General features: G+C 41.1%; 55 protein-coding genes and 1 riboswitch (2 of these 56 cut by a window edge). Of the genes, 13 read left to right on the plus strand and 42 right to left on the minus strand.

The genetic code is table 11. From position 1 onward, the window contains the following. Both speB and speA read right to left on the minus strand, forming a co-directional pair. On the minus strand, positions 1 to 84 hold the 5' end (the start) of the coding sequence (gene speB / locus PSF27_RS07035) for an agmatinase (protein ID WP_272681174.1). 837 nt of this gene lie to the left of the window's left edge; the window shows 84 of its 921 coding nt (coding positions 1–84); it begins with the start codon at positions 82 to 84; the stop codon falls past the left edge of the window. A 272-nt stretch (positions 85 to 356) separates the two neighbouring features. Then, on the minus strand, positions 357 to 2,261 hold the full coding sequence (speA, locus tag PSF27_RS07040; RefSeq protein ID WP_206082724.1) for a biosynthetic arginine decarboxylase: 1,905 nt from the start codon (positions 2,259 to 2,261) through the stop codon (positions 357 to 359). A 905-nt stretch (positions 2,262 to 3,166) separates the two neighbouring features. On the opposite strand from speA, the gene metK reads away from it, so the two are divergent. After that, a complete protein-coding gene (gene metK / locus PSF27_RS07045; protein ID WP_206082725.1) occupies positions 3,167 to 4,318 on the plus strand; it encodes a methionine adenosyltransferase in 1,152 nt (383 codons plus the stop codon). Between the two features lie 84 nt (positions 4,319 to 4,402). Here the strand turns inward: metK and PSF27_RS07050 are convergent, their stop codons facing one another. Genes PSF27_RS07050 through PSF27_RS07060 form a run of 3 tightly spaced genes read right to left on the minus strand, consistent with a single transcriptional unit; the run spans position 4,403 to position 5,583 of the window. After that, positions 4,403 to 4,813 carry a DUF6691 family protein gene (locus PSF27_RS07050; protein ID WP_206082726.1) on the minus strand — a complete coding sequence of 137 codons (411 nt, stop codon included), beginning with the start codon at positions 4,811 to 4,813 and terminating at the stop codon, positions 4,403 to 4,405. Positions 4,814 to 4,817: 4 nt separating this feature from the next. Beyond that, the gene (locus PSF27_RS07055) at positions 4,818 to 5,255 is read right to left on the minus strand and encodes a YeeE/YedE family protein (protein ID WP_272681175.1); all 438 of its coding nucleotides are present in this window, start codon (positions 5,253 to 5,255) and stop codon (positions 4,818 to 4,820) included. Position 5,256: 1 nt separating this feature from the next. Beyond that, the gene (locus PSF27_RS07060; RefSeq protein ID WP_272681176.1) at positions 5,257 to 5,583 is read right to left on the minus strand and encodes an ArsR/SmtB family transcription factor; all 327 of its coding nucleotides are present in this window, start codon (positions 5,581 to 5,583) and stop codon (positions 5,257 to 5,259) included. A 109-nt stretch (positions 5,584 to 5,692) separates the two neighbouring features. Between PSF27_RS07060 and PSF27_RS07065 the strand changes: the two genes are divergently transcribed. Beyond that, positions 5,693 to 6,226: a SprT family zinc-dependent metalloprotease gene (locus PSF27_RS07065; RefSeq protein ID WP_206082729.1), complete on the plus strand. Its 534-nt coding sequence runs from the start codon at positions 5,693 to 5,695 to the stop codon at positions 6,224 to 6,226. A 31-nt stretch (positions 6,227 to 6,257) separates the two neighbouring features. Here the strand turns inward: PSF27_RS07065 and PSF27_RS07070 are convergent, their stop codons facing one another. Continuing rightward, the gene (locus PSF27_RS07070) at positions 6,258 to 7,328 is read right to left on the minus strand and encodes a magnesium transporter (protein WP_206082730.1); all 1,071 of its coding nucleotides are present in this window, start codon (positions 7,326 to 7,328) and stop codon (positions 6,258 to 6,260) included. Between the two features lie 75 nt (positions 7,329 to 7,403). Continuing rightward, positions 7,404 to 7,576, minus strand: a riboswitch (M-box (ykoK) riboswitch). Positions 7,577 to 8,152: 576 nt separating this feature from the next. Between PSF27_RS07070 and PSF27_RS07075 the strand changes: the two genes are divergently transcribed. Next, entirely contained in the window at positions 8,153 to 8,389 is a 237-nt protein-coding gene (locus PSF27_RS07075; RefSeq protein ID WP_206082731.1) for a HEAT repeat domain-containing protein, read from the plus strand. A 102-nt stretch (positions 8,390 to 8,491) separates the two neighbouring features. Here PSF27_RS07075 and hcr read toward each other — a convergent pair whose 3' ends face one another. Both hcr and hcp read right to left on the minus strand, forming a co-directional pair. Next, complete coding sequence (hcr, locus tag PSF27_RS07080; RefSeq protein WP_272681177.1) at positions 8,492 to 9,496, minus strand: NADH oxidoreductase; 1,005 nt, start codon at positions 9,494 to 9,496, stop codon at positions 8,492 to 8,494. A 77-nt stretch (positions 9,497 to 9,573) separates the two neighbouring features. Next, positions 9,574 to 11,226, minus strand: a complete 1,653-nt coding sequence (hcp, locus tag PSF27_RS07085; protein WP_272681178.1) for a hydroxylamine reductase — start codon at positions 11,224 to 11,226, stop codon at positions 9,574 to 9,576. 306 nt (positions 11,227 to 11,532) lie between these two features. Between hcp and clcA the strand changes: the two genes are divergently transcribed. Then, a complete protein-coding gene (gene clcA, locus PSF27_RS07090) occupies positions 11,533 to 12,918 on the plus strand; it encodes a H(+)/Cl(-) exchange transporter ClcA (RefSeq protein WP_272681179.1) in 1,386 nt (461 codons plus the stop codon). A 44-nt stretch (positions 12,919 to 12,962) separates the two neighbouring features. Here the strand turns inward: clcA and tehB are convergent, their stop codons facing one another. The 5 genes from tehB to PSF27_RS07115 form a co-directional block, all read right to left on the minus strand. After that, positions 12,963 to 13,850, minus strand: coding sequence for an SAM-dependent methyltransferase TehB (tehB, locus tag PSF27_RS07095; protein ID WP_206082735.1), 888 nt, complete (start codon positions 13,848 to 13,850; stop codon positions 12,963 to 12,965). Between the two features lie 120 nt (positions 13,851 to 13,970). Further along, complete coding sequence (locus PSF27_RS07100; protein ID WP_272681180.1) at positions 13,971 to 15,050, minus strand: linear amide C-N hydrolase; 1,080 nt, start codon at positions 15,048 to 15,050, stop codon at positions 13,971 to 13,973. A 179-nt stretch (positions 15,051 to 15,229) separates the two neighbouring features. Beyond that, positions 15,230 to 16,003 carry a topoisomerase IV gene (locus tag PSF27_RS07105; RefSeq protein ID WP_206082737.1) on the minus strand — a complete coding sequence of 258 codons (774 nt, stop codon included), beginning with the start codon at positions 16,001 to 16,003 and terminating at the stop codon, positions 15,230 to 15,232. 310 nt (positions 16,004 to 16,313) lie between these two features. Next, positions 16,314 to 16,892, minus strand: a complete 579-nt coding sequence (locus tag PSF27_RS07110; protein ID WP_206082738.1) for a YceI family protein — start codon at positions 16,890 to 16,892, stop codon at positions 16,314 to 16,316. A gap of 13 nt (positions 16,893 to 16,905) precedes the next feature. Continuing rightward, positions 16,906 to 17,463, minus strand: a complete 558-nt coding sequence (locus tag PSF27_RS07115) for a cytochrome b (RefSeq protein ID WP_047756889.1) — start codon at positions 17,461 to 17,463, stop codon at positions 16,906 to 16,908. Positions 17,464 to 17,829: 366 nt separating this feature from the next. On the opposite strand from PSF27_RS07115, the gene PSF27_RS07120 reads away from it, so the two are divergent. Beyond that, complete coding sequence (locus tag PSF27_RS07120) at positions 17,830 to 18,459, plus strand: glutathione S-transferase family protein (protein WP_272681181.1); 630 nt, start codon at positions 17,830 to 17,832, stop codon at positions 18,457 to 18,459. Between the two features lie 147 nt (positions 18,460 to 18,606). Here PSF27_RS07120 and PSF27_RS07125 read toward each other — a convergent pair whose 3' ends face one another. After that, the gene (locus tag PSF27_RS07125; RefSeq protein ID WP_272681182.1) at positions 18,607 to 19,227 is read right to left on the minus strand and encodes a malonate decarboxylase holo-ACP synthase; all 621 of its coding nucleotides are present in this window, start codon (positions 19,225 to 19,227) and stop codon (positions 18,607 to 18,609) included. A 208-nt stretch (positions 19,228 to 19,435) separates the two neighbouring features. Between PSF27_RS07125 and PSF27_RS07130 the strand changes: the two genes are divergently transcribed. Then, complete coding sequence (locus PSF27_RS07130; RefSeq protein WP_272681183.1) at positions 19,436 to 20,431, plus strand: FUSC family protein; 996 nt, start codon at positions 19,436 to 19,438, stop codon at positions 20,429 to 20,431. A gap of 19 nt (positions 20,432 to 20,450) precedes the next feature. Here PSF27_RS07130 and PSF27_RS07135 read toward each other — a convergent pair whose 3' ends face one another. Continuing rightward, positions 20,451 to 21,143 carry a DAPG hydrolase family protein gene (locus tag PSF27_RS07135; protein WP_272681184.1) on the minus strand — a complete coding sequence of 231 codons (693 nt, stop codon included), beginning with the start codon at positions 21,141 to 21,143 and terminating at the stop codon, positions 20,451 to 20,453. Positions 21,144 to 21,234: 91 nt separating this feature from the next. Between PSF27_RS07135 and PSF27_RS07140 the strand changes: the two genes are divergently transcribed. Next, on the plus strand, positions 21,235 to 21,876 hold the full coding sequence (locus PSF27_RS07140) for a TetR/AcrR family transcriptional regulator (RefSeq protein WP_272681185.1): 642 nt from the start codon (positions 21,235 to 21,237) through the stop codon (positions 21,874 to 21,876). 129 nt (positions 21,877 to 22,005) lie between these two features. After that, a complete protein-coding gene (locus PSF27_RS07145) occupies positions 22,006 to 22,647 on the plus strand; it encodes an NAD(P)-dependent oxidoreductase (protein WP_206082745.1) in 642 nt (213 codons plus the stop codon). A gap of 181 nt (positions 22,648 to 22,828) precedes the next feature. Here the strand turns inward: PSF27_RS07145 and iolB are convergent, their stop codons facing one another. The 4 genes from iolB to PSF27_RS07165 form a co-directional block, all read right to left on the minus strand. Then, positions 22,829 to 23,659 (minus strand): 5-deoxy-glucuronate isomerase, encoded by an 831-nt coding sequence (gene iolB, locus PSF27_RS07150; protein WP_272539098.1) that lies wholly within the window; start codon positions 23,657 to 23,659, stop codon positions 22,829 to 22,831. Between the two features lie 174 nt (positions 23,660 to 23,833). Beyond that, entirely contained in the window at positions 23,834 to 24,727 is an 894-nt protein-coding gene (gene iolE, locus PSF27_RS07155; protein ID WP_206082747.1) for a myo-inosose-2 dehydratase, read from the minus strand. A 30-nt stretch (positions 24,728 to 24,757) separates the two neighbouring features. Beyond that, positions 24,758 to 26,662: a bifunctional 5-dehydro-2-deoxygluconokinase/5-dehydro-2-deoxyphosphogluconate aldolase gene (locus PSF27_RS07160; protein WP_272539096.1), complete on the minus strand. Its 1,905-nt coding sequence runs from the start codon at positions 26,660 to 26,662 to the stop codon at positions 24,758 to 24,760. 25 nt (positions 26,663 to 26,687) lie between these two features. Further along, complete coding sequence (locus PSF27_RS07165; protein WP_206082749.1) at positions 26,688 to 27,821, minus strand: Gfo/Idh/MocA family protein; 1,134 nt, start codon at positions 27,819 to 27,821, stop codon at positions 26,688 to 26,690. A 390-nt stretch (positions 27,822 to 28,211) separates the two neighbouring features. Between PSF27_RS07165 and PSF27_RS07170 the strand changes: the two genes are divergently transcribed. Further along, the gene (locus PSF27_RS07170) at positions 28,212 to 28,445 is read left to right on the plus strand and encodes a type II toxin-antitoxin system RelE/ParE family toxin (protein WP_272681186.1); all 234 of its coding nucleotides are present in this window, start codon (positions 28,212 to 28,214) and stop codon (positions 28,443 to 28,445) included. A 101-nt stretch (positions 28,446 to 28,546) separates the two neighbouring features. Continuing rightward, positions 28,547 to 28,714, plus strand: a complete 168-nt coding sequence (locus PSF27_RS07175) for a helix-turn-helix domain-containing protein (protein WP_442958945.1) — start codon at positions 28,547 to 28,549, stop codon at positions 28,712 to 28,714. A 67-nt stretch (positions 28,715 to 28,781) separates the two neighbouring features. On the opposite strand, the gene PSF27_RS07180 is transcribed toward PSF27_RS07175, so the two are convergent. The 5 genes from PSF27_RS07180 to PSF27_RS07200 all read right to left on the minus strand — a co-directional run bounded on the left by PSF27_RS07180 (position 28,782) and on the right by PSF27_RS07200 (position 36,036). Further along, positions 28,782 to 29,210: a PTS sugar transporter subunit IIA gene (locus PSF27_RS07180; protein WP_206082750.1), complete on the minus strand. Its 429-nt coding sequence runs from the start codon at positions 29,208 to 29,210 to the stop codon at positions 28,782 to 28,784. A 54-nt stretch (positions 29,211 to 29,264) separates the two neighbouring features. Continuing rightward, positions 29,265 to 30,671 (minus strand): sugar porter family MFS transporter, encoded by a 1,407-nt coding sequence (locus PSF27_RS07185; RefSeq protein ID WP_272681187.1) that lies wholly within the window; start codon positions 30,669 to 30,671, stop codon positions 29,265 to 29,267. 408 nt (positions 30,672 to 31,079) lie between these two features. Continuing rightward, positions 31,080 to 32,066: an inositol 2-dehydrogenase gene (gene iolG / locus PSF27_RS07190; protein ID WP_272681188.1), complete on the minus strand. Its 987-nt coding sequence runs from the start codon at positions 32,064 to 32,066 to the stop codon at positions 31,080 to 31,082. Between the two features lie 508 nt (positions 32,067 to 32,574). Beyond that, positions 32,575 to 34,512 (minus strand): 3D-(3,5/4)-trihydroxycyclohexane-1,2-dione acylhydrolase (decyclizing), encoded by a 1,938-nt coding sequence (gene iolD / locus PSF27_RS07195; RefSeq protein WP_272573405.1) that lies wholly within the window; start codon positions 34,510 to 34,512, stop codon positions 32,575 to 32,577. A gap of 12 nt (positions 34,513 to 34,524) precedes the next feature. Beyond that, positions 34,525 to 36,036, minus strand: coding sequence for a CoA-acylating methylmalonate-semialdehyde dehydrogenase (locus PSF27_RS07200; RefSeq protein WP_206082754.1), 1,512 nt, complete (start codon positions 36,034 to 36,036; stop codon positions 34,525 to 34,527). 394 nt (positions 36,037 to 36,430) lie between these two features. On the opposite strand from PSF27_RS07200, the gene PSF27_RS07205 reads away from it, so the two are divergent. Together PSF27_RS07205 and PSF27_RS07210 are read left to right on the plus strand one after the other, a co-directional pair. Then, positions 36,431 to 37,267: a MurR/RpiR family transcriptional regulator gene (locus tag PSF27_RS07205; RefSeq protein WP_206082755.1), complete on the plus strand. Its 837-nt coding sequence runs from the start codon at positions 36,431 to 36,433 to the stop codon at positions 37,265 to 37,267. Positions 37,268 to 37,521: 254 nt separating this feature from the next. Then, positions 37,522 to 38,517: a hypothetical protein gene (locus tag PSF27_RS07210; protein WP_272681189.1), complete on the plus strand. Its 996-nt coding sequence runs from the start codon at positions 37,522 to 37,524 to the stop codon at positions 38,515 to 38,517. 150 nt (positions 38,518 to 38,667) lie between these two features. On the opposite strand, the gene PSF27_RS07215 is transcribed toward PSF27_RS07210, so the two are convergent. Further along, positions 38,668 to 38,922, minus strand: coding sequence for a helix-turn-helix domain-containing protein (locus PSF27_RS07215; protein ID WP_206082756.1), 255 nt, complete (start codon positions 38,920 to 38,922; stop codon positions 38,668 to 38,670). A 926-nt stretch (positions 38,923 to 39,848) separates the two neighbouring features. Here PSF27_RS07215 and PSF27_RS07220 point away from each other — a divergent pair. Beyond that, the gene (locus PSF27_RS07220; protein ID WP_272681190.1) at positions 39,849 to 40,733 is read left to right on the plus strand and encodes a helix-turn-helix domain-containing protein; all 885 of its coding nucleotides are present in this window, start codon (positions 39,849 to 39,851) and stop codon (positions 40,731 to 40,733) included. Between the two features lie 52 nt (positions 40,734 to 40,785). Here PSF27_RS07220 and PSF27_RS07225 read toward each other — a convergent pair whose 3' ends face one another. The 17 genes from PSF27_RS07225 to napA form a co-directional block, all read right to left on the minus strand. After that, entirely contained in the window at positions 40,786 to 42,822 is a 2,037-nt protein-coding gene (locus tag PSF27_RS07225) for a TonB-dependent copper receptor (protein ID WP_272681191.1), read from the minus strand. A gap of 178 nt (positions 42,823 to 43,000) precedes the next feature. Beyond that, entirely contained in the window at positions 43,001 to 43,441 is a 441-nt protein-coding gene (locus PSF27_RS07230) for a DUF2946 domain-containing protein (RefSeq protein WP_206083027.1), read from the minus strand. Between the two features lie 289 nt (positions 43,442 to 43,730). Then, complete coding sequence (locus PSF27_RS07235) at positions 43,731 to 44,762, minus strand: phosphotriesterase family protein (RefSeq protein WP_206082759.1); 1,032 nt, start codon at positions 44,760 to 44,762, stop codon at positions 43,731 to 43,733. A gap of 2 nt (positions 44,763 to 44,764) precedes the next feature. Further along, positions 44,765 to 45,730, minus strand: coding sequence for a DMT family transporter (locus PSF27_RS07240; RefSeq protein ID WP_206082760.1), 966 nt, complete (start codon positions 45,728 to 45,730; stop codon positions 44,765 to 44,767). 121 nt (positions 45,731 to 45,851) lie between these two features. Continuing rightward, the gene (locus PSF27_RS07245; protein ID WP_206082761.1) at positions 45,852 to 46,589 is read right to left on the minus strand and encodes a glutamine amidotransferase; all 738 of its coding nucleotides are present in this window, start codon (positions 46,587 to 46,589) and stop codon (positions 45,852 to 45,854) included. Between the two features lie 26 nt (positions 46,590 to 46,615). Continuing rightward, positions 46,616 to 47,836, minus strand: a complete 1,221-nt coding sequence (locus PSF27_RS07250; RefSeq protein ID WP_206082762.1) for a PfkB family carbohydrate kinase — start codon at positions 47,834 to 47,836, stop codon at positions 46,616 to 46,618. A gap of 625 nt (positions 47,837 to 48,461) precedes the next feature. After that, positions 48,462 to 49,532 (minus strand): cytochrome c-type biogenesis protein CcmH, encoded by a 1,071-nt coding sequence (locus tag PSF27_RS07255; RefSeq protein WP_206082763.1) that lies wholly within the window; start codon positions 49,530 to 49,532, stop codon positions 48,462 to 48,464. After that, complete coding sequence (locus PSF27_RS07260) at positions 49,529 to 50,086, minus strand: DsbE family thiol:disulfide interchange protein (RefSeq protein ID WP_272681192.1); 558 nt, start codon at positions 50,084 to 50,086, stop codon at positions 49,529 to 49,531. Before PSF27_RS07260 ends, PSF27_RS07255 begins: the two co-directional genes overlap by 4 nt. Further along, the gene (locus PSF27_RS07265; protein ID WP_206082765.1) at positions 50,083 to 52,014 is read right to left on the minus strand and encodes a heme lyase CcmF/NrfE family subunit; all 1,932 of its coding nucleotides are present in this window, start codon (positions 52,012 to 52,014) and stop codon (positions 50,083 to 50,085) included. The genes PSF27_RS07260 and PSF27_RS07265 overlap by 4 nt, the downstream gene beginning before the upstream one ends. After that, positions 52,011 to 52,496: a cytochrome c maturation protein CcmE gene (ccmE, locus tag PSF27_RS07270; RefSeq protein WP_206082766.1), complete on the minus strand. Its 486-nt coding sequence runs from the start codon at positions 52,494 to 52,496 to the stop codon at positions 52,011 to 52,013. Before ccmE ends, PSF27_RS07265 begins: the two co-directional genes overlap by 4 nt. Continuing rightward, entirely contained in the window at positions 52,493 to 52,705 is a 213-nt protein-coding gene (ccmD, locus tag PSF27_RS07275) for a heme exporter protein CcmD (RefSeq protein ID WP_206082767.1), read from the minus strand. The genes ccmE and ccmD overlap by 4 nt, the downstream gene beginning before the upstream one ends. After that, complete coding sequence (locus PSF27_RS07280) at positions 52,702 to 53,442, minus strand: heme ABC transporter permease (protein ID WP_206082768.1); 741 nt, start codon at positions 53,440 to 53,442, stop codon at positions 52,702 to 52,704. The genes ccmD and PSF27_RS07280 overlap by 4 nt, the downstream gene beginning before the upstream one ends. Positions 53,443 to 53,639: 197 nt before the next feature. Then, positions 53,640 to 54,278: a cytochrome c-type protein NapC gene (gene napC, locus PSF27_RS07285; protein WP_206082769.1), complete on the minus strand. Its 639-nt coding sequence runs from the start codon at positions 54,276 to 54,278 to the stop codon at positions 53,640 to 53,642. Between the two features lie 9 nt (positions 54,279 to 54,287). Beyond that, positions 54,288 to 54,737: a nitrate reductase cytochrome c-type subunit gene (gene napB / locus PSF27_RS07290; protein WP_272681193.1), complete on the minus strand. Its 450-nt coding sequence runs from the start codon at positions 54,735 to 54,737 to the stop codon at positions 54,288 to 54,290. Further along, on the minus strand, positions 54,734 to 55,597 hold the full coding sequence (napH, locus tag PSF27_RS07295) for a quinol dehydrogenase ferredoxin subunit NapH (protein ID WP_272681194.1): 864 nt from the start codon (positions 55,595 to 55,597) through the stop codon (positions 54,734 to 54,736). Before napH ends, napB begins: the two co-directional genes overlap by 4 nt. After that, entirely contained in the window at positions 55,584 to 56,294 is a 711-nt protein-coding gene (napG, locus tag PSF27_RS07300) for a ferredoxin-type protein NapG (RefSeq protein ID WP_206082772.1), read from the minus strand. Before napG ends, napH begins: the two co-directional genes overlap by 14 nt. Before the next feature lie 6 nt (positions 56,295 to 56,300). Then, positions 56,301 to 57,671 carry the 3' portion of a nitrate reductase catalytic subunit NapA gene (gene napA / locus PSF27_RS07305; RefSeq protein ID WP_206082773.1) on the minus strand. Its footprint extends 1,116 nt past the window's final position, so 1,371 of the gene's 2,487 nt are visible here — the last part of the coding sequence; the start codon falls outside the window, past its right edge — the gene reads right to left on this strand; its stop codon occupies positions 56,301 to 56,303.

The following is a 57,671-nucleotide window of genomic DNA, read 5'->3' on the forward strand; positions in this document are numbered from 1 at the left end:
AAAATTCAGTGGGAAACGTAAAAAACCAAATGCGTTAGAAACCAGTGAATTATCAACTTGATTACCTAATGTACTATTAATCATTTTTTATTCCTCAAAATAGACCCGCCTATTAGCAAGCCCCTTTAATATTTGGTTCGAATGGTTTTTACCTAATCAACTTCGCACAGTATAAATAACAAGTCATGTTATGCGCATAAAGTTATTATCTATTCACCTTATTGATGCGCTAAATAGTTCGCGTTGTGGCTAGGCGGCAAGAGAGGATATCTCGGGGAGCATACAAGAGTATGTGACCCGAGTAGCCGAGTGCAGCCAACACCGCCACAGCACGAAATATGACGAGCATTAAGTATTTATTCGTCTTCTAAATAAGTATAACCATACAACCCATTTTCGAACTCTGCCACAAAGTCTTTTTGCAGCTGCTCGCTCAGCCCCGTACCTTTGACTTGCTCTGTAAAACTGTCTAACAGTACCTCTGGCACCAGTTTGACGTATTGCAGCATATCTGCCACTGAGTCGCCTTCTTCACTTTGTAGGTAACGAATATTACCTTGGCTATCGACCCAAACATCAATTGCTGCAGTATCTCCGAATAGGTTATGCATGTTGCCTAAGATTTCTTGATAGGCACCTATCATAAAGAAACCAATCATTGGTGGGTTTTCTGGATCATACGCTGGCATTGGCATGGTGGTTTCGACACCATCACCATCAACGTAATGGTCGATGATCCCATCAGAGTCACACGTGATATCTAAGAGCACCGCACGACGGTCTAACGGTTTATCTAAGCCTTCAATCGGTAACACAGGGAAAACTTGGTCAATTCCCCATGAATCTGGCAGAGATTGGAATAATGAGAAATTTACATAGAACTTATCTGCCATGCGCTCTTGCAGCTCGTCGATGATTGGACGGTGAGCGCGGTTGCTTGGGTCTAAGTCTTGCTGGATGCGACGGCAAATATTGAGGTATAGCTCTTCTGCCCATGCGCGTTGAGTTAAATCAAGTACGCCATGAGCATACTGGGTATGGGCTTCTTGCAAGTCGAACTGGCTATCATGCAACCATTCACGTAGCGAACGACTATTGCCTTGGTGCTGCATAGACTCCCATGTTTCCCACAGTGATACCAAAGAGCGTGGTGCGTCTTCATCTGGCGGTGAGGTTTTGGTAAATTCGTTACGCTCAACACCGATAACATTCGAGACCAACACAGTATGGTGCGCTGTCAATGCACGACCTGATTCCGTAATGACGGTTGGATGTGGAAGGTCAAATTCTTCACACGCATCGCCAATTGCCCAAATCACATTATTCGCGTACTCGTTCAAGCCATAGTTAACTGAACAATCGGACTGCGAACGTGTTCCTTCATAGTCAACGCCTAAACCACCACCCACATCAAAGCATTGAATATTGACACCTAAACGATGCAACTCCACATAAAAACGTGCAGATTCACGAACCCCTGTCGCGATATCGCGAATATTGGCCATTTGTGAGCCTAAATGGAAATGCAGTAATTGCAGGCTATCTAGGCGATTTGCATTGCGTAAAATTTCCACCAATTGCAGAACTTGCGTAGCCGCCAAACCAAATTTTGATTTCTCGCCGCCACTGGCTTGCCATTTGCCTGATCCTTGAGAGGCTAAACGTGCGCGCACACCTAAACGAGGCGTCACATTCAAGCTTTCCGCTTCTTTTAACACCATCTCAATTTCAGACATTTTTTCGATCACAAGATAAACCTTATGACCCAATTTTTCCCCGATTAACGCTAAGCGAATATATTCACGGTCTTTATAACCATTACAGACGATGACGGTTTGTGTTTTGCCTGCGTTGGCGAGTACCGCCATAAGTTCCGCTTTCGAACCTGCCTCAAGCCCTAATGGTTCTCCTGAATTAACCAATGACTCAATCACGCGGCGCTGCTGATTTACCTTAATTGGATAAACCAAAAAATAGTCGCCTTTATAGCCATAGGATTCACGAGCACGTCTAAATGCGGCATTAATTGAACGCAAACGGTGCTGTAAGATTTGAGGAAAACAGAACAATGCAGGCAAGCGCAAATGCTCTTGTTCTTCTTTGACTTGGTTAACTAATTCAGCAAGATCAACAAAAGTGTCAGGGTTTTCAGGGTTTGGGCAAACACAGACATTTCCGCGCTCATTCACCTGATAGTAACCACCGCCCCAATACGCAATGTTATAGGTCTGGCGCATTTTGCGTGCGATATTATCATTCATAATAAACTCCTGTATGGAGGGGTGAGTGGCGCGCTCTCATTCCTGATATATGTCAGTAAAGACATAGCACTGGCAAGCAGTTATATCGGAGGAAACGGCAATACTCAGATTTTAATAAAAAGTGCTTAGAATTCTAAACAGTGACAATATACGACCTTAAGCTGACAAATTAATGACTCAGCCTTGAAGGTGTATTAAAGATGTGACGGTAACTTCGTGATGAAGTAAAGAATGACAGGAAAGTAAACGCCAAAGTCACACGGCGATCCGCATATGACGGTTGGATACTGTTATTCAGTAGATTATGGATCATTCCCCATTAACCCCCAATATAACTGTTTAGCCCCTTCAGATTTCAATGTTGTAGCACTATTTTGGCAGGCTGACCTGTTGATTTAAGCTATATCACCTTGTGTTTTATTGAAATTCAAAAGTTTATAAACATTCCTGATAGATAGTAGGCGCTTTATTTTGACCTACTGGTATATAACGGGAAAAAACAACCATCCGTTACGGTCGCAGTTTATACATCTATTGGACGCAAAAAGCAAAAGCAAAATGCCGAAATTGCGATAAAATTTTAACGGCAATAAATCGAGCTATTAATCACGGCGACCTATAAGCAAAAAATAGCTCATCGATATAATATTATTCACCCTAAATGGTTTTTAAGTGAAAAACAGCCAAATAAAATAAACCTCCCTTTCCTTAAGGATTTAAAGCGATTTTGCTTAGTTTATGACGTGTTAGTAGGGATTACGCCTAGGGGGTGATAGTTAATTTGTGCCTCTATTCGTTTTTTGTATAAATACAGGTAGAAATTTTTACTTCATAGGACTAAAATAGCCGTCTAGATGTTAAAACATCCAATTATAAATTCTGCGAATTCTTAAGGTATTAAACTCATGGCTACACATCTCTTTACTTCTGAGTCTGTATCAGAAGGGCATCCAGACAAAATTGCGGATCAAATCTCTGACGCAGTACTTGATGCTATTCTTGAACAAGACCCAAAAGCTCGCGTTGCCTGCGAAACCTACGTCAAAACAGGTATGGTAATGGTCGGGGGAGAAATCACCACCAGTGCTTGGGTTGATATTGAAGAAATCACACGCAAAACGGTTCGTGAAATTGGTTACACCAGTTCAGATATGGGCTTTGATGCCAATTCTTGTGCTGTTTTAAGTGCGATTGGTAAGCAGTCTCCTGATATCAACCAAGGTGTTGACCGTACAGACCCATCAGAACAAGGTGCGGGTGACCAAGGCCTGATGTTTGGTTATGCAACCAATGAAACTGATGTGCTAATGCCAGCGCCAATTACTTATGCACACCGCTTAGTTCAACGCCAAGCAGAAGTGCGTAAAAATGGTACATTGCCATGGTTGCGTCCAGACGCGAAAAGCCAAGTCACCTTTAAATACGATAACAACAAAATTGTGGGTATCGACGCCGTTGTTTTATCCACTCAGCATTCTGAAGATATCCAACAAAAAGAACTGCATGAAGCGGTGATGGAAGAAATCATCAAGCCCGTTCTGCCAGCAGAGTGGTTATCAAAAGAAACGAAATACTTTATTAACCCAACAGGCCGTTTTGTTATCGGTGGGCCAATGGGTGACTGTGGCTTAACAGGCCGTAAAATTATCGTTGATACCTACGGTGGTATGGCACGTCATGGGGGCGGTGCGTTTTCTGGTAAAGACCCATCAAAAGTTGACCGTTCAGCAGCCTATGCAGCACGTTATGTTGCAAAAAATATTGTTGCGGCTGGCCTGGCTGATCGTTGTGAAATCCAAGTGTCTTACGCGATTGGTGTTGCTGAGCCAACCTCTATTATGGTGGAAACCTTTGGTACAGCGAAAGTTGATGAGACTTTACTTATCCAATTAGTGCGTGAGTTCTTTGACTTACGTCCTTATGGTTTGATCAACATGCTTGACCTACTACACCCTATTTATCAGCAAACTGCGTCTTATGGCCACTTTGGCCGCCCACAATTCCCGTGGGAAAAAACAGACAAAGCAGAAGCTTTACGCGAAGCTGCTGGTCTGTAATACATCGAACTAAAACGTATTACACAAAAACCCATCATAGTGATGGGTTTTTTATTGCTTGTGACTTAAACCCTATAAAATGGCTTAGGATTTTTGGCTAAATTGGTAAACGGACATCCCTGCAATCATTGCCAGCGTAAAAATAATTCCTTGAGTGATCCCCAAGCCAGTTAATAATAATGCAGGTCCTGGGCAAATCCCTGCAAGTCCCCAACCAAGGCCAAATACCGCACTCCCAGCCAACAACTTTTTGTCTATTTTTTGATTAGTTGGAATTTGCAACGGGCAATTTAACACACTCACACGGCGCTTTTTCACCCATGCATAAGAAACTCCGCTAATCGCCATCGCAACAGCCATCGTCACCAGTAATGAAGGATCCCAATTTCCAGTGATATCTAAGAATGCTAAAATTTTGGCTGGATTTCCCATCCCCGCAAGCACTAACCCCAAGCCAAATAAGACCCCTGAAATTAAGGCAATAAGAATTGGCATCAGTTTACCCCCCTAACCCAAAATGATTAGAAATCGCAACGGTCACAAAAGCAACAATCATGAAAATCAACACCGCGACAATTGAGCGACGGGAAAAACGCGCCATACCACAAATGCCGTGTCCACTTGTACAACCGCTCCCTAAGCGCGTGCCAAAGCCAACGAATAAACCCGCGATGATCAAAATAGGCGTACTTGCCGCGATATTGACTTCAGGTGTATAAGCAAACCACGTAAATAAAATCGGCGAGATAATAATGCCCAAAATAAAGGCAACCTTCCATGCGGTGTCCCCTTTAGTCGGTTTTAAGATCCCTCCCAAAATACCGCTAATCCCAGCAATTCTGCCGTTAAAAACCAACAAAATTGCCACAGCGGCACCAATGAGTACCCCGCCGATTGCAGCTGAGACTGGTGTGAAATTTGCCCAATCAATACTCATCTTATTTATCCTGCACGGGGCAATAAAGTTGATATAACGTATTGAGTAACGTGAATAATTTTTCATCAGCAATTGCATAATAAATGCGTTTGCCCTCACGGCGAGTTTTCACAAGCCCATCATTACGCAACACAGTAAGTTGCTGGGATAATGTAGGTTGTTGGATACCGAGTTGTTGCTCCAAATCGCTGACGCAAGCCTCCCCTTGAGTCAATTGGCACAATAAAATTAGCCTATCTGGGTTACCCAACGTTTTTAATAAGGAAGCCGTTTGTGATGCCGCCTGTTTCATAGCTGAAAGCTGCTGTTCCGATGTGATATTATTCATACAGTCACTTATATTTAACAATATTATATATAAATACAATATATTATTTAATATAATAACTGTCAATTTTTACTTGTTTGAAAGCAACTGCATCACGTATTCTTAACTAATGAAAACCATTCGAGTCCCCATATTCCTACAGCAGCACGTTATGCGAGTTCTACGCGAAAAGCTGGCCCTTGCTGAACAAAAACTGGAACAAACATTTCCTGAGCCCGCTGTTAACTACAAACAGCGAGGTACCACGGCGGGTAGCGCTTACCTGAAAGAGTGGGAAATTCGCCTCAATGCAACTCTACTGATTGAAAACACAGAAAAATTTATCGATGAAGTCATCCCTCACGAACTTGCACACTTGTTGGTATACCATGTGTTTGGGCGTAAAGGTGTTGCCCCCCATGGAAAGGAATGGAAATGGATGATGCAACATGTATTAGAGGTTGATGCGAAACGCACACACAACTTTGCCGTTGCAACGGTAAAAAGCAAAACATTTGCCTATCACTGCGCTTGCCAAACCGTACATCAATTAACCATTCGTCGCCATAATAAAGTGGTACGAGGGGAAAACCAATATTTGTGCCGTCAATGTGGGGAGATTTTAAAACAAGAAAAATTAATCGAAACTGCGGCAGAAAACTGATTTCCTGCCGCATCAAATTTGAGGCGAGTGCTTAAGCGAACTCCGTCATCACTAATTTAGCAATTTCAAAGTAAATGATTAATCCAGTTCCATCGATAAAGGTCGCGATAAACGGTGCAGATACCACGGCTGGGTCAACTTTCATTTTCTTTAAAACCATTGGAATAATTGAAGAAACAATCGCACTCCACATTGTAATCGCGACGATAGTTAAGCTCACCACGATAGTCACTTCATGGCCAACACCTAAAATCCAAGCACGGATTAGGGCTGCGCCGCCAATAGTAATTGCGACTAAAAACGAAGTTGAAACCTCTTTTTTCAGGACTGTGCCTAAATTACGCAAACTCACCTCGCCCAATGCCATCGCACGGACTAACGTTGAGGTAATTTGTGTTCCACTGTTACCCCCCGTTCCAATTAATAATGGAATAAAGAAAGCCAGTGAAATTGCGGCTTCAAGTTGTTCTTCAAATGCTTTTAGTACTGTTCCTGTGTATGCTTCCGCCACAAACAACATTAATAACCAAACCACACGCTTACGCCATAATGTGACTGGGCTTGTGGTTAAGTAAGGTTCATCAAGTGGTGTGGTTGCGCCTTGTAACTGCGCATCAAGTGTATTCTCATCTTCAATCAGTTCTGCGATATCTTGCGGACGCAAAACCCCCATTAACTTGCCAAATTGCACCACTGGGATCATATCTAACCCACTATGGTTAATCAGGTCATAAACATCATGACGAGATTGTTCAGGCGCAACTGAAAAATAATTGTGACGCATAATATCTGACACAAATAAGTTTTCAGGTGATGCTAATAATGATTTAACTGAAAGAATACCATTTAAATAATTGTCGTTATCGACAACAAATAAATAGGTGGGGATTTGCTCGCCCTCAAGGTGCTCAATAAGGTTTTGTTTTACACAAGCAATTGAATCTGCGACAGAAACTGGCAAATATGATTGGCTCATATATGCGCTGACTGTGGCGTCATCGATTTTTGGTTGTTGTGTATTGTTGCCTTTGAGGCGTGCGTCTTTCATCGCGGATTGAGCAATGGCAACTGCTCCCGCTTTGTTCTGGGTAGTGAATGTCATTTTTTTTAGTCCCTAGTTACTGTTGGTTACTCAAACAGTACTCACATAGGGGCGAAACCAGATGAGAGAATGCGAAAGCTATCTCTTCGTCTCGGTTTTAGCACTATACAACGTATCCTGTCTTTAACAGGAAGTTACATGGGGATATACCTTCGGTCGATATATCCTGTCCTAATCTTGGGCGTCTCTCGACGTCGTCAGATCAGTAACCTATGTTTGTATAGGAGCCTCGCCTAACGAGATACTGCACTTTGGATGCGGCGCGAATTATACCCACTGAGAAATTAATTACCACCCTATCCCTACGGTTTTTTACGCATTGAAAACTTACCGTTTAGGTCTCGTTTAAGTTAATGTTTAAAATAAACTAATAAAGTAACAAAATGTAATTTTAAATAATTTTCATTACTTTTCTATTAACAGTTAGCATAAAAAATAAATAGTCATGTGGAAAATTAAAAATGTATTTAAAATAATCGTTAACGTTTTTTATATTATACAAAGAAAACAATGACCAAACTTCATGACTACAGCCTATTTCAGCTTTTCAAGATAGATTCGCCCCATTTAATATAATGTGAACTCATATAGCGAGTAAGATAAATCACTCATACTATTATATCTTGCAACCCTTTCTTTCGCCAAAGTAAAAAAAACAGAAATTTAGGTATGAAAATTTACTTATGAGACTATTTAATTCCAAAAAGTAACATAATGGCACTTTTTAAATTTTATATAAATGTTTTTTTATTTTAATTCAGAATTAAATATCAACGGATTTATCTTAAAATAAATCAAGATTTATTAACCGTGAAAATTTTATTATGGATAAAGTAATTGTAGGAATGTTAACTAGCTTAACATTTCGTGTAAATGATGAAATAAAAATCGCGGCGATTTCCGCTTTAGGAGATTTTAAAGCAACGATTGAATATAATGATGCCATTATAAGAATCATAGACTTGTGCCAAGATCCGAATAAGGAAGTTGCTGTTTCAGCGATCAATACATTAAGTAAGTTATCGGTGTATTTTATACAAACCCCACTATTAGAACATTAAATTTTACTCTTATTTTATGTATTGTAAATTTTAAATACCTTTTATATGGAATACTGTCCCATTAAATAACACATGAGACAGTATATTATTATTTAAATAACATTAGGCTATTTCAGTGTCGCCTTGTAATTGACAACTACATGCTAAAACATACCCTTCTGCTATTTCAGCAGCGGTCAATGTCATTGTACTTGTTGTTGTATAATGGCCTGATAATACTTTTGTCTTGCAACTTCCGCAAACACCTGCACGGCATGCAGCAATAACAGGCTGTTTATTTTGTTCTAATGCAGACAATAACGAAATCCCCACAGGCACTTTAAAATCAGCGAGGCGCTGGCGAATTTTAAGCGTCAGCACATCTTCGCTATTAACCACTTCTGGCTCAGTTGAAAAACGTTCCATAAAAAAATGTTCGGCAGGTACACCTAAATTAGCCGCAAATTGCTGAGCATTTTTCATATAAGGAACTGGCCCACAAGTCATCACTACCCGTGAAGCAATATCGGGGACTAATGCTTGTAGTTTTTCTTCATTTAATCGACCTTGGGCTAACTCCCCATTATCTGGCGTTTCAGCCATAATACATAACTGTAAACGTTCTGGGTATGCACGTGTCAGTTGTTGCCATTCCTGCGCAAATATAACTTGCTTGTCGTCTCGCACATTAAATAATACTTTAACATGCGTTTCTGGACGATTGGCCATCAACCAGCGTGTCATTGACATAATTGGCGTCACGCCACAACCCGCAGCAAGCATTAGATATTGTTGGCTTTTCACATTTGCACAGGTAAATTCCCCTTGAGCTTCAGACAACCAGAGGTAATCCCCAGGCTTCACTGCACGAGTTAACCAGTTAGAGCCCATACCATCCTCTAATCGCCTAACGGTAATTGAAATATAACGGCTTTGACCTGGTGATGAAGAGAGAGTGTAAGCCCGCATGACATCATCACTATTTTTAATACTAACCAATGCATATTGCCCTGGTGAATACATATAAAAATCATGATTAATTAAGTTGATCGTCCAAACATCCGATGTTTCTTGAATAATCGAATGAATTTGCATTCTATTCGGACATAAACTACTTGGCATTGTCATCGCACGACTCCTTTAAAGGGGCTTTCGCCCCTCTCTTCTCATATCTGTGTTTAGGCTTGTTATGTTTTTCTAGCTAATTATGCAGGTAAGATTTCAGCCAAATCTTGCTCAACTGTCGTAATGCTACGCATTCCAAACTTCTCATTTAATACATTGAGTAAGTTTTCAGTTAAGAAACCAGGTGCACTTGGGCCGGTATAAATGTTTTTCACGCCAAGGGCCAGAAGGGTTAATAAAATCACGATGGCTTTTTGCTCAAACCACGACAAAATTAAACTCAGCGGTAAATCATTGATACCACATCCCAGTTTTTCTGATAAATTCACAGCAAGCATAATCGCTGAGTAGGCATCATTGCACTGACCCACATCAAGTAAGCGTGGTAAGCCTTCTAGGGTACCAAAATCTAATTTATTGAAACGATATTTACCGCAAGCCAGTGTTAAAATCAGGCAATCTTTAGGTACTGCACGTGCAAAATCAGTGTAATAACTTCTTTCATCACGGCTGCCATCACACCCTCCAACAAGGAATACATGACGTAATTTTTTCTGTGATACTAAATCAATTACCGCGTCTGCTGCACTTAACAGGGTTTGGCGACCAAAACCAACCGTAATTTTGTGTTCGATTTCGGTATATGGGAAACCCGCTAATGATTGTGCTTGCGCGATCATTTCTGCGAAATCATCACCCTCGAGGTGTTTTGCTCCAGGCCAACCGACAATACTGCGAGTCCAGATCCGGTCTTTATAATCCCCCACATCTGGGTCAATAATACAGTTTGAAGTCATCAATACAGGGCCTGGGAACTTCGCAAACTCCACTTGCTGATTTTGCCAACCGCTACCGTAGTTACCCACTAAGTGTGCGTATTTTTTCAGCTCAGGGTAACCGTGAGCAGGTAACATTTCACCGTGGGTATAGATATTAATCCCTGTTCCTTCCGTTTGTTCTAATAGCATTTTTAAGTCTTTCAGGTCGTGACCTGAGATTAAAATACATTTCCCTGCAACAGGGCGAACATTAACTTCCGTCGGCGTTGGGTGACCAAACTCGCCAGTTTCACCTGCATCTAAGATTTCCATGATTTTGAAGTTCATCAAACCAATTGCCATGGAATTATTGAGCAGTTCATTCATATCAGCAGGTAATGTACCAAGCCAAGCCATAATTTCATGATATTGACCATAAACATCATTATCATATTGGCCTAAAACATGTGCGTGCTCCATATACGCTGCCGCACCTTTTAAACCATACAAGCAGAGCATACGCAGACCATGGATATCCTCACCCACTTGTGCTTTATCGATATCTAATGCAAATTTTGCCGCTTGTGCTTGTAGTGTCGGGATGTCAGAGCCATCTAATTGTAAATTAATGAGTGGATGATTAAATGCGACTGCGCTATTCACAGATTGGCAGTGTTTAATTAATTTATCGCGTAAATAAATCGCTTCACGTGCATAACCAATAATACGGTCTGAATCAAAGTTCACGTTGGTTAACGTGGAGAAAAATGCGCGGGGTGCAAAGCTATCGATATCATGATCAATAACACCTAAAGTCCGTGCAGTAACCGCACTCGCAGATAAACTTTGCAATACAGCAACTAATAAATCTTGTAGATCAGACGTTTCAGCTGTTTTACCGCACATACCCTGCGCGTATGCACAGCCATTTCCAGCTGGAGTTCTAATTGTTTGTTCACATTGCACACAGTACATGTTGTTCGCCTCTTAAAGTTGCATTTAAAATACAACATTAAGATTACGCTCTTTATTAGAATAAAAAAGAGACATTTCAGGTTATCTAACCATTTATTGATCTATATTAATATTCAATGTTAATGAGAACTATTCACGTCAATTAAAGTATGCTAAATAAACAAATTCGCCTTTTTTTGTGTTACTTTTTGTTCCTTTCAGCCTACCTTATGAAAAAAATCATTTCCTATGATGGTTTTCGAGTAAGCCTTGGTATACTAAATATAAGTGGTTGTTATTTGGTCGTAATTAGAGAATCCAATAAAGATGATACAGGCAAACGCGTCCCAAAAATCTCCCCCGTCTTCAGCAAAAGGGTTATTCACACGAATAAAAAGCTCAGACAAGACGCCATTAAAGATCCTATTACTGTCCGCCATTATTGGCGCATTTGTAGGATTAGTCGGCTCTTTATTTGAAATGGGCACAACATGGGTCAGCAACATTCGAGTTCAATCGGTAGATGAACTTGTTGATAACAAGTGGCTGGTTGTTGTAACCATGTTTTTTGTTTCCGCCATTTTAGCGATGATTGGCTATTACCTCGTAAAACGCTTTTCTCCAGAATCTGGAGGGTCAGGGATCCCTGAAATTGAAGGCGCTTTACAAGATTTACGCCCTGTCAGGTGGTGGCGAGTGATCCCCGTAAAATTTATTGGTGGCCTTGGCACATTGGGTTCAGGAATGGTTTTAGGCCGTGAAGGCCCAACGGTACAATTAGGCGCAAATATTAGCCAAATGTTCTATGACCTTTTTCGCTTAAAGGATAATGAATCCCGCCATACTTTATTAGCTTCAGGGGCAGCAGCAGGTTTGGCCACTGCGTTTAATGCCCCCCTTGCAGGCATATTATTCATTATCGAAGAGATGCGCCCACAATTTAAATACAGTTTAATCTCCATTAAATCGGTGTTTATTGGTGTAGTGACTGCCACAATTGTTTACCGCTTAATCAACGGTGAAGCTGCTGTACTCAATATTGGACAATTTTCTGCTGCTCCGATGAATACCCTGTGGTTGTACCTTATTTTGGGTATGTTATTTGGCATTATCGGCATTTGTTTTAACCACTTCCTGCTGTTCTTACAAAGCCAGTTTCAACGTTTTTACCAAAATAAACTTTCTCGTTTTGTCATGATAGGCGGTTTAATCGGTGGCCTTTGTGGCGCAATTGGTGTTTACATGCCTGAAATTGTGGGTGGCGGTTATGCCGTGATCCACCAGATGGTTGCTGGTAGTTTTACCGTCACCTTATTATTATTGTTTTTTGCACTGCGTTTTCTGACGTCGACCATTAGCTTTAGTTCAGGTGCACCTGGTGGGATTTTTTCACCTTTACTCGCTTTAGGTACATTATTTGGAGGGATTTTTGGTTACAGTGCATTAGCGCTTTTTCCTGAATACCAAATCGAAGTGGGCACATTTGCCATCGCTGGAATGGGTGCTTTATTTGCAGCAACAGTAAGAGCCCCATTAACAGGGATAGTCTTAGTTTTAGAAATGACCAATAATTACCAATTAATCCTACCGATGATTATTACCTGTATTGGCGCCACTATGATGGCTCAATTCTTAGGCGGTAGACCGCTATACGCTGTCTTATTAGAAAGAACCTTAGCACGTAGCGAGAAAGAAAAAGCAGCAAACGCATAACTCTTGTGTAAAAAAGGGGGCTTTAATTAGCCCCCTCATCTTAATTATTTCTTTTTAGCAATTAGCGTCGCAAAATTTAATTTAATGCGGTTACCTTGTGCATCTGTACGATGTAAATGCCCAGGATTTTCATTGTATTTTAAGATATCCCAATCTTGGTAATAACCCTCTAATTCACCTGGTTTTAAGAAACACTTGAATGGTACTAAATCCAATGGTGCATCTGGCGTTTCAACTGCGCAGACAATCACATTGACTCCACCAGATAACGTGTGTTCTTGCATGTTTCTCACCACATCAGTAATTTTTTCTCGCTGTAAGAACATCAATACCACAGTAGAAATAATTAAATCGTAATCACCTTGAATTTGGTGACTATTGATGTCATAAACTGCGGTATTAATATTATCAATACCTGCTTGTTTTTTAACAAAATCAATTGCCTGAATATGTTGCGGATTGATATCAACCGACGTGACATCATACCCTTGCAATGCAAGATAAAAACTGTTTCGCCCACGTCCTGAACCAAGATCCAGCGTTTTACATGGCTTAGCAAGATTATTTTCACACAGATAACGCACTTCAGAATGTGGGGTTGTTAAACCGTATTCTTTATAAAACTTAAGTTCAGGCTTACACATAAATGAAAGCTGGCACTGCATATCATCGCTACATTTAGAAATGCGGTGCCAAACTTGTGGCTCAATTATTGGTGGCTGGTTATTTATATCAAACGTGAAATGTTGTTCACTACCATCATCATTAAAAATGATGAAATCTAAAGAGCCTTGCAGCACCTTCAATTGCGCATAAGAATCTTCTTTTGTGTTATGACGTTCTTGAAACATTAAAGGAAGAGACGCTTTATCCCAGACAGGCATGGTCTTGTAACACACTAGCTCGTTCATATCATCACCAATAAGTTGCATTTTAAATACATCTTATACTGTTAGTTTATTATCTGCAAAGTATTCATCAATAAATTACTGAGGCTTTGATACATATCAACCTACAGCAATTACCGTAGGTTGATACCCCAAGATTGGACACTAATAACCTAATTGTTTTGCGCTAAGCCCTAAGAACTCAAATGGTTTTGTCACCACATAATTATTAGTGGCATCCCCTGAATAGATATGACTTTGCTCTTCACCTAGATCCAACTTTTTCACTTTTCCAGTCTCAGCCGAAAAATCGATTTTCGCTAAATCCGTCCAAAAAATATTAGGCGTGAGTGCAGACTCAAAAAAGTATAATTGACGCTTATGATCTACAAGGGTACGCCAACGAGTTGAGGAGATTTCAGGGGAAGATTCAGAACTTAGACCATAAGGTACAGAGACGTTACGGATCACCCCAAACACACTCGCAACCGCTTTATTTGCCGTGGTATTTTGAGGGATGGCATTGACATAAAACTGAGCACGAGCGAACCTGTCTGCTGATCGGTTAGTACCTGGTAACATCACAGTGCCACCAATACCTTGCCAATATTCCTGCATTGCCAGTTGTTTTTCATAGGTTGGTGAGTTGGTCATGACTTGATATTGACGGCTGTGATGAATAACTTGCTTGCCATCAATATATTCAATGATTGCACTATCACCGCTAGCATCAGAAATCGATAGATGTAAGGTGGCTAAACGGTCTTGGCCAGGAACATTATCAGTGGCCACCAGCAATGGATTTTTTTCAAGCGCCTCAACGGCCTCGGCGACAGTCGCATAGTTGTCTAAAACATATTGCGCCCATAGTGAAATTGATAATGCAGGTTGTTTGTCATTGACTTGCGGATATTTAGATTCTGCTAGCCACAATAGATTGGCAACTAAACCTTCTTCATTAATACCATCAGTGGTCGAAATATCGTACCCTGAAGCAATCACACTGCCGTATTTCGATTTCCATTTCACTGAATTCGGCCCCGCTACACCATCCCGCGCCATACCACGTGGAAAGATCCAAAGATTAGTGCCGATATCATATTTCCAGTCCATGGTTCGCCCTGTCATGATTTGCTCATTTTCCCCTAAATACACAACACGGGTACAAGCTTGGCTAACCACGGCTGGCAAAGAAATTGCCGCTAGGGTAATGAGGGCCACAATACTTTTTTGAACGAACTTCATGCCACCTCCAAAAGAGATAAAACTAACAGATTGATATAGTAAGCATACTACATGAATGCAGATAATAAGTTTTGCACAGATAAAGTATAAAAAATGGCAGGAGATGTGAATAAAATAAATGTAATAATTAATAATACGTAATAGCACCCCATTAAGAGGTGCGACTATTTAACCTAAAACTAATTATTCACCGATGAAAATAAAGAACGTAATAATGCGGCTTTTTTCCCGTTATCAGGGATAGCAAGAATTTCATCATAAAAACTGATGGATATTTGGCAAGCAAGTGCAGGGGATTTTTTACCAGCCTCTAAATTCCCAAGAATTGCAGCATCTGCACCATATTCAGCACTCAGACCAGCGGCTAATTGGCTGAGTGTTTCCGTATATTCAGTGGGTGACATTAACGCCTGAGTTTTACCTGCTTCACTGGAAATCAATAATTCATTGGTCGCTTGAATTTGCTTCAATAATACTGCTTGGCTTTTTTTCGGTGGAATGATTTCAGCCGTTTCTCTTAAATGTGGAAATAGTGAATAAAAACAGGTTTTCCCTGTAGGGTCTTCTTCCAATAAAACTTTAAGATAATCATTAACCTTACTGGTAAAATTAATCACTGCATCATCAGATGCGTATTCCATTCGTTCTAAGACCAGTTTCATCACACTACCGACAACTTGGTCGAATAATTGGCGACGAATATCTTCGTTTTCAGGGTAGTATTGTGTAATCAGGTGTTCAAAGCTTTGATAGGTTTCAGGGCTGATTTTTTTCACCGTCGCAATAATTGGCAGCTCTTTCTCAGCTTGCGCTAACGCTTCCGAGTGGATAGCGGTATTATTGTCTGTAGATAACACATTGTTATCTTTACTTAACCAGTAAAAACCGACTGCAAATGCAATAAATATAATGCTAACTATCAATGCGGTTTTACGTGAACTATGTGTATTCAAAGTCGCCCTGCCTTTTCTTAATAAAACGAATAACTACTCTCATTTTCACGTTATTACGTTACCTTTTCGTCACATTCAATCACCCAAAGACATTAAGCCTCTTAGGTAATTATAGTGCGCATTACGATAACATTCTGAATTAACCTGAAAAAAGTGATATTGGCTATTTTAGCCTGTATCAATGCGGGCTAGCTATAGGAATAAGGGAAATTGCGAGGGAAAAAAGAGAGGAATTGCCACAAAAAATCAATTCGTTCTTTTATGAAAAAACACCCTCAAGGTTTATTTCCCCGAGAGTGTTGTCATAGAATTATTTAGTCTGAACGCCTTCAACTGAAATTAACAGTTGAGCTTCTTGGGATTTAGGCCCCAAATCAGACTTAATATTAAACTCTTTCAACTTAATGTTACCTTGCGCTTCGAAACCTGCACGGTATCCACCCCATGGATCTTTACCTTCCCCCATGAGTTTTGCATCTAACGTAATTGGTTTCGTTACACCATTTAAGGTGAAATCACCCGTAATTTTGTAGGCTTCACCGTCTTTTTTCACTTCCGTTGAAACGAATTTCGCTTCTGGGAATTTAGAGGCATTTAAAAAGTCTGCGCTGCGTAAGTGTTTATCACGCTCTGCATGGTTAGTATCGATGCTGCCTGTTTTAATCGTCACTTCAACTTTGTCTTTTGATGGGTCTTTTGCATCATAAGTAAAGTTACCATCAAAATCTTTAAAACTGCCGTATACCCAGCTATAACCTAAATGCTGAATACGGAATTCGATGAAAGCGTGTTGGCCTTGCTTATCAAATTGATAAGTTTCAGCAAGTGCAGAACCTGCCGTTAAAAATAGAGCACCAGAAGCCAGACCAAGAACCGTTTTCTTCAACATAATTATCTCCACGTTACTTATCGGGATTAAAACCCAACATTCTTTTTAATGTAATATCACGATCAAAGATGTGATGTTTAAATGCAGCAAACGCATGTAAAACTGACAATAAAACTACCGCCCAAGCGAGGTACAAGTGAATTTCACCTGCGGTATCCGCTTGTGTTGCAGCGCCAGTAAATAAAGCGGGAACATCAAACCAACCAAATACGCTGATTGGCTGTCCATCAGCGGTCGAAATTAAATAACCGCTAATCAAAATACTGAATAAAATAATATAAATCAGAATTTGAACAGTAATAGAACTGACTTTAGTTAATTTACTGTAACTTGATAATGGCTTTGGTGGCGGTGAAATAAATCGCCAAATCACACGAAATGCCATAACAATAAATAATAATATTCCTATACTTTTATGAATTTCTGGTGCTTGGTGGTACCAACTATCATAATAGCCCAGCGTCACCATCCATAAACCTAAAGCAAACATTCCATATACGACAATTGCGACTAACCAGTGGATGAGCAGCGAAATGTGCCCATAACGGGTTGTATTATTTTTCCATTGCATGATAAAAAACCAGTTAGAGATGAAGGTGATATTTAATTAACTAAGCCGTAATAATCATAAGGTGAAATTAATTTTATTCCTATCCCAAAGTTAGACAAATATTTTGTTGAAGATATTCAAATACGATCACCATTATAAAAAATAGTTTATTATTCCATTTTGTCTATATTAAATAATAAAATTTGAATAAAGTTTTTTCCAGTTTTGTAAATCACTATGACAGTTTATTTTTTAATAGTGTTATTCATTCTATCTTATTCTTATTCGTTATATTCTGTTTAGCGATAAAAAACATTTGTAGACCCATCATCTTCCTTTTACATTGGTATTCTCTCTTCCCTACTTTTTTGATGAGCAGGTTCGCCTATGTACACACTTTGGATTGCTAACAAAAATTACTCTTCTTGGTCATTACGTCCTTGGGTTTTATTAAAAACGTTGCAAATTCCTTTTGAGGAAAATATCTGTTTTTTTGAAAGCGGCAGAAGCAGTCATGATAAATTTAGCCGTTTTTCTCCGACGGGGTTAGTCCCTTGTTTAGTGGATGGGAAACAAACCGTTTGGGACTCTTTAGCGATTTGCGAGTATGTGGCAGAAGATCACCCCCAAGTGTGGCCAACAGGCCGTTCAGCTAGGGCTTGGGCTCGTAGCGCCAGCGCTGAAATGCATTCAGGTTTCACTGCCTTACGCCAACAATGCCCAATGGATGTTTCTCGCAATGCACCATTAACTGAAATATCTCGTGAGTTGCAAGCAGACATCGATCGAGTTTCACAGTTGTGGCAAGAAGGGCTGGAAAAATTTAGCGGCCCTTGGCTGGCTGGAAATGAATTTACAGCGGTAGATGCTTTTTATGCCCCTGTCGCATTTCGTATCCACAGTTACCAGTTGCCAGTTAATGCAGCGGCACAACAATGGGTTGCCCGTATGCTGAGCTTGCCTGCGATGCAAGAATGGCGACAAGCTGGCATTCAAGAGCCCCATATCGACCATTAAAAAAGTAGCGCAGAGTCTTTTTTCTCTGCGCTATTTTCAACCGATTATTGTTCGGTAAAAAATCACCTGCACGAGCATCAAAATTAATTATTAAACAATGTGTTTAACAAACAAACGAGTTGCGTGCATTTTTACGACAAACACAATTTAAACTGTTTCATCCCAGGGATCTGCTGTCATCACATCACCTTGTGGTGTATGCAATGTCACCTGGTCATTTTTAAACCACTCCGCTAATGAAAATCCCCCTTTCGGCGTTTCCACATGAATATCGATGGGGCAATAAGGTGTATTCGCTTTGATGGCAAATTCAGCAAAATCTTCTTTTTGATGGCGCGTTGGGCAGCGCAGTACTACATCGAGGTCGCAATCGGACAGCATGCTTTGAATATCCGTTGCCAACGTATAGGCACAGCTCCCCGCTACGCCCCATTTCCACGGCCATTTGGTTTGTGAAATTAGCCATAAAACCTGTACAGGTGGCAATGCAATAAACATCGACCGTTGTAATTCAACGGAATCAGCCACCAATGATTCCACATTCATAATGTGAGTGATTGCTGATTTTTTGATTTGTGTCGTAGCACGTTGATGCGGCTTAATACCCCGTATTGCGACTGTCACATAACCGTCTTCTGCCTTATCACGGTACACCGTCAGCGGCAATTTGCTATTCCACTGTGCGCCAACCCATTCAGGGAGTGATTCTATCTCGACATCTTCATTACTGCCGACCCAAACAAAATCATGAGGATTGATTATTTGCATTTTTTTACCTTTATGATTGTTACGACTGCTCTTTGTCTATTATGCCTTTTTTGCTATATAAAAACAGAAGTTACCTCGACTTTGCTTTGGCAATATCATTTATATCCAATCTGATAAAATACATATTCTCCCTTGTAATCCCATGATGCTTATTATTTAATTACCTTAATAATTAATAAGTTAAATATCGGTTTATGAGCGTCGTATTATGAGAACATTTCCAGCTATTCACGATGGGATAACCTTTACCAGTTGCATACTTTTCAGTGCGGCAACCGCTTTTGCAATTTTAGATGCGCAAGCGGCTATGTGGGCGGCCTTCTCAACCTTATATTCCTTTAATTTATTCAATGCTGCGAAAGAATATAAAAATTATACTTATACCGCGTTTTGTTTATTGATGATCTTAGTGGCAATTTTTATTGGCGATACCCTGCGTCTTGGTACTGCTTTTTATCTTTACCTGGCAGTCTTTTCGTTCATTTATTATCAATTGTACGGCACCGATCCCGCCATGGATTTAACCATGAAATTTATGATTATCATGTCAACTATTGGGACGATTTTACCCGATATTTCTAAAAGCTTAGCGCTGGGATTTATTATTGGCAGTACAGTAACACTGATTACCTATTATGTTCTTAGCCACAAAATGACGCGCCACAGTGTGGTCACCAGCGCCTTAGTTGAACGCAATTTATTTACCTTGCGTAAAAATATTATCCCACGGTCAATGACCTATGCACTGGGATTATTACTTGCACTTGCGATCCCACGGTTTATCGACCTCGGGCACTTTTATTGGACACTACTGACTTTTGTGTTTGTTTTGCACCCCAAATCACAAAGCATTATTAAGATTACCTTGCAGAGAGTCTTAGGCAGCCTGATTTCTGTTTTACTACTCTATTTTTTATTTAATACTCCACTCATGCCGTATATCGGGTTAATTGCGATGGTCGTTTTTGCTTTTTTAATGCCAATGAGTTTCCATCACGGGTATACCTTTATGACTTTTGTTGTAACGAGTTTGATACTCTCCGTGCTTGAACAAGTGGTGTATTGGCGCCATCCAACCTATGAATTACTGTTCGACCGCGTATTAGAAACCGCATTGGGCGGTGCAATTGCCATTGTGACGAGTATTATTTTGAAATTGTTCCGTGAGGGAAGCTCAACTGGGCAAACCGTGGAAAAAGGTTAATTTTCCACGGCGGCCGCATTTACCAAGGCAGAGGGGCTTTCTCATTATTCGCGTGTTCTCCGTAATATAATGACGGTAAGAAACGCGATAAATAAGTAAATTCGTTATAACAATGGCGCATTAATTCAAGCCCGATATTGTCAGGTAATTCATTGATAGGGTCAGCTAATGAAGCGCCCAGTAAAAAACGGCTCAGCAAAACGCAGCCAAACTCGGTATCTCGCGTAATGTGCATCATTTTGCCATCGACTGGGTAACCTTGAGCATCCATCAATACATTGTTCCCAAAACCAATTGAAGCACAAACTGCCCCCGAGATTGATTGGTTTTCAATCGCTTGTTTCAGTGCATTTGAGTCAAAAAAGTCACTGGCTTCGCGAAATTTCAATTTAGCGGCAACAGGGGGGATCTCCCCTAATGATTCAACCGCATGAATTGATGCACCAATATAACTTTCCCCTTTTTTCCACTTGTCATCCCATCCATGGTGGGCAACATGGTCATGGGGATGCCACCAGCGGATGTGCTGCGTTGTTTCAAAAAAAGTAAACCACCACTCCACCATTCGGCCTTTACAACCGTGTAAGTCCGTTCGAACTGCAACAGTAAGTAACCCATTTTCAACCCTTTCAATTCCCATCTCTAACCGTAATGGTGCAGGTAACAGTATGTCATTTACATTTTCGACGGCCCAAGCGGTATTCATTTTCATCTTTCACCTCAATTGGGAAACTTTATTTGTTTCCTAATTATATTTGAGCTAAAATACGCCTAAGTCAAGCACAAAAAATAGAGCGCCATTTATGCAAAAAGATGAACCGAGCAAATCGACACGCGGTAGACCCAGTGTTCCTGAAGCTGAATTAAAAGAAAAAATTATTCAGGCCACAGCGCAATCTCTCCTTGAGGAAGGTTACTTATCCACCACCATTGATACGGTGGCAAAACGAGCAGGTGTGGCGAAAAAGACTATCTACCGCTTTGTTGATAACCGCGAAACGTTAATTGAGATGGTGATTTTGAGTTGGACAGACAGCTTTGTTCCCCTGTTTGAGCAAGAAGCACAATCAACCGATAACTTTTTTGCCTTGCTTACCCAAAACCTCAATGCAATTGCACAAAAAGTATTGTCTTATGAAGCCGTTGGGCTCTTTCGTTTATTGCAAACCGATTTCAAACAAAAACACATTTTGCTCGATAAATACCAAAAAAGTGGTATCGAACGCAGCCGCCAACTGTTGACGCAGTGGTTAGTTCGCCATAAAGAAAAGCAGCTTATCAAACAAGCGGATTTTGTGGTGTTCAGCGATTTAATCTTATCCATGGCCATCGCCGAACCATTGAGGCAGATTTCCTTAGGGCTCTCCCCTGTGGGGTTAACACCCACAATTGAAGCGAGAACAGAGCAAGTCGTTGCCCTTTGTAAACACGTATTGCATCCATAAAAACTGGCGAATGATATCAAGAAAATGCATTAAGTACATTCCGCAGAAGATAAATCTGCCCTATACTTTAATGAGATGATATTTACAAAATCAATCAAACAACAGTGTGTCACACACTAGGGGTTCCGTATGAAAATATCGATCATTGGTGCGACTGGTTTTGTGGGAAAAGCATTAGTTGCAGAAGCGCTGCGACGCCATCACCAAGTGACTGCCATTTCTCGCCATAGCAACACCCTGCCGCAACATGCTCATTTGATAACAGAATCTGGGGATATTACCGATGTGGCTTGGCTAACGTCTCGCCTTAAAGGCCAAGATGTGGTGATCAGTGCATTTAACGGTGGCTGGCAAAATCCGAACTTGTACCAAGACACGGTTACAGGGAACAACGCCATTTTGCAGGCGGTACAAAAAGCCGCGGTAAAACGCTTTATTGTGGTAGGCGGTGCAGGCAGTTTAAAAATCGCGCCTAATTTGGATTTAATCGACTCCCCTGATTTCCCAGCTGAAATTAAACCTGGCGCACAAGCCATGCGCGAGTTTAAAAGCCAATTGCAAACCATCGATACCCTTGACTGGACTTATGTGTCCCCCGCAGCCATGTTAGAACCTGGTGAACGTACAGAAACGTTCCGTTTGGGTGGTACTGAATTGTTGATGAACGGTAATGTGCCTGCGAAAATTTCGGTCGAAGACTTTGCCGTTGCTGTCCTTGATGAAGTCAATAATGCCCAATTTGTTCGCCAACAATTTACAGCGGCTTATTAATCACAGATAAAAAAGCCGGTAAATAATTTACCGGCAAAATAGATAACAGATTTGGTGCTTATACTCTAAATCATTCGAGTTGCATGTAGGCGGCTATCTGAGAGTAGCCAACCCCCATGCAGCGCGAAGGATAACGAGCATACAACTTTATTTCACTTTATTCACAACTACTGGTAACAACTTACTGCCCTTTGTGCTTGGCGGCATACACATCACTATTGACCCAATTATGGTCTTTTTCCCATGTGAATAACCACTTACGTGTTGGCCCTGCCATCACATTTAAATAGTAGTTATCGTAGCCTGCCATGGTTGCCATTGGGTGATATCCTTTTGGCACCATAACCACATCTTTGTTATACACCGCCATACACTCGTCTAACTCACGGTCGTCAGTGTAAACACGTTGCATACAGAAACCTTGTGATGGGTTCAATCGGTGATAATAGGTTTCTTCTAAATAAGTTTCATTGGGTTCATTATCGGTATCATGTTTATGGCTTGGGTACGAGCTGGTACACCCTTCATCCGTAAATACTTCCACGACTAATAAACTATCTGCCGCTTTATCGTCTGGTAAAATATTGTGAACATAACGTTTGTTATAACCATGGCCACGTTGCTCAGCACCAATATCATCGGGCCCAATTAAACGGGTTGGATAAGTCCCTTTGCCTTTCGCACTACAAACAGCAAGCTCCAATGCTGTTTCGGCTTTAACTTCTGCAAATTCTTGCGCTGTTACATACACTGCATAGGGTTTTTTACGCTCAAATGGATCCATGCGGTCGCCGATATTTTCAAACGCTTGATTTGGCGTTTTGATCGTCGCCTTACCTGCCACTAAGACTAAACACATTTCATTTTCAGAGGCAGGCAAGGAAATGGATTCACCTTGTTTCAGTTCATACACATCAAAGTGTACATATCCCCAGTTGGCAATCTGCGGCGTGATATGCTGAGTACGCTTATGTGCATCTGGAGCATGGTATTTCGACAATAATTTTGACATAACTTTCCTCTAGCTTTTTCAAGTTGCCTGCTAATACTCGCAACCTGTTTAATGAAATTTTTAACGTTCAGCTTTTCAACTCCCATACGTGAAGTCGTTCAGTCTGTGGCACAAGTATATGAACTGTGTGGTCGAGTGCAGACACCAACACCACGGACTGAATATAAAGCTGAGTTAGATTAAACCGGCTTCTTTAGCCAACTTAGATAAATTATTGTACCCAAGTGTTGCATATGTCAGTGGGTGTGCAATTGCTGGGTCTTGCTCCGCTTCTACCACTAACCAACCATTTTCATATTGGCTATTTTTCAATACTTTGAAAACTTCTGGGTAGTTAACACAGCCATCGCCAGGTACTGTAAAGACCCCTGCCAGTACCGCATCTAAGAAGCTTGTTTTACGGTTTTTCACATCGTTAAGTACGTCAGCACGAACGTCTTTACAATGTACATGGTTAATACGTTTAGCCCAACGTTTCGCCACTTCAACAGGGTCTGCCCCTGCAAACGTTAAGTGACCCGTATCAAGCAATAAACCGACTTCATCACCCGTATATTTCATTAGGTTATCCACATCTTCGGCTGATTCAATCACGGTACCCATATGGTGATGATAGGCAATTTTAACGCCTTGGGATAACGTATATTTCGCAAATTCCGTCAGTTTCTTACCGTATTCTTCCCATTTGTCCGCAGGGAACAGTGGGCGCATATGCACAGGCTTATTTTGATCCCCATGAATACAATGGGTAACCTCAGCGAATACCATCACTTTCGCACCAAGGTCGCGTAGTAGCGCTAAATGGCCTTGGACGGCTTCAATTTCTTCTTCTACACTGCGGGTTAATAGCTCACCCGAATACCAGCCTGAAACTAATTGTAAATCGTGTTGTTTTAAAATTGGCCCTAAAACGTCGGCTTTACGGGGAAATTTATTTCCCAATTCAAAGCCTGCAAACCCTGCCTGACGGCCTTCTGTCAAACAAGTTTCCAGTGACGTTTCCGCCCCCAGAGTGGGTAAATCATCATTGGTCCATGTTAAAGGGTTGATACCAAGTTGGATTGCCATGATGAAGCTCCTGTGTAGGTAAGAGGGATATTATTTACGCTGACGCCATAGGGCTATCAGGTTTAAATAGTTTGTTTTAATTTTCTGCACTAGCTCGTCATCATTTAGCTCGCCTTTCATCCATTCTAAGGAGGGTTTACCAAACAATGTGCGACCTACTGCGAATCCTTTAACAATTGGTTTTCCTGCTGCGGCATTAAAACCTGCTTGTAACTCATCTTGCGGTGCATCTAACCCTAATAACACCACGCCGCGGCAATACGGGTCACGCTCTTGAATTAAAGCATCCACCGCATCCCAATTTTCCGCTTTCAGCGGTGGCAGCTTCCACCAATCAGGCTTAATACCTAGGTTATAGAAGCGTTTGATGGCGCGTAAATACAGCTCGTCAGTACGTTCCATATCTGCAGGTAAAATCACTTCAAGCAATAATTCATGGCCAGATTGGCAACATGCGCTATACACTTCTTGCACCGTTTTTTCTTGTTCTAAACGCAGAGGGTGGTTATCTTCTGGGTGGAAGAACACCAAACATTTCACGATATGCTCTTTCGGCCAGCTAATCAGTTGTGAGCCAATATTGCCATGCTCTAAACATAATGGCCTTGATGCTGGTAATTCAATTGGGCGACCAATCCACCAGCCACGACCTGTCACATCATTGAGTACATCTTGCCCAAAGGTACTGTCACACAGTAAACCAGCTTTACCTTGTAAATTCGCTTCTTGCGACACTTCAAGGCTGGCGCGGAAAATCAGTTTTTTCAGATGAGGGATGCAGGAAATATCTGCTCCAGCAGCACGCGCCATATCCACAAACTGAATACGATGGTCAAATGCCATCACACAAAGTTCATTCCACTGTGTGCTGCGTGTGGTGACTCGGTGTAGATGATTTAATATTGGATCAAGATCTGGGCGTGGCACTGCGGCAGCTCGCTGAAGATAGTTATCCAACTCAACCTTTGTTGGCATTGCTGGCGCACAGCCGTGGCGTGAAACCACCAGCGCACCACAAGCATTCGCATAGGCACAGGCTTTTTCCCAACCATCACCATTTAGGTAGCCCCGCAGCAAGCCTGACATAAACGCATCTCCCGCACCTAACACATTAAGTACGTCAACTCGAACACCGTGAACCGTAATGCCTTCGTCCAAAGTCTCTGGGATAGCGCCACTGAATACCGAACAACCTAATGAACCGCGTTTACACACTAATTCAGCATCCGTTAGTCTACGGATATTTTTCAGTGCTTGAATGGTGTCGGTTGTTCCCCCTGCAATGTGAAACTCTTCTTCAGTTCCCACAATTAGGTCAAACATCGATAACACATCTTGCAGTTGCTGCGTCACACTGTCTGAGGCAATAAAGCGGGTTTCGCCATCACCCAAAGAGGTTAACCCCCACAATACTGGCCGATAATCGATATCAATCGCAGTCTTCACATTATTGTGCTTCGCATATTCCAACGCTTTCAAAACTGCTGCGCGAGTTTTTGGGTTCGATAAATGCGTACCTGTGATCGCTAAACAACGGGAAGAGGCGATATATTCCTCAGTAAAATCATCTGGCGTAATAGCCATATCCGCACAATTATCACGATAGAAAATCAGCGGAAACGTATCTTGGTCTTTGATCCCTAAGATCACTAATGCCGTTAGTCTGTCTTTATCCGTGATCAAATGGCTCGTATCGCACCCTACGCGTTGCAGTTCCTCACGTAGAAAGCGCCCCATATGTTCATCCCCCACACGGGCTAACATCGATGATTTCAAACCTTGTATTGCTGTACCAAATGCAACATTACCTGATGAGCCACCTAAATATTTGGCAAATGTACTCATGTCTTCTAAACGAGAACCTATCTGTTGTCCGTACAGGTCAACGGCAATACGGCCCATACAGATAACATCTAACTTCTTCTGCTTATCCATTAATCACCCCTTAACTACAACAGAATTAATTGATTTCTTTTACTTTGACCCAGCGCTGCTCTTCATAAGAACGCGCGATGGCATCTAAAATACGCGACACTTTCCAACCTTCTTCAAAGTCTGGCCACAGGGCTTTGCCTGTCGCTACACCATCAATTAAATCGCGCACTTCAACTGTTTTTTGATCGTTAAACCCGATTCCATGACCTGCCCCTCCGCAAAATGGCGCATAGTCTGGGTGCTCAGGCCCAACTAAAATTGTTTTGAACCCTTGACGGTTCGATGGCTCATCGTGGCGATATAGTTTTAATTCTGCCATTCGCTCTTGGGTAAATGACAACGTACCTTTGGTGCCCGTCACCACATAGGTCAGCCCCATTTTGCGGCCAGATGCGATGCGGGAAGTCTCGATCACCCCCATGGCACCGCCTGCAAAACGCACCATTGCATGTGCTTGGTCTTCATTTTCTACCGCAACCATCACTGAAGAACCTGCCTTTTCAGGGCGTTCTTTAATGACAATTTCCATATCGCCACACACCGTTTCAATATCGCCCACTAAATATTGCGCCATGTTGATAATGTGAGCGCTAAGATCCCCCAGTGCACCCAGTCCCGCCTTTTCTTTAAAGCAGTGCCAATGAATCGGCGCCGTTGGATCCGCCATATAATCTTCGTTATGGGTGCCGTAGAAATGGATCACTTCCCCGATTTCACCATTTTCGATGATCTCTTTTGCCAATTGCGCCGTTGGGTTCTTCATATAGTTAAACCCCACCAAGGTTTTTACTCCTGCTTTTTCAGCTGCGGCAACCATCTCTTTTGCATCGTGGGAATTAAGGGCTAGTGGCTTTTCGCAATAAACATGTTTGCCATGTTTAATGGCTTCCATCGCCATCTCTTTGTGTAAAAAGTTAGGGGAACAAATATCCACCACATCAATATTTGGATCCGCTACGAGTTTGCGCCAATCATCCGTTGAACGATTAAAGCCCATTTCCTGTGCACGGGTTTGTGCAAGCTCTGGTGTGACTTCCGCAATCATTTCGCGAACTAACGTTCCTTTTAGAGGGAAGACCGTTGATGCTTGTGCATAAGCAATCGCATGAGCGCGCCCAATGTAGCCTGTTCCAATCATACCAATACGGATTTCTTTCATTTGTTCTCTCCCTCGCACATTCTGTATGGCGCAATGGCTGTCCCAATGCTTTATTGAGTACTTTTGATTTGATAATACTGTTATACGGAATATTTATTTCATTTTCAATAAAATTAGAAACATTAATTTCATTATGTGATCTGGCATAGATTTTTCTGTAATTAGCTAATTTATAAAGAATTAAAAGTTAATAGTTTCTATTTAACCAAATAAGCAGAGAGGGAAAGCCAAATAAAAAGACACTAAATGAAATGAAAAATGAAATAAAAGGGGATGTGATTGGTATTGTATGAATTTAAATTACACTTATAGATTAATTGAATCTATAGCTTCATTTAACTCTTGAGTATCATTATTTCTCTTTTACTGTAATGTTCATGGAGGGTAACAATGTTTAAAATTAAAATTCATGAAGATGCATTATTGCAGGAATTAAAAGCTCTGCCAGCCTCATTACAAGGGAAAATGGTTCGCCAGATAAACAAACTATCTGAATTCGGTACCTTACTGAGAGAATCTGATGCTAAAGCTATCACAAATGGTTTTTTTGAACTTAGAGCAAAAGCAGGCGATATCAGTCGGGCGATTTACGTTTACCGCTATGGAAAAAAATCTACATTTTAAAGATTTTTGCTAAAAGTACGGCTAAATTACCATCAGCTATTTTAACTTCAGCAGCAAAGCGACTAGAGGAGATGCTAAACGATGAGTAAAAAATCAATTGCTTGAGAAGATGCTCTGCTGGGCTAACGAGTTCTCAAGTTGCAGCACGATTAGGCATCTCCCCTTCAGCCGTATCGAGAACCGAAAGGCATGCGGAAAAAGCAACAATCGAAACACTCGCTCGCTATGCCGCCGCATGCGGTATAAAAAAACCTAAAATTATGCTGTAAACTCAGAATATTACACCCACCATGTAAGTCAGTATCACCATGGTGGGCGCATTTATGTGCTAAAACATTAACGATGAAGGATACTCAAAAATTCCTCTTTGCTTGAGGTGAGTGATAGCGCATTCGCAATAAATTCATCACTAAAGATCAACGCAATTTCTCTGAGCACATCAATATGCTCCCTTGATTTTGCGATAACACCAATGGCGATGAACATCACATTTGTTCGGTCCCAAATTACCCCATCAGGAAATTGGAAAATCTCTACACCACTGTGCAAAATAATGTCATTCGCCGATTTGGGTAGGTGTGGTAAGGTAATACCATTGCCTAAAAAGGTCGAAATTTGCTGCTCTCGCTCTGTTAAAAAGTGGACGCAGTCCCTATCGACATAGCCTTTTCGTTTAAATTCAGCGCCAACCATTTGCAATACTTCGGCTTTATTTCTTGCTTGGCAACCTAAATGCAAGCTTTGTGTGGTTAGTTGTTCAATCATATTCCACCCTATTGTAAATTCATTATGTGCATTCACTAGATGAATGCACTGTAATTACATTGATGACAATTCTTCTTCCAGCTGTTCCAGAGATTTGTTTGATGTTTCAGGCAATAATTTCACCACAAACACAATAGCAAGATAGTTTATCACCGCGAAAATCAAGAATACTGGGCCTAATCCTAGCTCTGCCTGCAATACAGGGAACAGATAACTGACAACCGCGTTCATGATCCACATAAAGAAAACAGAGATCCCCATGGATAGCCCACGAATTTTCAGCGGGAAGAGCTCTGCCAATACCACCCAAGTTAGGAAGCCCATAGTCCCTTGCATTACTCCGACAAACAGCGCACCCAACAACCAAATTAAGGTCGCTTTCACATCTCCAGTTAAGAAGTAATCCGTTGCAGCGATTAATAAGTGCAATGAGGCCATCAAGGCAAACCCCCCCACAATCAGGGTTTTACGTTTGAAACGATCAACTAAGAAAAGTACTCCGATAACCATACCACCGACAGAGAATACTCCGTTAAGTACGTTGAAAACTAACGATGTTTGCTCAGAAAAACCTGCTGTTTTTAGGATTTCGGTCCCGTAGTACATAATCACGTTCACACCCGTGGTTTGCTGCAATGCTGCCCACACCATACCGATGAGAACTAACTTTAAAATCCACGGTGTATTGAGAATAAGGGCTAAGTTTCGCTTGTTAGCATCTGGATTTTTCTTCGCTTCTGCCGCTTCAACGTCTAACAGCGTCACGATGTCTTCGTACTCTTGTATTGCACGTTTTTCAGGGCGAATTTGCTTTAGAATTTTCAATGCTTCTTCACGGCGATTTTTGCTCATTAACCAACGTGGGCTTTCAGGTGCTTTCCACATACCAAATAATAAGCACAATGCAGGAACAGCTTGAACAAGCAACATATAGCGCCAAACGTCGGGTAAATGCCCCCAAATAGAGCCAATAATGGCATTAATCGCAAATGCTGCTAGTTGACCAATAACAATAGCAACTTCGTTGAGCCCTGTGAGTTTTCCCCGCATTTCTGTCGGGGCCACTTCCGAAATAAAGGTTGGTGCTGTAACAGACGCACCACCAACAGCAAAACCAAGAATAAACCTTGCCACTAATAAAACTTCGATATTTGGTGCAGCCGCGGATAAAAATGCCCCAAATAAGAATAAAAAGGAAAGGTAAAGTAGGTAAGTTCGTCGCCCCACATAGTCAGCGACACGCCCACCACAAACACTACCGAGCGCTGCGCCTACTAACAGAACGCTCATCACTAAGCCTTCAGTCGTTGGCGTGAGCCCCATATTTTCTTTCAGTGATGAAAATGCACCGTTGATAACACCAGTGTCATACCCGAAAAGTAATCCACCAAAAGTGGCAACCAGTGTAATTTGGTGCAACCTTTTTCGCTGTTGTTCATTGAGATTCATTATTAATGACATATTATTACCTTATTATTTGAATCATTATGTCAGTCAAAAAATACCTTTTCAGTATTTAAGTAAATGCTTTAATTTAAGGTTTAAATAATGAAAATATTTTTTAACACGCTGAATTGAATCACTATTTAATTAACTTCATTATGTTTTCAAACCAGCTCCATAGAGGAAATTAAAATCAACAAATACAACAAGTTAATTAAATAGAGCAAAAATAAGATTGTAAAAATCCCTCAATCTATATCGGCATATAAAAAGTCTGAAGAGTTTTTTATTAAGTATAAAATCCATTGTTTTTATATTTGATTGATGCGTGGACATCATTAAATACATTTAGGATTTTACTGCGGACGAAATTATTTTTCGCCCGCAAATTTGTAATCGAATTTAAAACATGTTCAAAGAAACAAATTACAACTTAACTTCTTTACCTGATTTTAATGACTCAAGTGCTTTATCCGCTAAGTACAGCGCTAACTCACCATCTGTTCCTGTCGTTTCTGATTGCGCGCGACCAGCTAAAATGTCCACGAAATGTTCCCATTCCGCCTTATAAGCTTCATGGTAACGTTGCAAAAAGAAATATTCAGGTTTCGCAGATAATGCCCCTGCTTCACTTAACAATGAAACACTGTTTTCCTTAATGTTCCCTGCGGTTAATAAGCCTTTTTCACCATGTAATTCGATGCGCTGGTCATAGCCATAACCTGAACGGCGGCTATTGGAAATGGTTGCCATCGCACCTGATGGGAATTTCAATATAATAAATGCGGTATCGATATCACCAGCTTGGCCAATGGCAGGGTCAACGACATTGCTACCCTGAGCAAAAACTGAGCATGGTTCTTCGCCTATCATAAAACGCGCCATATCAAAGTCATGGATAGTCATGTCTCTGAACATGCCGCCAGATACTTTGACATATTCTGCTGGTGGAGGTGACGGGTCACGAGAAGTAATAATTAAAGATTCCGCTTTACCAATTGCGCCTTGTTGGAATAAATTTTTCAGGTGGCGAAACTGTGGGTCGTAACGGCGGTTAAAACCGATAAATAAGGGTACATTATGTTCTTTAACGCTTTTGATGCACTGTCTAACACGCTCAAGGTCAAGGTGAACGGGCTTTTCACAAAAAATGACTTTTTTATGTTTAGCAGCAAGTTCGATTAAATCAGCGTGGGTATCTGTCGCGGAAGCAATCAGAACACCGTGAACATTCGGGTCTTGCATCGCTTCTTCTGTCGTTTGCACTTTTGCTTGATATTTCTCAGCCAAGGCAACCGCGTTGGGTTGATAAGGGTCGATAACAGAATAAAGTGCGGTTTCTTTATGGCCGGCAATATTAACAGCATGAACCTGTCCGATACGTCCTGCGCCGAATAGTGCTATATTGAACATTCAAATGCTCCTTGATACTTTAAATCCACTATTTGGATAGTATGAAATATACCAAACAAAACGTTCATTTCAATTTATAATTTTTTGGAAATTATGTTTTTGGGCTCTAGGTAACAAATGTTACATTAAAGTGGATTTTTAGTGTTATTTAGATCACAAAATAATAATGCAAGCTATCAGCATCTGACAATAAAGTCTGCGCGCTATATCCCTTTTTTATTTCATTGTCTCCTTCATCAACTCACCAAAGTGATATTTTAAAACATTCATTCCATTTTATTTGTTTTTAAATTATTAAAACCATAAAAAAACCCAGCAAAAGCTGGGCTAAAATGAAAGTAAGCTAACGCGCACGTTAACCTCAGAGAATATAGAATAAAAAGCAATCCTTGCTAAATTTCCAATAACGACCCTACCTGACGATGTTAACGCTATAGGCATGACACACAGAAGCGCTCCTCGGCGGTTAACAACCGCCGATTCCATTCAATGAGTCACTAGACATTCATTAATAAAGACGAACGTTGTTCTCAACCATCTGTTTAATATTTTCTGCCGCTGCAACGATTTCTGGTTTCTCAGAGACTTGAGCCGTACCTGTACGCCACCATGCCTCATAGCCATTTGTCATTGTTTTTGGCAATACCTTAATATCAATCAATACACAACCTGAATGTTCTTTAGCACCCTTAAGTGCTTCCAAGAGCTGTGTTTCATCATGTACTCGATAACTTTTACATCCATAACTTTCTGCGTTTTTCGCAAAGTCCACTTTCACTAATGGCCCATCCATTAATCCTGTTTGTGGGTTTCGATAGCGATTTTCTGTGCCAAAACTGCCCATACCTTGGCTCATCTGTAAGTTATTAATGCAACCAAACCCTGCGTTATCAAACAATAAAATCGTGATTTTAATGTTCTCTTGAATGGCGGTTTGTAACTCACTATGCAACATTAGGTAAGAACCATCGCCAACCATCGCATACACAGGTTGCTTCGGTGCGGCAATTTTAGCACCGACTGCTGCCGCAATTTCATATCCCATGCAGGAATAGCCGTATTCTAAATGGTAGGTATCGCGTTGTTTTGGTAACCAAATACGCTGTAAGTCACCAGGTAATGAGCCCGCTGCTCCCACAATAATGGCGTTATCTTCCAGATGTTGCTGCATCAGCCCCAGTACGCGGGTTTGCGTCAATTCGGTACCTAGAACTTTACAATATTCTTCAAGTTTATCATCGAGATGACCTGCAATTTCAGGAACAAAATCTAACGGCTGGTACTGAATACTAAACAAGCGGTCGAGTTCCGCTTTCCACTGTGATTTCGCCTGTTTAATTTCATCACCCCATTGCCCTTGGTAGCCCGTCACTTTCATTTTAGCATCAAGTGCTTGCAGTCCTTCTCTTGCATCTGCCACCACTTTTAATGCATCCAATTTACTTGCATCAAACTCAGCAACATTAATGTTCAAGAATTCAACTTGGGGATGACTAAATAAAGATTTAGAAGCTGTTGTAAAATCGGTAAATCGGGTGCCGACACCAATAATAAGATCAGCTTCTTTCGCTAATAAATTCGCCGCTAATCCCCCTGTCGTGCCGATCCCCCCCATGTTAAGTGGATGACTCGCAACAATAGCACTTTTCCCTGCTTGGGTTTCACCAAATGGAATGTGGTAATCTTCTGCAAACTGGATAAATGCATCATGTGCTTCAGAATAACGCACCCCTCCACCGCAGACTAACAGTGGCTTTTTCTTACTTTGAATCAAGGCAACCGCCTCTTCAATACTCACCGTTGTTGCAGGGCGCCGCTCGATACGATGAACTCGTTTTTCAAAGAAGTAATCAGGGTAATCCCACGCTTCACCTTGCACATCTTGTGGTAAGCAAATGGTTACCGCCCCTGTATCCGCAGGGTCAGTTAATACCCTCATGGCATTAACCATAGCAGCCATCAATTGTTCTGGCCGTGAAATTCTATCCCAATAGCGGGAAACAGGACGAAAGCAATCGTTGGTGCTGATAGTTCCATCACCGTATTGTTCAACTTGCTGTAAAACAGGGTCTGGCTGACGCGTTGCAAACGTGTCACCAGGTAATAACAACAATGGGATACGGTTTGCCGTGGCGGTCGCAGCAGCGGTGATCATATTCGCTGCACCAGGCCCCACTGAAGAGGTAACCGCAAAAATCTGCTTACGTTTTTTTTGCTTAGCAAAACCTGTCGCAATATGCGCCATGCCTTGCTCGTTACACCCTTGATAAACACGCAGGTGACCAGGCGCCTCTTCAAGCGCCTGACCTAAACCTACAACGTTACCATGGCCAAAAATCGTAAATACTCCCTGAATAAACGGATACTGCTCACCATCGACATCAACATATTGTTGGTTAAGAAACTTTACCAATGCTTGAGCTGTGGTCATTTTCTGCTTATTCATCTGGGTCTCCATTTATTCCATGGTTGGCATTGTGAAACTACTTTCGTGATGCTCTAAACGCACACTGGCTGGCCAACGGCTTGTCACCGTTTTCATGCGAGTATAGAAGCGTACACCATCATTTCCATGCACATTTAAGGGGCCAAAAATTGAACGTTTCCATCCACCAAAGCTGTGGAATGCCATTGGAACAGGAATGGGAATATTGATACCAACCATACCCGCTTGAACATTCTCTTGGAATTCACGCGCCGTTTCGCCATCACGGGTAAAAATCGCGGTTCCATTACCATATTCGTGTTGATTAATCAGTTTCAACCCCGTTTCAAAATCTGGTACACGGACAACGGCAAGCACGGGTCCAAAAATCTCTTCTTTATAAATGTCCATTTCAGGAGTGACATTATCAAATAATGTTGGCCCAACGAAATAGCCATTTTCAAACCCCGTCACTTTAAAATCTCGACCGTCAACTAACAGAGTCGCGCCTTGTTTTTCACCACTGGTAATGTAGTCACAAATTTTGGCTTTATGTTGCGCAGAGATAACTGGCCCCATATCATTTTCTTTACCTTCTGTGATACCAGGGCCAACTGTCATTTTAGCGATTTGCCCTTTCAGGTTCGCAATCAACGCATCTGCGGTTTCATCACCAACTGCTAACACCACAGATAGAGCCATACAACGCTCACCCGCGGCGCCAAAACCTGCACCCATAATGGCATTTGCAGCCTGCCCCATGTCGGCATCAGGCATTAAGATACAATGGTTCTTCGCACCGCCTAATGCTTGGCAACGCTTGCCATGAGCAGATGCTGTTGTGTAAATATATTCTGCAATTGGTGTTGAACCGACAAAACTGACCGCTTGGACTTCTGGCGCGGTTAATAAGACATCAACAGACTCTTTATCCCCTTGTACAACGTTAAACACGCCATCTGGTAATCCCGCTTCTTTCAGCAGTTTTGCTAGTTCCAATGCTAAGGATGGATCTTTTTCAGAAGGTTTTAAAACAAAGGTATTTCCCGTTGCAATCGCTACTGGAAACATCCACATTGGCACCATTGCAGGGAAGTTAAACGGCGTAATCCCAGCACACACGCCTAAAGGTTGCATTAATGAATGGCTGTCCACGCCCGTTGCCACATTGGCTGAGTGCTCACCTTTTTGTAAATGCGGAATCCCACAAGCAAATTCAACAACTTCCAATCCACGGGTCAACTCCCCCACTGCATCGGAAAAAACTTTACCGTGTTCTTTTGAAATTAGGCGAGCCAAATCATCCATGTTGTCTTCGAGTAATGCTTTAAATTTAAAAAGGATGCGAGAACGTTTTAACGGTGATAATTTTGCCCATTTAGGGAATGCGTTATGTGCAACTTCTATGGCTTTTTTCGTTTCATCAGCGCTGCTAAGTCCCACTTGTGCAATTTGCGTTCCTGTTGCAGGGTTAAATACTGGCGCAAATCGCCCACTTTGACTGGATACGATTTCACCACCAATAAAATTATGAATCTGTTCCATGCTGCCTCTCTTTAGCTGATAGAGTTACCTTGTGTTATTTAATGTATATGAAATATTCATTTCATTTTCAACCAAATTTGAAATAACATTCAATTTATGTGATCCAGCCAAAGTTTTTATGAAATTTTCTATTCACTTTAAAGACACTCGTTTCAAAAACTGTATTTAGCCATTAACTCCCCCAAGAACAATCAAACTTATCGGGTTAAATGCGGCGGTTCTAGTGTATTCAATAAAAGAAGAACATGAGATAACCCATTCAATTTGTTGAATGAAAACTACATAATTTAAGATAGACGATGAGAAAAGGTTTGGTCGTATGAACTGATTGTTTCAAAAAGATTCGACTAACGGCACAAAACAACTACAATTAGAGCCAAATCATGGAGGTTATATGTCAAGTGCAGCAAATTTAAATGAGTTTCAAGAGCAAGTTCGTGCACGTTATGACGAACTCAGTAAACGCTTACAACAGGTAGCGAGGTATGTGCTCGATAATACTAACAGCGTTGCCTTCGATACCGTTGCCGTTATTGCTAAAGAAGCCGATGTTCCCCCATCAACACTGATCCGCTTCGCCAATGCTTTCGATTTCAGTGGCTTCAATGAAATGAAACAACTATTTCGAATGAATTTGGTTGAGGAAACCGCTAGCTATACAGATAGAGCAAGACTCTTTCGTGAAATGGATAGTGAGCAGGAGCTAAGCGATGATCCAGCTCAAATTTTAAAAGAATTTGCGCATTCAAACGCACAAGCATTGCAGCAAATGGCAGCAAGAACGCCTGCTGAAGATATGGAAAAAGCTGTATCATTATTGGCAGGAGCACAAAATGTCTACATTATTGGCTTACGCCGTTCCTTTAGCGTTGCAACTTATCTCAGTTACGCACTGAGTCATTTAGAATGCCGCCCAATTTTAATTGATGGGCTGGGTGGAATGTTTAAAGAGCAAATCAGCCGAATTAGCGAAAATGATGTTGTTATATCGATCAGTTTCACACCTTATGCCTCAGAAACTGTGATGGTAAGTGAAAAAGCGGCTCAAACAGGGGCAAAACAAATTGTTATCACAGATAGTCAAATCAGCCCATTGGCCAGTTTTAGTGATGTCTGCTTTGTGATTAAAGAAGCCCAAGTTGATGCTTTTCGTTCACAGTCTGCTACATTATGTTTAGCCCAATCACTTACTGTAGCCTTAGCCTATCGCCAAGGCAGCAAGCTCATATAAGCATAATTGCTCTTAACTCACTCCTCCATGGGTTAAGAGCCTTCTATTTAGGCTCTATATTAGCCATTCTTCCTCTCCCGCACTTTTGTTCGACTCGACAATTTAAATGTGATTTTTCGACATTATTTTCTGTAAATTGTGAGTTACATCAGAAAATACAAATTCCAACAAAACATTAAAATGAAATTATTATTTCACCCTGTTATGTTGAGATTATGTGAATTTCCGATAGGCAGCAAAAATAGGGGTAAAACATGGTAAACACACACTTTCTGTATTTACTAGGTCACCTTCGTTTACTTGAAGAGCAACATTCCGTCACGTCCCTAGAGCGTACCGGCGTTGGTTTAATCGGAACGTACAACCAAAATTTACCGTATATTCAAGCAGTCAAATTGAGCGCACATCATTGTGAGCTCAAAGCAATTTGTGATATTGAACCATCGTTACCATCAATGAGCTATTATATGTGCCAAAAGCGCAAAATCGAGGAACTGATAAATAATGATGATGTGAACTCCATCATCATGACATCAGTGTGCAGTGGTGAATTACTCAAATTCACGATAGAACGCACTATCGATGCAGGAAAAGATCTCTTGCTGAATAATATCCCCAACTATAAAGAGCCTGAGCTAACTGAGTTATTTAAACAAGCAAAACGTAACGGCGTTTGCATTTATTACAACCCAGTGCTTTCTTTTGAAGATACATTTAATCAACTCAAAACGTCTTTAGCTGTCAAAAATAAATCCGAAACAGGGTTATTACGACTTTCTTCCCATCGAATGATCGAGCCTGAAAATAGACTCCCTTTCAATACATTACGCAGTGCATTGACGCAAAAAGTTGAATTACTTTTATCGTTATTACCTGACTTATCCCTAACCGAAACTTCAGTTCAATACTCACACCCTTTCGCAAAAATGGAAAATGGTGATGTTCTCATTATTAACCTTCGCCATAAAGGCGGGCTGCTCGTCTCAATTGAGCTATTTTTTAATACTGGAAATATTACCGATAAAATTTCACTTAAACAGTGTAATCACAGCTATGAAGCTGAGAGTAAATTTATTATTAATAAAGAAAATCAAAGCATTAACGAGAAAACATCTATCGTTAAGCAACTTGACCAATTTATCCTAAAATTACATAACGACGAAAAATTATTGCAAAAGAATCACTGGTTACAAGCGAACAAATTTACTGACGAAATAATAAACCATCTAACTAATAATGGTTTTATTTAGTGTAACTTCATTTTTGAATACCTGATGAAGTAAAAAGCAATTCGCTTTCGTATTTCATAACGTATTGAATTTATATAATGTATATTCAAAATGACAATTCACAAAAGACATCTTATAGAAGCTAGTCTGATGACTGACATTACAAATTAACTAATGCAATGTACTGCGTACTCCACTATTCGTGTTAACAACGCCATATAAAAAAGTGGTTGGCTCTAAATTAAATAAATAAGCAAATTGAAATAATGAATCAACATCAATACAGCTATCACCGTTCTCAAAACGACTCATTTCATCCTCCGAAACGCCAATTAAAGTCGCTGTTTGTTTTATTGTCATTTTATGACTCTCTCGTTGCATTCTAATTTTTAAGCCTAACATTTTAGCGATATTATCTTTACTCATAACTCCCCCAAATAGATTTAATAACATTACAATTAATCGAGGCGTAAATTACCATTCCCATTAAGTGTATAAATTGATTAATAATAATAAAACCTCAGTTAAACACATCAAAATAAGACTATTTCTTTATAAATAAAACCAAACAATAGAAACATCCATTTGAAAACAAACGTTTTTTTAAGATTACATCGTTACACTTTAAAGTTGAATTAGATCACAAATTAATTCCCCAAAAAACAAAATGGATTTTCTTTTTAAGAATAATCCAATAATGTTATTCTAGTTTTGTAATTTACTTTTTAATTAAGTTAAAATTCTAGCTTATTTTCCCTATCTTATAAAATCAATCTGAGCTATTTATTGTTATTTCCTTAGAATTAACGTGACAATTTGTTTTCAACCGTATCAATAAGTTTCCATCACCAAGGATTAGTCAGTCAATAAAAACAAGCTCAAAACTAATTTTCAACCTTCAAATCATAAAAAATTCAGATATCTATAAAAATATTCAAATAACTTACCCCCCATAAAATCAAGACAAGATTATCTGCTGCATACAATTCTTTTTTTAATAATCATTAAAACACCATCTAATATTGACGTATCATAAGTGATAATCTTCTACCTTATTTGACACCTTATTTTTATATATTAATTTAATACTAAAATTAAGTTTATAAAAATTGAGTTTTATCTTTTTATTAGGCAATAATTTAAGTTAACACCGAATAGGCGTATCGCGTTGATTTTTATTTAAATCATACAATAGCAAAACTTACTTAACTTCACATCTTTTTAATTAAATTGTCAGTAGACATGCTATCCTTATTTAGAGGACTCATGAATACTCACCTAACATTGGCCCATGCTATTGATAGTTTTGCATTCTGTTGATCTTAAGTAAAAAGCGAATTGAAAGGATTATCATGCTACAAGAAAGCGTTATCAGAGAAATCATTCTTTGGATTGAACAAAATTTAGAATCTCGCCTATCCCTTGATACAGTTGCCGATAGGTCTGGGTATACTAAATGGCACTTTCAGCGTCTATTTAAAAACCAGACGGGCTTAGCATTAGGCTCTTATATTCGTGCTAGGCGTCTATCTTGTTCCGCTGTTGCGTTGCGATTAACCAATGATAGCATTATGGATATTTCTCTTCGTTATCGCTTTGATTCTCAGCAAACATTTTGCAGGGCCTTCAAAAAGCAGTTTAACCTGACACCATCTGAATACCGAAAACGTGAAGGCTGGAAAGTTGACGGATTCTGCCTCCCAATTCGAGATAGCAAAGAATTACAAGTGCAAGTTAGATTAACCCAATTAACTGCAACCAATTTATTGGGTATCCAACACCGTTATACACAAGATATCAATGAATGGAACCTTAAGACTGAAGAGCTCAGACGTCATTATTGGAAATTATTCCTTGATAATAACCAATATGTTACCCAACATTTATATGCTATTCATGGTGTTGATTTAAATGCTACCGAAGAAGGCCGTTTCTTATATACCACGGCTTTAGATGAAAAAGATGTAGATATCGTTCCTGCACAAGCAAAAAACTTACAAGTCCCCGCAGGAAATTATTTAGAAATCAAATTCGATGGCAGTCTGCAAGGGATTGATTATAACGATATCATTTACACAGCATATGGCAAAGTACTCGCAGAAATGGACATTATGCGTGGGGATGGCTCCGATGTTGAGCTCTACATATTGAAGTCTAAGCCAACTTATCATGATTTTATTAATGACCCACATAACTATATTCAAGAACTCAATTATTATATACCCGTCATAATTTAAAAAATTTCTTAGTAACCCGCTAATAAATAGCGGGTTACTCTCATATTATAAATTAAAATGTCACGTTTACTTTAGCCCAAAACGTTCTACCAGGTTCATTCACTGGCATATTAGATGAATAACCAAATCCGCTATTACCCGCTAAATTTAAGTGCTCACTGTAAGTTTTATCAAACAGATTATCGACCCCAGCGCTTAATTTCACATTTTCATTCACTTTGTATGCAGTATTTAGAGAGAAAATGGTAAAGCCCGCGCTTTTGCTAAAGTCTTTTCCCACCACATTGCCGTCATTGATAGCCACACGGTTTTGGCGACTCACAACACGAACTAAGCCCGTTGTTGTCCAGTCCCCTTTTTCCCATGACAAACCAAAGCGACTTTCAAGAGGTGGCATCTGAGGAAGCGCTTTACCGTCTGTTCTGTTTTCTCCCCATGCATAAGCAAGGCTGGCATCAGCTTTCCACTCGTCACTAAGTTTTTGTGCTACGCCTAGCTCTCCCCCCATAATCATAGCATTCACATTTTCAACTTGGCTCATCCGTGGATTGCTGGCGCTATAACGGAAAAGAATGAAATCATCAACACGGCCAATATAGGCAGAAACCCACGCATTGGTATTTTCATGGCTATACTTTGCCCCAATATCAAGTTGAGTTGTTTTTTCTGTTTTTAGGCGGTCAAAAACATTGTGGGTACCATCTGGCCCCATTTTCGGTGAAAATAATTCCCAATAATCTGGAAAACGTTCAGTGTAACCGACACCGGCATACAGCATAACAGGGGTATTTTCGAGGGAATGCTCATAACGAGCAAAACCTGCTGGCATAACGGTGTTACGACCTGATGAACCGATTTCTTTATTATTTTCAACAAGTACACGATCCAAACGAGCCCCGCTGACAACCTTTCCTTGTGTGGTAGCTTGCCATGTTAACTCACTAAATAGGCCGTAATCTTGGAATTGTGCATCTTTCACCCAACCACTTGTACTTTTGCTGCGGTGCTTATTGGTTTGCATATCTGCCCCCGCTCGCAGCTCATAGTCCGTCCAGAGCCATGTTCCCATCACACGGCCGCCCATCGTTTCACGGTCAACACGCATTTTCATTGGCATATTCATCATACCGTGACCGCCATGCCCCATCCCCATATGTCCGCCCATTCCGCCACCTGATGGTGAGCGTAGAGAATAGTTATCCATAATATGGTCAGCATAATTGTAATAAGCACTGGCTTCTATTTTGTCGAGAACATCACCGATATTGCTCTTTTCAAAACGAAGTCCATAACTTTCACGTTTAAATTGAGAGCCATCCATGCCACGCCCTGCATAACGTGCTTCACCATCACCTTTCCCAGCAGTAAGTTCTAATAACGTGTATTCATCTGGCGTCCAGCCAATTGCAATATCCGCATTCCATTTGTCCCATTTCGACGGGACTTTATCGCCATTGCCATCTTTATAGTCATTAGAACGGGATTTATTGCCAATAACACGTAAGTAACCTGTTTCGTTGCCCACGCTAACATCCGCATTCGCATCCCAGCGGTTATTTGACGCGGTTAGCGCGCTTGCATTTCCTTTAATTCCACCTTCGGTGAATAACGGTTTTTCACGTTCAAAACGAATTGTCCCTGCTGAATTACCAGGTCCCCAGAGCACCGTTTGAGGCCCTTTAATCATATTAAGCACATCAAAGTTTTCAGGGGATATATAAGATGTTGGCGCATCCATCCGTGATGGGCAAGCCCCTAGCATTTCGCTGTCATTGGTTAAAATACGCAAGCGCGAACCAAACATACCACGAAAAACAGGATCGCCATTGGTTCCACCATTACGAATTTGGGAAAAACCTGGGATAGTTTTGAGGTAATCAGAGCCATCACTAGCAGGAACAGGCTGCCTTGGTGTTTTTGGCGACGTCGTGATCGTTAATGGTGAATCAACGGGAGCAGTGACAATCATGACTGAGCTTTCAGTGATTGGGCTTTGGTTAATCTCATTTTTTGCCATAACCGAGGCGGAACAAATCGCGCTGATAACCAATGTTGCCGCAGGTGCAAATTTAAATTGCAGTGTATTCATTTTTAACCTGTTTCTTATATCAATAAAAATACCACCACCTTTGCTTTAATCACAAAATCAATGCTTCCCTACAGGGATGTTTCTTGAAAATATAATCAAATTCAAGACGTACGCAATCGACCTTGCTGAATAAGGCAAAAATAGAATTAGTTTGTTGAAATATTCATGCTAAAGAAAATCAGATTATTGGTGGTGCTCTGGCTAAACGCAAAGTCCAAGGTCTAAATAACCAAAGCTGGACACTACGTTCAAATGGTAGGAACAGTGTTAGCGTTGCGAGCTGCCGAATAACGGCTGCAATCAATAAGATAAGAAACGGAAAATGAACCAATAACTGACAGTAACCGCAGGCAATATCTTCCATCGGTGACTGCCCAATCCCCGTCATTAACAGGTGATTCATTGCACTGCTATGTTCACAACCTTCAGGCATCAACATCCCTTGATGCAAATGCATCGAATGCTCTGCCATTACAGTGTTCTCTGTAACGTTATTCGTCGCTATACAATGATTCATCTGTTCCATCGATTTAGAGATCAATGGCGCAATGAACAACATAGCAACGGCTAATAACGCCAGATAGGCAGCAAGTTGTCTGATTGAGGGGCGCAGGTGCAACGTTTTTCCGTCATCTGGGTAGATATTTATAGCGCGTAATTGTATCTTATTTAGATTCTCATTGTTATTGATATTTGTGTAATATGTTAATTCAATATGAGTTTTATGAGTATTTTTAGTGATATGCGGTCAATATTCTTCAAGAATAAAATCAATCAGTTGTCTGATTAACAAACTCACTCAAGCTCCTTGAAATACCTTATCAAACTAAAAAACAAAAAATGCGGCACTCCAATAAAGTGCCGCACATGTTTTCTCTTCAGATAAAACGCAAAATAGATCAGTGTATTTATGCCAATAAATTTGCTGGGTTATCAATACAAAGACGGTTAATCATTGATTTATCAATACCTTTTTTCGCAAGTAAGGATAAGAAAACATTAGGAACAAACCCCCAACCATTTCCACCATTTTTAGCCCACATCTGCTTAAGGAACACATCATGGCTTAACACAATTTGCTGACCATAGCCCATCTCAATCAACTTACAAACCGCATCTGCAGTTTCTGTCACTGTAGGAGCAACCCCTTCTTTTGGAAATGAAATATCAAGGCCTATCATGTCAAATTCAAGCCAAACTCCTCGGTCTAACATCCGACGCTGGTAATCAAAGTCTTTCCCTGATGGGTCTGAATGCGCCAATGAAATTTTAGCTGGGTTAACGCCCATTTCCTTAATTAAGATATCAAGGACTTCATCACCACGACGCTGCCAGCCTGGCATGTGGATATTCATAGAAACGTGGTCATTTGCCAACTGTGCAACAGAGGCCGCGCGTAAACTGTTCTTTTCACCTTCAGTAAAAAAAGGTGAAACACCGATTTCACCAATCATACCTGCACAGATATCGGTTCCATCAATACCAATATTCAGCTCATCATCAATCATTTTAGCCATGGCATCGATATCGTTGACGAGGCGAGAGCCTTCAAACTTTTCGATATATAAACCAGAAGAAGCGACAACATTAATGCCCGTTTCAATCGCCACTTCACGTAATTGGTGTACATCGCGACCAATCGCCTTTGAGCCTGTTGCATCGACTAATGTTCTGCCACCTAATTCTTTGAAGTTATTCACTTCATAGATAACATCTTCAATGGGTTTTTTATCCATGTTATCGCAACAGCAATACGGGTCATGTTTAAGGCCCCATTGGATGTCTGCACTCACTTTTTTATCAACCAGAACGTGCGAGAAATCATAGAATGGTTCATCGACAACCGTTGATAAATCGTTAAACAAATGTTCATGTGGTAGTGTCAGTCCCATATCTTCTTTTTTAACAGGCCCAATCACTGTTTGGATATACCCTTTCATCTTTATACTCCTGCGGCTTTTGTCGCTTTTGCTTCTCTAAACTCAGGAATGGTGGTGATAATCGCTCCCACTAAAGCAAATACAGTGCCGATGATAGTGACTAAATAAACGGTATTACCGAGAGATGGTAATAGAAGGTCAATTAATACAGAACCAAGTAACTGGCCAGCCGTTGAAGCCACACCTAACATCAACAAACCTAAACCGCGAACTAAAATAGCCATTAATGCAATCGACATAAGCCCTAATGGACCACCTAAATACATCCACCAAACGCCAGGTAAATCAAGGGTCAAATGGCCTAATGCCATACGGATCACTAACGCAATCGTTAAAACAGTAAAGCCAACAATAAAATTCCACGTGATAGAAACCATCATAGAGCCAGTGGCTTCGGCTACTTTTGAGTTACCTGCAGGCTGCCAACCTGCTAATAAACCCGCTAAGAAAGGCAGAATAGCTAAATAAATTGCTGAGCTGGAATGCCACTGTGGCGACACCACAAATAAAGTAGCAACGACAGCAAAAACGGCGCCTAATACCCGAAAAGTAGTAAACGGTTTTTTCTCATCAATACCAATGCCAAAACGGTCGCATAATAATCCTGAAAGTAATAATGCTGAAATCAGTGCTGTTTGGAAGGTAGCAATCCCTAATGCGCTGGCTGATGCCCCTTCAGAAAATACCACCATTGCGCCACATAACCCTGCAAACCAATTCCACAGTGGGATTTTTTTGTTCTTAATTAAACTCGGAATTGCTGCAAATTGTTGTCGAGTTTGTTTTTTCGCAATAATGATAAAAAACATCACAACCAAACCACTGGCAAAGGAAATAACCGCACTCGCATTACCATCTTTTAAAACATCACCGAGCTGCCCATTCACTGCAGATTGCATTGGCGATAACATACCGGCCAATACCGTTGCTATCATTAAAAACGGAGTAGAATAACTTTTAACACTCATAAAATATTCCTTTTGGATTTTGACTATGAGTCATTATTTTTTGTAATCGGCTTACAAAGTGCTGAACATAATTCAGCACTTATTTTCTTTATTGTTTGGTTTTTTACTTTTAAAGAATTAATTAACGTGCGATTTGCTTTAGAATATTTACCCACATATCTGAATAATGTTCCCAAGCCATAAACTCACGACTTCCCCAATGCGGCGAACAGTCACTCATAAAACAACCTGTTTTTCCGTTTTCATATTGGCCAAAGACCAATAATGGATCATCACCAATATTTAAAACAACTTCTGTATTTTCTCTTGGCTTAACTTTGTTATAGCCTAAGAACATCGGCCAATTACCAAATCCTTTAATTGCTTCATGCTGCATATTTTGGGGTGTTGCGAAAATACCTTCTGGCGTTTCCACACGGTCATCGCCATCTAACATTTCGACTGGTAATACATCGGCTAATAACGTATTTTTATAATTCGCTTTGGCTTCAATACCCATAAAAGATAAATAACCACCGATCATTAATAAGCCGCCACCTTGACTAACGTATTGCTTAATTAGTCCTAATGCATTTGGTAATACTTTCATATTATAGAAAGTATCATTTTGTAATAGGAACGTATTAGCACCGATATCACTGATTACAACAACATCATATTTTTCTAATTCTTCGACAGTTTTAGGAAATGCCATTTGCACTGTGTGGGCTGGCATATAATCAATTTCTACACCTTTATTTTTTAAGCACTCTAGTAAAAATGTAGCACCTTCTTCATATTTACTTGATGTAAAGCTGTCATAACCTTTTGTGTGGATCATATGGATATGCCATGATTCACCAATAAATAAAATTTTCATTTTTTTCCTCGTTTCAGAATATTAATTTATTCAGGGGATTGAGTCACAACCTGCGAGTAGGTTGTTTGATTAATACGATGCATAACATTAATATCTTCAGGCATTTCTGAAGCGTTGCTTGTTTCAACAGCCAGGGATGAAAACGCTGATGCATAACGTAAGGCATAAGAAAATTGTTTTCCTTTTGCTAATGAAGCGGCTAGAGCCCCATTAAATGCATCACCTGCACCCGCCGTATTTTTAACAACGGCAGTGTAAGCCGGAGAATAAATGAACTTATTACCATCAAATGCAATAGAGCCTTTACTTCCGAGTGTAATGACAACCTTTTTTACGCCTTTGTTATAGATAATTTCAGCTGCTTTTTTGGCAGTTTCAATGTCCACAACATTGATGTCAGAAAGCAAGCTTGCTTCTGTTTCATTCGGTGTCAAAATATCGACCTTTCCAATTAGCTCATTTACGATGTTATTGTAAGGCGCAGGGTTTAAAATAATCGGAATTTTATATTCATTGCCAATTTCGATTATTTCCCTTAATGCTTCAATATTCGTTTCTAATTGAAGAAGAATAATATTTGAATTTACAATTTTATCTTTCTGAATTTTAACTTCATCCGCAGAGATATCCATATTTGAACCTGGATAGATAGAAATAATATTTTCCCCACTATTTTCAGAAACAAATATAGATGCCGTTCCTGTTTGGTATTTTTCTGTTTGGTATATTGTTGATGTTTTTATTTTTGATGAAGAAATAAAATTTATTGCATACTCACTAAATTGGTCTGTTCCTATTTTAGTAATAAAATGCACAGGAGAATCAGAATAACTTGCAGCTAATGCTTGATTACACCCCTTTCCACCTGGTGAAAAAATAAATTTATTCGATAATAATGATTCACCCGCTTCAGGAAGTCGAGGTAAATAACTAATCATATCAACGTTAAATGAACCTAATACACATACTTTACCTAACACGGCATCATCCTTATCTGTTCTTTCATTAAAACTTTCATTGCACTCAAGAAATTGAATAATTTCTTTTTTAGCAACTTTGTCTAGGGTTTCAAATTCAATATATGCGCCACCATGGCAGCGGCTAATAATCCCTTTTTTTGCTAAAGAATTTAAATCCGCCCTAATGGTTTCTTTCGTGACATTAAGTTCTTTCGATAAAACAGAAACTTTTGCTGCGCCTGTATTTTTTAAAATACTAATTATTTTCTTATGTCGTTCTGCTTTCATGCCATTTTTACCTCATGGCATTTACTCTAATTTATACCTTGTTGCGTTAATGTGACTATACTCATACCTTCCTATTCAAAAGCAAAAAAAAGCAAAAAGCATAAAAATAAAAACAAAAAAAACCAAAAAAGAACAACCAAAGTAAAATACCCTATTATTATCAATATAATATTAGAATTGATTAATTAATTTAATTGAATTTCAACTAATCACTTTAAAGATAAGAAAATATTAACTCTCATTTTATTCGTTATTTAATTTTCAAATAAATAGTTTGTTTATTATTTTAAAGTTAAATTATCAATCTGTTATGCGATACTGGTTTAATTTTATTGTAATAAATATATTTATTCATCGCTATAATCTATCAATAAAGAAGAAGTGTCTATTTGTGATGATATTCACAATTCAATAAATTAAAAAAAATCTAAAATAGGAACGCGCTTAATTTGATAAATAGGGCAAAGGTAAGCTAAGTGGAATTGGGATGATCTGATAGAAACGTCCTCCCTTAAAGCAAAAAGTTGTTCGCTAAAGGCGCTAACGTGACCTGAATGAATTTGAAACTATAAAAACAAAACGGGGGCTTACGCCCCCGTTTAGATCATATTGAGCAAAATCGATACTACTTATCAGCTGACGAGCCTTTCTTTTCATGCACCATCATCAGTGCTTGCTCCACGCTGCGCTCAATAATCACTCGGCGCTGGTCATTCTCGGGCAATAGTTTTAGCATCATTTGCCATGCTGAAATTGCCTCTGCATAACGTTCTTGTTCAAATGCATTGAAGGCAAAAATGCTTAACGCTTTTACATTCGTGCGGTCTTCTGCAATCAGCTTTTTCAGTAACTCTGCACCTTGACGGTTATCTTCAGGATCAGAAGAACGCGTTAACACTTCTGCATAACCTATCACTACATTTTCATCTTTCGGCGAAAGACGATACGCGCGGCCATAAGCATCAGTTGCCATAGTTGCATTACCAAGCACCATACCAATGCGCCCTAGCATCACCCATGCTTCTAAATTTTGCGGATCTTCTTGTAAGCGAGTACGCAAGCCTAATGCTAAATGCTCCATTTCTGCATTATTCAGCGGTGGCTCAGAAGGGTCTAAGGCTCTATCCAGCAAAGCAGGTGCTTGTTGATAAGCATTGTTCCAATCAGTCACCTTTTCATAACTACCCACTTGGTAATATGCCCCCGCCGCAACACCTAGTGCAATCAATACGCCTGGTAAATAGACCCAATTACTTGCCCGTGAAGCTTCAGGAACTTCATCTTCTTCACCGTTTTCCACCTGCTTGATACGCACACGTTTTTTCGAGCGGGCAAAAATAATCCAGCCACCAATGATGATAGCGACAAATGGCAGCCCCCATAACATCATTGTTAATGGCGTTAAGGGTGGGTTATAAGTAACAAAGTAACCATAACGCGCCACCATATAATCGACGATTTCATCACGGTTTTTGCCTTCTTTCATCAACTCATACACTTTTTGGCGTAAATCCAGCGCAATCATCGAGTTAGAGTCGGCAATACTGTTATTTTGGCACTTAGGACAACGTAGCTCTTCTGTTAATTTACGAAATTGCTGCTCTTGTTGTTCGTTATCAAACGTAAATACTTCCGTAGAGGCATACGTGATTGTTGCACTGAGTGCAAGCATCAATAGACCGAGTAAATACCTCATTGGTTCGCCTCCTGGTTATAGCGCTCCCAAAGGGGTTTAAATTCTTTTTCCCAAATACGTTCATCCATTGCCCCTGCGTGGCGGTAACGAATAATCCCATTGCCATCAATAAGGAAGGTTTCTGGTGCACCATAAACCCCGAGATCGAGCGCTAACATACCTTCACCATCAAATAGGCTTAATGCGTAAGGGTTACCCAGCTGACGCAACCATACAATTGCTTTATCGCGTTTGTCTTTATAATTTAAGCCAACCACACGAACACCTTGCGCTGATAACGAGTTGAGGTACTGGTGCTCCGCACGGCAAGTGACGCACCATGTTGCCCAAACATTCAATAAGATAGGCTGACCTTGCGTTAACACCTCTGACTCGTAATGCTTTCCAGGGTTTTCTAACGATTCCAAGCGGAAAACAGGTACGGGCTTACCAATTAATGCAGACTCTAATAAACGTGGGTCATCGCCTTCTGCATTACGCATTAACTGCCACAGCAACACCGCGGCTATCCATGCGAAGATAATAAAAGGGATTAAAAAGACTTTGCGGTTCATGCCGTTTCCCCTTGTAATTTACGACGACGATAACGTGGGTCAAACAGGCAGAATAATGCGCCAATTGCCATTAACACACCACCAGACCAGATCCAGCGAACAAATGGCTTATAATACAAACGCATAGTCCACGTATTTTTATCGACTTCCTCACCAAGGGCGGCGTATAAATCGCGGGTAATACCACCATCAATCGCGGCTTCCGTCATGACAGCACGGCTTACGCTATAAAAGCGTTTTTCAGGCATTAAGATACTCACCACTTTGTCGTTTTTGGTGACAGAAATACTGCCGATAACCCCTTGATAGTTCGGGCCATCTGCTTCACGTACACCATTAAAGGTGAAGGTGTAACCGTGAATAGCAATGTTATCCCCTGGTTTCATTTTCACATCACGCTCAATGCTGTAGTTTTGGCTAAAGGCAATCCCTACAATCGTTACCGCTAAGCCTAAATGAGCACATACCATACCCCAGTAGCTTGGCGTCAGTTTGATTTTTTTGCTGATGCGCACTTTCATTTCAGCGAACGCTAAAATGGCAATCCATATCGCCATCATCAAACCAACAACGGTCAATGCCTCAACGCGGTCTTCCATTAGCATTGGTAATGCGAATGACAGAATGAGCGTCATCACTGTCGCAATAATCAGCATTTTTTTAATCGCTGCAGGACGGTCTCGTCCCCAACGAACCAATGGTCCAATCCCTAATAACAAAGCAAATGGCACCATCAATGCAATAAACATGGTATTAAAGAACGGCTCACCGATAGAAATGGTACCTAACCCAATTTGTTTATGAACTAACGGCAGTAATGTGCCAAGCAGCACGACGAGCATCGCCGCAGTTAAAATCACGTTATTACCCAATAACATGGATTCACGCGACCACAGCGCATTGTTAACGCGTGAACGTACTTTATGGCCTCGCAGTGCAAACACGAGCAGCGAACCGCCGATCACCAGCACCATAAATGCTAGGATGAAAAGCCCACGGGATGGGTCAGAGGCGAACGCATGCACAGAAACTAACACGCCCGAACGCACCAAGAATGTGCCGAGTAAACATAATGAGAAGGCAAATATCGATAAGAGCAATGACCACGCTTTAAATGTCGCTCGTTGTTCCGTCACCGATAAAGAGTGAATCAATGCCGTTCCCACTAGCCATGGCATAAAGGAGGCATTTTCTACTGGATCCCAGAACCACCAGCCGCCCCAGCCAAGTTCATAATAGGCCCATGCGGAACCTAACATGATCCCAAGCGTTAAGAAAAACCATGCAGCCATCGTCCAAGGACGGGCAAAACGGGTAAAGGAGCTGTCTAATCGCCCACTGAGCAAGGCCGCAATCGCAAAGGCAAATGCCACTGAGAAACCCACATAGCCCATATACAATAAAGGTGGGTGGAAAATAAGACCGGGGTCTTGTAACAATGGGTTCAGGTCGCGCCCTTCAATTGGGAACGACGGTAATGTGCGTGAGAATGGGTTTGAGGTAAAAATGATAAACAGTAAAAAGCCAACACTCACCATCCCCATCACCGCAAGCACACGAGCTACTATGTCTAATGGCATGCGATAGCTAAACAGCGCGACCGCAAATGTCCAGCCACTCATCAACAAGACCCATAACAACAATGAACCTTCGTGAGCGCCCCACGTTGCGGCAACGCGATACCAAATCGGTAGTTGAGTATTCGAGTTGTTCGCCACATAAGTGACAGAAAAATCATTTACGACAAACGCATTGACGAGAACAAGAAATGCCCCCGTCACACAAAGAAACAGTAACCACGCCAACGGACGCGATGAGGCCATTAAACGCGTATCGTTACGCGCCACTCCCCACAATGGGTAGATAGACAGCAAAACGGCAAGGCCGAGTGCCAAGCACAGTAAAATGCTACCAATTTCTGGGATCATGACGCATTTTCCTTATAGGCTGCGGCTGGTCTCCGATGGTTTTCTTGCATTGCTTTTTCCACTTCTGGCGGCGTGTAATTTTCATCATGTTTGGCTAACACTTCTTTCGCTAGAACATGATTATTTTCTTGTAATTCACCTTGTACGACCACACCTTGCCCTTCTTTAAATAAGTCTGGCAAAATTCCGTCATAACTGACATCAATTTCTGCTTCTGCATCATAAACGGTGAAGGTGATTTTTAATGATTTTGGATCAGCATCACGCACAACACTGCCTGGCATGACCATCCCACCCACACGTAAACGCTGCCCAACTTCAGGCATCTGCTGAGTTTCACGTTTACCGTAAATGATTTCACCGGGTGTATAAAAGAGATCAATACTTGAGCGCAGTGCGTAGAGGATCAGCGCTAGCGTTAAGCCAACACCAATAAGTATGGAACAAATTAACCAAAGTCGGTTACGACGACGAATATTCACATCTCCTCCCTACGCGCTCTTGCGGTTTTTTGTCTTTGTTCGCGAGCTTGCTGTTGAATAATGGCATTAATGATCATTTTTCGTTGGATAACGGTATGCACACAGAGTAGCAATATAGGGATTAAGGTCAGCGCCACCGCCAACCAGACATAAAACCCATAGCCTCCCATCGCAAAGAAATCGCTCCAAGATGCAAATGCGCTGGTCATTTAAGGCGCCCTCCTTTTTTCACAATATCGAGCACCCAAGGGCGGTTACGTTCGAGGATCAATAACTGATTACGTAAGCGAATGAGTGTTAAAGAGATAAATAAGAATAGATACCCAAGGATAGCTAGGCGCAGTGGTGTGCGCATCGCTGGGTTGATACTTTCTTGCATGCGTGTCGACGGCTGATGCAGTGTTTGCCACCATTCAACAGAGTAATGAATGATAGGTAAGTTAATCACGCCAATTAATACTAAAATCGCCGCAGCTTTGCCCGCTGTACGGCGGTCATCAAAGGCATGCCATAACGCAATAACGCCCACATACAGAAAAAATAGAATTAATTCAGAGGTTAAACGTGCATCCCACACCCACCAAGCGCCCCACATCGGCTTACCCCATGTCGCGCCAGTGACTAATGCAATAAAAGTAAAGACCGCGCCAACGGGTGCCATTGCGGCAATCGCCAGCTCCGACACTTTCATCTGCCACACTAGCCCAATAAAGGCAGTGATCGCCATCGTGGCATAAATCCCCATTGACCACATCGCAGCAGGTACGTGAATATACATAATACGGTAACTATCGCTTTGCACTTTATCGGTTGGTGCAAAACCAAAACCCCAGACCCAACCTACCGCTAAACAAATCACACTTAATATAATAAACCACGGTACTAGACGCCCACATAACCGGTAAAGGTTAACGGGGATGGCAAGTTGATGAAGCTTTTTCCACATAGTTTAATTACCCTGATTTATTATATTGTTAGTAAATGCTGAGTGACAGCATCATACAATACACATTAAAAAAGCAAAGATATTGATTTAACACAAATATAACTTAGGCTGATTATACTCTTATGCATAATCAGCCTATTTCATGATCATCACTTATAATTCATTGAGATAACCAATCATAAAACGATAACTCCAGATTAAAAGCCTGGTTCAACTTCACGCATATCAGGAAGCTTATGTGCAATCCCTTTATGGCAGTCTATACAGGTTTTACCCTCCGTAACGGCTTGGTCATGCATTTTGGCAGCCACCCCTTTTTGGGCAGTGAAGTCCATATACTCAAAGTTGTGGCAGTTACGGCACTCCTGCGAGTCATTGTTTTTCATTCGCCGCCACTCACTTTGCGCCATCGCTAAACGGTGATCTTCAAATTTTTGCGGCGTATCGATAATGCCAAAAATTTTCCCGTATAATTCTTTACTGGCTTGGATTTTACGCACCATTTTAGGACCAAATTCGTGAGGTACGTGACAATCTGGACAGGTTGCACGAACACCACTACGGTTAGTATAGTGAATCGTATCCATATATTCTTCATAGACATTTTCACGCATTTCGTGACAGCTAATACAAAACTCTTCTGTATTCGCCATCTCCATACCTGTGTTAAAGCCACCCCAGAAGATCACGCCACTGACAAAACCAATCAGCAATAACGTGCCTAATGCTAAGCGGCTAGGTCTACGCCACCATTGCCATATACGTCCAATCAGCCCAAACAAGCCTTTTTTCTTCGGCTTTTCACCTGTTGTTGGTTTTTCGTTATTATTTGCCATAATTCCCCCTTATTTCCCAAAACCTTTGGATGGGGTAAATGTGTTATCAATGATTGCCGGAGTATCCGATTGTGGTACATGGCACTGTAAACAGAAATAACGGTTTGGTGCGACTTCCCCCAATACTTTCCCAGTTGCATCCATAAAGTGTGTTGGGCTAACACGTGGAGCACCTGTGGTACGGTAGTTTTCAACGCCGTGGCATTGTAAACAACGGTTCGTGTTGGTGGTAATTTGGTAACCCTCAACGCTATGTGGGATCATCGGCGGCTGGTTCACATAGTTTAGTGCCATTCTTTCTTGCTCTTTAGGAATATGAATACTTCCCTCAGTCGTACCAGACACTTCTGGCGATTGCGTCAAATCGACACCATTAGCAGCCCAAACTAGACTACTGACAACAAAGACCATACCTGCGATTGCGCGGCTTAGCGTCTTTTTCAGGACTGAATTTTTCATGATTTAGCTCCCGAGCTCCATCGTAGTGTTATTTTAAAAACATCCTCAGAACAGACATCTATACAACGACCGCAAGTAATACAGTCTTTATCAGAAATCAGTGCTGGGGCTTGTTTATCGAGGACCGGTGCACGCAACACTTGCGGCTCCGGGCAAACGTGGAAACAATCCATACAGCGGCTACAGTCTTTTTTATTCACCGCCGTGACGACCAGTGCACCCTTACAACCCGCGACACCATACAGTGCGCCTAATGGGCAAAGGTGACCGCACCAGCCATGTTCCACTACCAATAAATCGAATAAAAACAGCGCAACTAAAACCAATGCACCACTTCCAAAACCGAAAATTAAACTACGCCCCATTAATGAAACTGGATTTAGCCATTCCCACAGTAAAGTACCTGTCACCGCTGACCCCACTAAAATCACCACCAGCAACACATAACGAATGTAGCGTGGAATGGTGGCGGATTGGTTCAAATCAAACTTACGGCGCAGCCATGCTGCAGCATCAGTTATCGGATTAACAGGGCAAACCCAACTGCAAAAAATACGTTTACCTATTAGCGCATATACACCGAACACAATAGCGGCACCGATCAGCGCAGAGATCCCTGGTAAGTAACCACTTGCTAAGCTCTCTAATGTAATCAGTGGGTCGGTCAATGGAACTGTGTCTAACAATAAGCTACTGCTATAGTTTCCGTGTAAGATCCACACACCAAGCCATGGACCACTCAAAAACATCGCTAGCACCAATAATTGGCTGACACGCCTTAACACCAACCATTTGTGGCTTTGCCACCACCCTTTTTTTGCCTGAGCTTCACGTCCGGCGTCGCGTTTACGATTTGCCATTGTTTCCCTCCAGCCAACCAAAACGGTAATGATGGCCTAATTCACCTTTCGCCAAGTCTCTTGGCAACACTTTGATAGCCGCTTCTTCCAGCACACAAGCTTGCTCGCACTTACCGCAACCCGTGCAGTAATTGCTGTTTACCGTTGGTAAGAAACGCGCGTGTTTACCTGTTCGATGATTCTGCTCAAGCTCCAATGTGATCGCTTCGTCAATAAGCGGACAAACGCGGTAACACACATCACAACGCAACCCTTGGAAGTTCAGACAGTTTTCTTGGTCAAGTAACACAGCCAAGCCCATACGCGCATCATTGATAGACTCAATGTCTTTATCCAGCGCACCACTTGGGCACACTTTTGCACATGGAATGTCTTCACACATTTCACACGGGTTTTCACGGGCGATAAAATACGGTGTTCCCGCTGCCAGACCCGATGCCAATGTCGCTAATTTCAACATGTCATAAGGGCAGGCTTGAACGCATTGACCACAGCGCACACAGGCACTCGCAAATGCAGCTTCATTTAGCGCACCCGGCGGGCGAAGTCTCACACCGCTCGCTCGGGAGGTTTGTTGCTGAAGCCCCAGTACCACACCAACAGCCACTAACCCACCCGCAGCACGCCCTACATCACGCAAAAAGCGACGGCGACTGTTCTGAGACTTAACCTTGTTAGGATGCGTTTTCTGGGGCATTAGCAATTACACCTTTTCCAGTTTAACGGCACATTTTTTGTAGTCCGTTTCTTTCGAAAGTGGATCAGTCGCATCCAGTGTTAAATTGTTCACTAATTGCGCTGCATCAAAGAATGCCATGTACACCAAACCTTTTGGTGGTCTATTACGGCCGCGAGTTTCAACAATCGTTGTCACATCACCACGGCGAGAAACCACTTTGACTTTGTCGCCACGACGTAATCCACGATCTTTCGCATCAAGTGGGTGCATAAACACTAATGATTCAGGGAAAGCGCGGTGAAGCTCAGGCACACGACGCGTCATACTGCCAGTATGCCAATGTTCAAGAACACGCCCTGTTGATAACCACAAATCGTATTCTTTATCTGGCGCTTCTGCAGCGGGTTCAAACGGCAGTGCAAAAATAACCGCTTTGCCATCAGGTTTACCGTAGAATTGATAACCTTCACCCGCTTTAACGTAAGGATCATTTCCTTCGCTATAACGCCACTGGGTTTCTTTGCCATCCACTACTGGCCAACGAATACCGCGAGCTTTGTGGTAAGCATCAAAGTCTGCTAAGTCATGACCATGTCCACGACCAAAACCTGCATATTCTTCAAATAAACCTTTTTGTAAATAAAAGCCTAACTCACGGGATTCATCGTTTAATTGGTCTTCTGCTAACTCTGTCACTGGGAATTTGGTGACAGCTTCGTTGGCAAATAACACGTCATACAAGGTTTTACCGCGTAGTTCTGGTTTTTTCGCCAGTAACTCTTCAGGCCACACTTCATCCGTTTTAAAGCGTTTAGAAAATAACACCATCTGCATTAAATCAGATTTTGCTTCACCTGGCGCTTGAACTTGTTGACGCCAAAACTGGGTACGACGCTCTGCGTTGCCGTAAGCCCCTTCTTTCTCTACCCACATCGCGGTAGGTAAGATTAAGTCAGCGGACAATGCACTGACAGTTGGGTATGGGTCAGATACCACGATAAAGTTACGCGGATCGCGCCACCCTGGCATACGCTCTTGATTGATATTTGGGCCCGCTTGCATGTTGTTATTACACATGACCCAGTAGAAATTTAGCTTCCCGTCTTTTAAGGCGCGGTCTTGTGCAACGGCGTGTAAACCAACTTTTTCTGGGATGGTGCCCGCAGGTAATCCCCAAACACCTTCCACTTTTTCACGGTGTTTTTCGTTAGTGACCACCATGTCCGCAGGTAAGCGGTGTGAGAACGTCCCCACTTCACGCGCGGTACCACAGGCTGATGGCTGGCCTGTTAAGGAGAAAGGACCACAGCCTGGTTGAGAAATTTTGCCCGTTAATAAATGCAGATTGTACGCAAGATTATTTGCCCAAACTCCGCGGGTGTGCTGGTTAAAGCC

It is taken from the genome of Providencia sp. PROV129, assembly GCF_028482245.1.
In the GTDB taxonomy this organism is placed as follows: domain Bacteria; phylum Pseudomonadota; class Gammaproteobacteria; order Enterobacterales; family Enterobacteriaceae; genus Providencia; species Providencia vermicola.

Bases quoted from the DNA above. Each gene is read 5' to 3' on its own strand.
- PSF27_RS07120 (WP_272681181.1), top strand. From the start codon at position 17,830: ATGTACACACTTTGGATTGCTAACAAAAATTACTCTTCTTGGTCATTA.
- PSF27_RS07125 (WP_272681182.1), bottom strand. From the start codon at position 19,227: ATGCAAATAATCAATCCTCATGATTTTGTTTGGGTCGGCAGTAATGAA.
- PSF27_RS07075 (WP_206082731.1), top strand. From the start codon at position 8,153: ATGGATAAAGTAATTGTAGGAATGTTAACTAGCTTAACATTTCGTGTA.
- napH (WP_272681194.1), bottom strand. From the start codon at position 55,597: ATGGCAAATCGTAAACGCGACGCCGGACGTGAAGCTCAGGCAAAAAAA.
- PSF27_RS07225 (WP_272681191.1), bottom strand. From the start codon at position 42,822: ATGAATACACTGCAATTTAAATTTGCACCTGCGGCAACATTGGTTATC.
- PSF27_RS07280 (WP_206082768.1), bottom strand. From the start codon at position 53,442: ATGTGGAAAAAGCTTCATCAACTTGCCATCCCCGTTAACCTTTACCGG.
- PSF27_RS07250 (WP_206082762.1), bottom strand. From the start codon at position 47,836: ATGAAAGCAGAACGACATAAGAAAATAATTAGTATTTTAAAAAATACA.
- napG (WP_206082772.1), bottom strand. From the start codon at position 56,294: ATGCCCCAGAAAACGCATCCTAACAAGGTTAAGTCTCAGAACAGTCGC.
- PSF27_RS07070 (WP_206082730.1), bottom strand. From the start codon at position 7,328: ATGACATTCACTACCCAGAACAAAGCGGGAGCAGTTGCCATTGCTCAA.
- hcr (WP_272681177.1), bottom strand. From the start codon at position 9,496: ATGACAATGCCAAGTAGTTTATGTCCGAATAGAATGCAAATTCATTCG.
- PSF27_RS07205 (WP_206082755.1), top strand. From the start codon at position 36,431: ATGTCAAGTGCAGCAAATTTAAATGAGTTTCAAGAGCAAGTTCGTGCA.
- clcA (WP_272681179.1), top strand. From the start codon at position 11,533: ATGATACAGGCAAACGCGTCCCAAAAATCTCCCCCGTCTTCAGCAAAA.
- PSF27_RS07065 (WP_206082729.1), top strand. From the start codon at position 5,693: ATGAAAACCATTCGAGTCCCCATATTCCTACAGCAGCACGTTATGCGA.
- tehB (WP_206082735.1), bottom strand. From the start codon at position 13,850: ATGCAACTTATTGGTGATGATATGAACGAGCTAGTGTGTTACAAGACC.
- iolB (WP_272539098.1), bottom strand. From the start codon at position 23,659: ATGTCAAAATTATTGTCGAAATACCATGCTCCAGATGCACATAAGCGT.
- PSF27_RS07185 (WP_272681187.1), bottom strand. From the start codon at position 30,671: ATGTCATTAATAATGAATCTCAATGAACAACAGCGAAAAAGGTTGCAC.
- napB (WP_272681193.1), bottom strand. From the start codon at position 54,737: ATGAAAAATTCAGTCCTGAAAAAGACGCTAAGCCGCGCAATCGCAGGT.
- PSF27_RS07130 (WP_272681183.1), top strand. From the start codon at position 19,436: ATGAGAACATTTCCAGCTATTCACGATGGGATAACCTTTACCAGTTGC.
- PSF27_RS07115 (WP_047756889.1), bottom strand. From the start codon at position 17,463: ATGCAATGGAAAAATAATACAACCCGTTATGGGCACATTTCGCTGCTC.
- PSF27_RS07260 (WP_272681192.1), bottom strand. From the start codon at position 50,086: ATGAACCGCAAAGTCTTTTTAATCCCTTTTATTATCTTCGCATGGATA.
- PSF27_RS07265 (WP_206082765.1), bottom strand. From the start codon at position 52,014: ATGATCCCAGAAATTGGTAGCATTTTACTGTGCTTGGCACTCGGCCTT.
- PSF27_RS07050 (WP_206082726.1), bottom strand. From the start codon at position 4,813: ATGCCAATTCTTATTGCCTTAATTTCAGGGGTCTTATTTGGCTTGGGG.
- iolE (WP_206082747.1), bottom strand. From the start codon at position 24,727: ATGGCAATCCAACTTGGTATCAACCCTTTAACATGGACCAATGATGAT.
- PSF27_RS07110 (WP_206082738.1), bottom strand. From the start codon at position 16,892: ATGTTGAAGAAAACGGTTCTTGGTCTGGCTTCTGGTGCTCTATTTTTA.
- PSF27_RS07055 (WP_272681175.1), bottom strand. From the start codon at position 5,255: ATGAGTATTGATTGGGCAAATTTCACACCAGTCTCAGCTGCAATCGGC.
- metK (WP_206082725.1), top strand. From the start codon at position 3,167: ATGGCTACACATCTCTTTACTTCTGAGTCTGTATCAGAAGGGCATCCA.
- PSF27_RS07165 (WP_206082749.1), bottom strand. From the start codon at position 27,821: ATGAAAGAAATCCGTATTGGTATGATTGGAACAGGCTACATTGGGCGC.
- PSF27_RS07240 (WP_206082760.1), bottom strand. From the start codon at position 45,730: ATGAGTGTTAAAAGTTATTCTACTCCGTTTTTAATGATAGCAACGGTA.
- PSF27_RS07160 (WP_272539096.1), bottom strand. From the start codon at position 26,662: ATGGATAAGCAGAAGAAGTTAGATGTTATCTGTATGGGCCGTATTGCC.
- iolD (WP_272573405.1), bottom strand. From the start codon at position 34,512: ATGAATAAGCAGAAAATGACCACAGCTCAAGCATTGGTAAAGTTTCTT.
- PSF27_RS07135 (WP_272681184.1), bottom strand. From the start codon at position 21,143: ATGAAAATGAATACCGCTTGGGCCGTCGAAAATGTAAATGACATACTG.
- PSF27_RS07255 (WP_206082763.1), bottom strand. From the start codon at position 49,532: ATGAGGTATTTACTCGGTCTATTGATGCTTGCACTCAGTGCAACAATC.
- PSF27_RS07220 (WP_272681190.1), top strand. From the start codon at position 39,849: ATGCTACAAGAAAGCGTTATCAGAGAAATCATTCTTTGGATTGAACAA.
- PSF27_RS07140 (WP_272681185.1), top strand. From the start codon at position 21,235: ATGCAAAAAGATGAACCGAGCAAATCGACACGCGGTAGACCCAGTGTT.
- PSF27_RS07210 (WP_272681189.1), top strand. From the start codon at position 37,522: ATGGTAAACACACACTTTCTGTATTTACTAGGTCACCTTCGTTTACTT.
- ccmD (WP_206082767.1), bottom strand. From the start codon at position 52,705: ATGACCAGCGCATTTGCATCTTGGAGCGATTTCTTTGCGATGGGAGGC.
- PSF27_RS07100 (WP_272681180.1), bottom strand. From the start codon at position 15,050: ATGAAGTTCGTTCAAAAAAGTATTGTGGCCCTCATTACCCTAGCGGCA.
- speA (WP_206082724.1), bottom strand. From the start codon at position 2,261: ATGAATGATAATATCGCACGCAAAATGCGCCAGACCTATAACATTGCG.
- napC (WP_206082769.1), bottom strand. From the start codon at position 54,278: ATGGCAAATAATAACGAAAAACCAACAACAGGTGAAAAGCCGAAGAAA.
- iolG (WP_272681188.1), bottom strand. From the start codon at position 32,066: ATGTTCAATATAGCACTATTCGGCGCAGGACGTATCGGACAGGTTCAT.
- hcp (WP_272681178.1), bottom strand. From the start codon at position 11,226: ATGTACTGTGTGCAATGTGAACAAACAATTAGAACTCCAGCTGGAAAT.
- PSF27_RS07245 (WP_206082761.1), bottom strand. From the start codon at position 46,589: ATGAAAATTTTATTTATTGGTGAATCATGGCATATCCATATGATCCAC.
- PSF27_RS07215 (WP_206082756.1), bottom strand. From the start codon at position 38,922: ATGAGTAAAGATAATATCGCTAAAATGTTAGGCTTAAAAATTAGAATG.
- PSF27_RS07060 (WP_272681176.1), bottom strand. From the start codon at position 5,583: ATGAATAATATCACATCGGAACAGCAGCTTTCAGCTATGAAACAGGCG.
- PSF27_RS07145 (WP_206082745.1), top strand. From the start codon at position 22,006: ATGAAAATATCGATCATTGGTGCGACTGGTTTTGTGGGAAAAGCATTA.
- PSF27_RS07170 (WP_272681186.1), top strand. From the start codon at position 28,212: ATGTTTAAAATTAAAATTCATGAAGATGCATTATTGCAGGAATTAAAA.
- PSF27_RS07200 (WP_206082754.1), bottom strand. From the start codon at position 36,036: ATGGAACAGATTCATAATTTTATTGGTGGTGAAATCGTATCCAGTCAA.
- PSF27_RS07235 (WP_206082759.1), bottom strand. From the start codon at position 44,762: ATGAAAGGGTATATCCAAACAGTGATTGGGCCTGTTAAAAAAGAAGAT.
- PSF27_RS07180 (WP_206082750.1), bottom strand. From the start codon at position 29,210: ATGATTGAACAACTAACCACACAAAGCTTGCATTTAGGTTGCCAAGCA.